Raw genomic sequence first — 47,247 nt, forward strand, 5'->3', positions numbered from 1 at the left:
CGGGTGGCGGGCGCCGTCCCGGCGGGTGGCCCACGGCGGCCCCGACGGGCGGTGGACAGGCCCGGACACCGGCCCCCTCCGGGCCCTCCTCGGGACCCGGTACCGGCCACACCTCGACTCCGGCCTCGGCTCCCGCGGCGCCCGCGCCCGCGCCCGGCTCCCCAGCGCCGGGTGCCTCCGGGGTCGACCCGCGCTCCCTGTGGCCCAACATCCTGGAAGCGGTCAAGAACCGCCGTCGGTTCACCTGGATCCTGCTCAGCCAGAACGCCCAGGTGACCGGCTTCGACGGCACCTCCCTGCAACTCGGCTTCGTCAACGCCGGAGCCCGCGACAACTTCGTGAGCAGCGGCAGCGAGGACGTGCTGCGGCAGGCCCTGGCCGAGCAGTTCAACGTGCAGTGGAAGATCGACGCCGTCGTCGACCCGTCCGGCGGTGGCTCCGCGCCCCCGCCCGCTGCGGGTCCGTCCGGTCCCTCCGGCGGCTTCGGCGGATCCGGGGGCGGTGGCTTCGGCGGCGGTGGTGGGGGCGGCTTCGGTGGCGGCACGCCCGCCCAGCGGCCGTCGACTCCCGCCTCCGCGTCGCCCCAGGCCCCCGCCGCGGCCCCGGCGCCCGCTCCGGCCCCCGCGCCCCGGCCCTCGGCGCCCGAGCCGCCCCCGGTGTCCCCCGAGGACGACATCCCCGAGGACGACGATCCGGACCTCGACGAGTCGGCTCTCTCCGGCAAGGAGCTGCTGGTCCGCGAGCTGGGCGCCACGGTGGTCGAGGAGATCGCGAACGAGTAGCCCCCGCCGGGCCTCAAGGAAACCGGCCCGGCGGAACCGGTCCGGCGGAACCGGCCCGGAGGAACCGGCCCGGAGGAACCGGCCCGGAGGACCGGGCCTGGAGGAAGGCACAAGTCTCCCTGTGCGGTCCGTTCGGAAGCCCGCACAAACCGCACCGGCCCGTTCCCATTAGGCTTCACCCCGTGAAGGTCCTTGTCATCGGCGGCGGCGCCCGCGAACACGCCCTGTGCCGTTCCCTGTCCCTCGACCCCGACGTCACCGCGCTGCACTGCGCACCCGGCAACGCCGGTATCGCCGAGGTCGCCGAACTGCACCAGGTCGACGCCCTCGACGGCGCGGCCGTCACGGCGCTGGCCACCCGGCTCGGCGCCGAGCTGGTCGTCGTAGGACCCGAGGCGCCGCTGGTCGCCGGGGTCGCCGACGCCGTCCGCGAGGCGGGCATCCCGGTGTTCGGCCCGTCGGCGGAGGCCGCCCGGCTGGAGGGGTCCAAGGCCTTCGCCAAGGACGTGATGGCCGGCGCGGGCGTGCCCACGGCCCGCTCCTACGTCTGCGCGAACCCCACCGAGGTCGACGCGGCCCTCGCCGCCTTCGGTGCCCCCTACGTCGTCAAGGACGACGGGCTGGCCGCGGGCAAGGGCGTCGTCGTCACCGACGACGTCGAGGCGGCCCGCGCGCACGCGAACGCCTGCGACCGCGTCGTCATCGAGGAGTTCCTGGACGGCCCCGAGGTCTCCCTCTTCGCCGTCACCGACGGCGAGAACGTCCGCCCGCTCCAGCCCGCCCAGGACTTCAAGCGCGCCCTCGACGGCGACGAGGGTCCGAACACCGGCGGCATGGGCGCGTACTCGCCGCTGCCCTGGGCCGATCCGAAGCTGGTCGACGAGGTGGTGCAGAGCGTGCTCCAGCCGACCGTCGACGAGATGCGCAGGCGCGGCACCCCGTTCTCCGGGCTCCTCTACGCCGGGCTCGCGATCACCTCGCGCGGTGTGCGCGTGATCGAGTTCAACGCCCGCTTCGGCGACCCCGAGACCCAGGTCGTGCTGGCCCGCCTGAAGACCCCGCTCGCGGGTCTGCTGATGGCCGCCGCCACCGGCAACCTGGCCGACCTCGAGCCCCTGCGCTGGAGTGACGAGGCGGCCGTCACCGTGGTCGTCGCCTCGCACAACTACCCCGGGACCCCGCGCACCGGCGACCCGATCACCGGCCTCGACGCGGTGGCCGCCGAGGACGCCCCGCACGCCTACGTGCTGCACGCCGGCACCCGCGCCGAGGGCGACGCCGTCGTCAGCGCCGGCGGCCGCGTCCTGTCCGTCACGGCCACCGGCGCCGACCTCACCGAGGCCCGTGACCGTGCCTACCGGGCCGTCGCCCGCATCCGCCTCGACGGCGCGCAGCACCGCACCGACATCGCGGCGAAGGCGGCCGGCGCGTAACCCCTCGCCCCTCCCGGTCACGCACCCGGCAGGCCCCGGCTCCGTCTCAGGAGCCGGGGCCTGACCTTTGCTGTCCGTCTCCACCTTTCCCCAAAGCCATTCCATCGGGTGACCGAAGGGCCATACGGCTGACGGGGGCGAGGGCCCCAACTATGGTGCCGCGCAAGCGTTCCGGCACTTGGCCCACCGGCATTGCGATGTCAGTGCCGGGTGCCACAGTGGGTGGAGTGAGCACGACCCGAAGCACAGCAGAGCAGCAGGACGGTCCAGGACAGACAGGACAGCGATGAGGGGATGAGGTCCGGCCGTGACCGGTATCGGTGGAGTGGAGATGGGCGCGCAGGCCGCGCGTTCCCGGGCACTGGCGGTGCTGCGGGTGCGCAGCCGCGCGCTGGGCGTGGCCCTGCTGCCCGCCGCCGCCGCGGTGATCCTCCTCGTCGGCGGCTCCACGGGGCGCCTGGCGGGCGGCGGCTGGGACGTCCTGCGCTGGGTCGTCTCCGTCCTCGCGGTGTTCGTGCTGCTGGCCGCCGCCGGGGTCGCCCTGGTCGTGGCCCGCTCCCGGCCCGCCGTGACCCCCACGGTCACGGTCGCCGAGGAGTCGGCGCCCGACCTCTACCGCATGGTGCGTGACCTGGCCGACCGGCTCGACGTCCCGGCCCCCTCCGCGATAGCGCTCACCCCGGACTGCGACAGCTGGCTGGAGGACCGCACCCATCCGGCCCACGGCCCGCCGCCCGCGGAGCAGCACGACGACGACCTGTCCGGCCCGGGCGGATCCGCCCACCGCCGGAGCGCCGCCGCGCCCGTCCTGGTCATCGGCTCACCGTTCCTGTGGTGGATGCGGGTGGGCGAGCTGCGTGCCGTCCTCGCCCCCGTCGTCGCCGGTACGGGACCCTCGGCGCACCCCGACATAGCCGCGGCCCGGCGTTTCATACGGGGCCTGGACGCCGCCGTGGCGGTGGCCTCGGCGGGCGGACGCGACCCGCTGTCCCGCGTGGCGTGCGCGGGCCTCGGCTGGGCGTCCCGGCTGCTGCTGCGCAGCTGTCGGGGTCACGCGGCCGAGATGGAGCGCGGGGTCGCGGCCGCGGCCGCCGAGCGTGCACAGGCTGTGGACTACGGACTGCGGATCGTCGCGCAGGAGCAGGTCGGGCTCGCCTACGCGGGCTGGGACCGGCTGCTGACCCGGGTGGCGCTGCCCGCCTGGCGGATGGGCCGCTGGCCCTCGCGGCTGGACGTCGGGGTCGTCGCCGCCCTCACGGAGCTGTCCCGCCGGGACCGCCTGGCCGAGGGCTTCGCCTCCCGCCTGGGGGAGCGTCCCGCCTGTGACCTGCTGGAGGAGCCGGGGCTGATGGACGAGGCGGTCTCGCTCCTCGCCGCGCGCCTCTTCCACGGCGGGCCCGCCGAGACCGGTCCCGACTGGTCGCCGGTGGGATGGGAGGAGTATCCCGAGGAGGTCGTCGACCGGACCTGGCGCACTGACGCGGCCCGCCTGCACCGGGTGCTGGACACCCTGGGGGTCCGCCGCGCGGCCGAGGGCACCGCGCCGGGCACGGACGGCCCGACCCTGGCCCGCGTCCTGGACCACCTCACGACCCCGGACGCCGCGGTCACCGCCACCCCTGCCGCCGGGACCGGCACCCGCGCGGACGCCGCCGAGCCGGAGACCGGGAGCGTCCCGGACGCCCCCACCGACGCCCCCGACGACGACGAGGACGACCTCGCCGGTACCACCGCCCGTGGTGCCGCCCTGGCCGCCGGGCTCAGTGCCCAGCTGGCCCGCGAGGAGGCCGAGGTGCGGCCCGCCGGGGCCCGGGCGCCCGCCTCCGTCCCGGGACCGGCCGCCGGTCCCGACGCCGCCCTCTGGGACGACCGCGCGCTGCCCCTGTTGCCGCTGCAGCCGCCGCGCACCGGGCGGGAGATCCTCACCGCGCACATCACGGCGATGGTGTGCTGCGCCGCGATGGACACCGCCGGCGCGGCTCCCGCCCTCGACTGGCTCGACGGGCCGTCGCTCCTCTTCGACGGTGCCCGCACCGCGGACCTGGCGTCCAGCGTGCTCAGCCTCGTGGAGACCGGTGACCCGGGCCCGCTGCGCGCCTGGATGACCGACCTCGGCATACGGCCGGAGAAGCCGGTGCGCCTGGTCTGACTCCTGGAACGCCCCGTCCGCTCCGTGCGCCCAGCGCCCACTGCGCGCCTTGGGTTCCGGCGAATCGGACCCCCCGATTCCACTTTCGGCCACTTCGCAACGAACAGTGACAGCCCACGTGCGAAATGTGATGTGCTGGGACCGATCGCGCACATGGCAAAGGCATGCGTCATACGCACGACCACGGGGGCACGAGGGAGGGGACTGTCCCATGGGGCCCGAGCAGATCCGCCGTTGGGAGTCGGGAGCACTCGCGCACGCCGTGACGGACCCCTTCGGACAGGGCCCGGTCCCCTGGCTGCGCGGCGGCGAGACGTACTTCGGCGACACCGGCCAGGCCGTCGCCTGGTACGCGGACCAGGACCAGGCCGGCGGCTCTCATGCCCACTCCGGTGGCGGTCCCCGCGCCGCGGACGACGTCCGGTGCCAGATCAAGGGCTTCACCGCGACGGGGGCGGCCGCCCCCGGCGAGGCCATCGACTTCCACGTCACCGTCGACCCGCCGCAGGAGTTCAGCGTCGACGTCTACCGGATCGGGCACTACGGCGGTGACGGCGCCGCCAAGATCACCACCAGTCCCCGCCTGTCCGGCATCGTCCAGCACCCGCCGCTCACCGCCGACCGCACGGTCTCCTGCCACCACTGGTGGCTGTCCTGGCGACTGCAGATCCCGTCGTACTGGAACGTCGGCGCCTACGTCGCCGTCCTCACCACCGCCGACGGCTACCGCTCCCACGTGCCCTTCACGGTCCGCGACGACCACCCCGCCGACCTGCTCCTCCTCCTGCCGGACGTCACCTGGCAGGCGTACAACCTCTATCCGGAGGACGGCCGCACCGGTGCCAGCCTCTACCACGCCTGGGACGAGGAGGGCCGGCTCCTCGGCGAGGCGGATGCCGCGACGACCGTCTCCTTCGACCGCCCCTACGCGGGCGCCGGGCTGCCGCTCCACGTCGGTCACGCCTACGACTTCATCCGCTTCGCCGAGCGCTACGGCTACGACCTCGCCTACGCCGACGCCCGCGACCTGCACTCCGGCCGCGTCGACCCGGCCCGCTACCGGGGCCTGGTCTTCCCCGGCCACGACGAGTACTGGTCCGCCCCCATGCGCCGCACCGCGGAACGCGCCCGCGACCGGGGGACCTCCCTGGTCTTCCTCTCCGCCAACACCATGTACTGGCAGGTGGAGCTGGCCCCCTCCCCGTCCGGCACCCCCGACCGGCTGCTGACCTGCCGCAAACGCAAGGGACCCGGCCGCCCCGCGCTGTGGCGGGAGATCGACCGCCCCGAGCAGCAGCTGCTCGGCATCCAGTACGCCGGCCGCGTCCCCGAACCGCACCCGATGATCGTCCGCAACGCCGGTCACTGGCTCTGGGAGGCCACCGGAGCGCACGAGGGCGACGCGATCGAGGACCTGGTGGCGGGCGAGGCCGACCGCTACTTCCCGCGCACCGCGCTCCCCGAGCACGACGAGCGGGTCCTGCTCGCCCACTCCCCGTACGCCGACGCGGACGGCGTCCGGCGGCACCAGGAGACGTCGCTGTACCGGGCCCCGTCGGGCGCCTGGGTGTTCGCGTCCGGCACGTTCGCCTGGTCCCCGGCCCTGGACCGCCCCGGCCACGTCGACCCGCGCGTCCAACGCGCCACGGCCAACCTCCTGGACCGCATCTGCAAACGGGACTGACCCGGCGTCCGCCCTCCCCACGACGTACGGGACAATCGAGGCATAGGACAGAACCACGGGGAGGAACCGTGTCCGGATTCGTTGAAAAGCCCGAGCCGCTCCAGGTTCCGGGTCTGGTGCATCTGCACACCGGCAAGGTGCGCGAGCTGTACCGGAACGAGGCGGGCGACCTCGTGATGGTCGCCAGCGACCGCATCTCCGCCTACGACTGGGTGCTGCCGACCGAGATCCCCGACAAGGGCCGGGTCCTCACCCAGCTCTCCCTGTGGTGGTTCGAGCAGCTCGCCGACCTGGCACCCCACCATGTGCTGAGCACCGAGCTGCCCCCCGGCGCCCCCGCCGACTGGGCGGGCCGCGCCCTGGTCTGCAAGTCGCTGCGGATGGTCCCCGTGGAGTGCGTGGCCCGCGGCTACCTCACCGGCTCGGGCCTGGCGGAGTACGACGAGACCCGCACCGTGTGCGGCCTCGCCCTCCCCGAGGGCCTGGTCGACGGCTCGGAGCTGCCCGCCCCGATCTTCACCCCGGCCACCAAGGCCGAGGTCGGCGAGCACGACGAGAACGTCTCCTACGAGGAGGTCGCCCGCCAGGTCGGCGCGGACACCGCCGCCGCCCTGCGCCAGGCCACCCTCGCCGTCTACTCCCGCGCCCGGGACATCGCCCGCGAGCGCGGCATCGTCCTCGCGGACACCAAGTTCGAGTTCGGCTTCGACGGGGACGACCTGGTCCTCGCCGACGAGGTCCTCACCCCGGACTCCTCCCGCTTCTGGCCGGCCGACCAGTGGCAGCCGGGCCGCGCGCAGCCCTCGTACGACAAGCAGTTCGTGCGGGACTGGCTGACCTCGGCGGAGTCCGGCTGGGACCGCGGGAGCGAGCAGCCCCCGCCGCCGCTGCCGCAGCAGGTGGTGGACGCCACCCGCGCCAAGTACGTGGAGGCCTACGAGCTCCTGACCGGCCAGAGCTGGTCGTAACGGCGGAGGCCGCAAAAGGCCGCACACGAAGAAGCCCCCGGCCGGAGCCGGGGGCTTCTCACACGGAGCGAACGACGAGGTTCGAACTCGCGACCTCAACCTTGGCAAGGTTGCGCTCTACCAACTGAGCTACGTTCGCACTGCGCGGGCTTCGTCGTGGACGTCGCCGTGGCGCGAGAGCCACTATACCCAACCCCGCTCCCGTGCGAGACGCACCGCCGCGTGCCGGTTCTCCGCACCGAGCTTGCTCGCGGCGGACGACAGGTAGTTCCGTACGGTGCCCTCGGCGAGCGCGGCGCGCTCGGCGATCTCCGCGACCGGTGCCCCGTCGGCGGCGTGCTCCAGCACCTCGGCCTCGCGCGCGGTCAGCGGCGAGTCCCCGGCGGAGATCGCGTCGGCGGCCAACTCGGGGTCGACGTACCGGTTTCCGGCATGCACCGTGCGGATCAGTTCGGCGAGCCGCTGGGCGCTGACGGTCTTGGGGACGAACCCGCGCACCCCCGCCGCGAGGGCCCGCTTCAGATGCCCGGGGCGCCCGTGGCTGGTCACGATCAGCACCTTGCAGGCGGGCAGCTCGGCCCGCAGCGATGTGGCGACCTTCACACCGTCGGCGCCGGGCATCTGGAGGTCCAGGACCGCGACGTCCGGCGCGTGCGCCCGCGCCATCGCCAGTGCCTCGGGGCCGGTGGCCGCCTCGGCGACGACGACCAGGTCGTCCTCCAGGGACAGCAGGGCCGCCAGCGCCCCGCGGATGAGGTGCTCGTCGTCGGCGAGCAGGACGCGCACGGTCGTCGTCACGACGCGACCTCCAGCGGGGCACCGGCCGCGGCGGCCGGCAGCGGCACCTCGGCCGTCAGCCGGAAGATCCCCTTGCCCGCGGGCCCCGCCTCCAGGGTCCCGTCCACCGCGGACAGCCGCTCGCGCAGCCCCGCGAGCCCGGAGCCGCCCGAGACCGCCGGGGGGCCGTCTCCCGTCGTCTCCGCCACGCCGTCGTTCTCCACCGTCAGCACTACCCGCCCTTCCGACATCCGCACCGTCACGGCGACCTTCTTCGCGTCCCCGTGCCGCAGCACGTTCGTGGTCGCCTCCCGCACCACCCAGCCGAGCGCCGCCTGCACCTCGGAGGGCAGCCCGGCCGTCCCGCCGGTGACCTCCGAGACGATGCCCGCCGCCGAGAGCACACCCCGGGCACCGGCCAGTTCGACCTCCAGCGCGGCCTCCCGGTAGCCGCGCACGACGTCCCGGACCTCGCGCTGCGACTCCTGGGCGATGCGCTGCACCTCGATCATCTGCTCCACCGCCTCGGGCCTGCCGCGCCGGGACAGCTGGACCGCCAGCTCGCTCTTGAGCGCGATCACCGACAGGTTGCGCCCCATCACGTCGTGCAGGTCCCGGCCGAACCGCAGCCGCTCCTCGGCGACGGCGAGCCTGGCCCGGGTCTCCTTGGCGTCGTCGAGCGCGTAGACCGCCTTGAGCAGCCAGAGGGAGAAGATCGAGGTGGCGGCGAGGAACCCACCGGTCACCAGCACCAGGCCGGCCACCACGACCGACGCGAGGGCGGGCATCTCCAGCGGGAACGTGACGAGCCCCGCGCCCAGCGCGAAGGCCCCGACGACGGCGACCCGGCGCCGCCGGCCCCGCACCCCGACGGTGATGACACCGGCGGCGTAGCACATGACCCCGCCGTAGACCGAGCCCGCCGCGGTCTCCACCTCGCCGGCCGGTCCGCGGTCCGCGATCCCGACCGCGGTGACCGCCACCACCGCGGTGACGGCGACAAGCGTCCACAGCATCCGTACGGGCTGCGGGCGCCTGTCGAGCGTCCAGTCCAGCGCCATGGACGAGACGAGCATGCAGACGGCGGCGTGCACGACGACCAGCAGGCACAGCACGGTGGCGAGCCCGACGCCGGCCCGGCCGTAGGCGGTCACGCCGAGGGCGAGCACCTCGATGACACCGAAGAAGTGGAACGACCACCGCGTGTACGTCTCCACTTTCTCCGGCGTGCTCTTGATCCGCCACCATCCGCCCGGCCTGCGCATCCGTCCGCCGCTCCCACTCGCCCCGTACCTCAGTGCCGCGGCTCCCAGCGGAACCACCGTCGTACAGCAAACACCGCGAGCACGGTCCAGGCCACCGCCGTCACGACCGCGCCCAGCGCGTCGGCCGCCGACAGGTCGCCGGTCCAGCCGCCGCGCACCAGGGTGACGACGGGAGTCAGCGGCAGGAACTCGCACACCGAGGCCAGCCGGTCGGGCATCATCTCCAGCGGGAAGAACAGGCCGGAGCCGAGCATCGAGACGAACATGAACGGCAGCGAGGTGACCTGCGCGCTCTCCCCGGTCCTGGTGAAACTCGCGGTGACCGCCGCGAGCGCGGCACAGATCACCAGCCCCAGCAGCAGCCCGACGACGGCCAGGTGGACCGCGGACGGCGCGGACAGGTCGAGCAGCACCGCGCAGCCCACCGCGAGCAGCAGGGACTGCACCAGCCCGCTGAGCACGGCCGGCAGCGCGGACCCGCCGAGGATCTCCACGTCCCGCAGCTCACCGGTGCGCAGCCGCTTGAGCACGAGTTCCTCGCGCCGGACGACGAAGACGCCGACGAGGGCCGAGTAGACGGCGAACAGCAGGGAGAAGCCGATCGCGGCGGGCAGCACGAGCGTGCCGGTGGTCAGTCCGGCCCCGGCGAGGTCCATCTCCTTGGCTCCCGCCCGCACGCTGAACGGCAGCACGAGCGGCACGAACAGCGCGGCGAAGACGGTGCCCTTGGTCCGCCCGAGCAGGGTCAGTTCGGCGCGGGCGAGGCCGGTCATCCGGCCCATCGGCGTGGTGGCCGGGGTCCCGGCGCGCTGCGCGCGGGCCGGCGCGTCGGTGGCGCTCATGCGGCGTACTCCTTCTCCGTGGTGGTGCGGGACGTCCTCGCGGACACCTCCTTGGCGATGCTGAGGAAGGCCTCCTCCAGGGACGCCGAGCGCACGTCCAGGCGGCGCAGCTCCGCTCCGGCCTGTGCGGCCCACACCAGCAGCCCGGTGGCGGCGCGCTGGAGTTCCCGGGTGCGCAGCTTCACCATGCGGCCGTCGACCTCGTGGTCGCCGACGCCCAGTTCGCCGAGCGGCGGCAGGTCGCCCACGAAGTACCCGGCGGGCAGTTCGAAGGAGATGTGGGACGGCTGCGCGGCGGTCACCTCGGCCGGGGTGCCGGTGGCGGCGATCCGGCCCTCGTGCATGATCGCGAGCCGGTCGGCGAGGTTCTCGGCCTCCTCCAGGTAGTGCGTGGTCAGCAGCACCGTCGTACCGGCATCGCGCAGCCCGCTCACCAACTCCCAGGTGTCCCGGCGGCCTTCGGCGTCCAGGCCGGTGCTGGGCTCGTCGAGGAAGAGCACCTCGGGGTCGCCGAGCAGCGCGAGCGCCAGGTCCAGGCGGCGCCGCTGGCCCCCGGACAGCTGCTTCACGCGGGTGTCGGTCTTCGACTCCAGACCCACCAGCGCCAGCACCTCGGCCGGCGGCCGGGCACCGCTCACGCACGCCGCCCACATCCGCGCCGTCTCGGCGACCGTCAGCTCGGAGGGGAAGCCGCCCTCCTGGAGCATGACCCCGGTGCGGGGACGTACGGCGGCCCGCTCGGTGTACGGGTCGTGCCCGAGGACGCGCACCTGCCCGCCGGCCGGAGCGGCGAGCCCTTCCAGGACCTCGACCGTCGACGTCTTGCCGGCGCCGTTGGTGCCGAGCAGTGCGAAGACCTCACCCCGGCGCACGAAGAAGTCGATCCCGCGCACGGCCTCGAACCCGCCCCCGTACACACGCCGCAGGCCGGTGACCTCAATCACGTGTTCGTGTTCGTTGGTTTGCATGCTTCAAGCATTCCGGCGGGTGGGGCGGCACGACAGTGCGGCCCGTCATCGCCCGGCATGACAAATGTCAGGGCGGGGACGGGCCGGTGGAGGCGCGGAGCCGGACGCACGAAAAGACCCCGGTCCTGGAGGACCGGGGTCTGATTCCCGAGCGGACGACGAGGCTCGAACTCGCGACCTCAACCTTGGCAAGGTTGCGCTCTACCAACTGAGCTACGTCCGCATTGCCCCCGACCGGCCTTCACCGATCGGTGCGAGCACCAGCCTACCTGATCCAATCGAGTGGCCGGTACGGCGATGCAGAGCGGGTGACAGGAATTGCACACTGCGCCTTCCCCCTGGAAGGGGGATGTTCTACTACTGAACTACACCCGCATGTTCCGGGAGCTGGGCCTTTCGGCCTCGCCCCTCGGCGTGCTCCAGACTTTAGCTGATCACCCGGGGTGCCGCGCAAGTCGGTTGCCGCGAGGGGCGACTGAGCGGCCGTCGGCCGCCCGTGCCGGGCGCACGGCTCACTGCGCCTCGGTGAACGCCTCGTACACCTTCTTCGGGATCCGGCCCCGCGCGGGCACGTCCATCTTGTTCGCCTGGGCCCAGGCGCGGACCGCCGCCGGGTCGGGGGCGACCTCCGTCTGCCGGTAGGCCTTGCCGGACCGGGAGCGCTTGCGGCCGGCCGAGACGTACGGCTCGAGCGCCTTGCGCAGTTTCCGGGCATTGGCTTCGTTCAGGTCGATCTCGTACGTCCGGCCGTCGACTCCGAAGGCGATCGTCTCCGCCGCTTCCGAGCCGTCGATGTCGTCAAAGAGAGTGACCACGACACGCTGCGCCACGAATATCGGTCCCTTCGTGCGGCATCTCCGCGATGACGTGCTCGAACGTGCCAAGACGCCGCGATGATGCCGACTGTTCGCCTGTAATTGGGCAAAGTATCGGCTAATGACATTTCATTTGTACAGTGCCTGGCATTGCAATGGGAAGCCCGACTAAATCTCTTGGCGTGTCCGCAGGGCAATAGGTGTCCGTGCTCCATCCGGGATCTTTCCCGAAGCTTTTCGCGACCGCCCCCTCCCGATACCGAATCGTGACTGGGGTCACGTAGTTTCCTCCAAGGCTACGCGCGTAGAAATTTTGTACGGGTAGTCTGAAGGAACCTGCTCAGCACCACACACCGGGAGTGCCAGTGGCACGCGTCGTAGTCGACGTCATGCTCAAGCCGGAGATCCTCGACCCCCAGGGCCAGGCGGTGCAGCGCGCACTGCCGCGGCTGGGTTTCGAAGGGATCTCGGACGTCCGTCAGGGAAAGCGATTCGAACTGGAAGTGGACGGGCCCGTCGACGACGCCGCCCTCGCCCGCATCCATGATCTTGCGGAATCCTTCCTCGCCAACACCGTGATCGAGGACTTCACCGTCAAGGTCGAGTCCGAAGACGTAGTCGCGGGGGCGTCGAAGTGACCGCTCGTATTGGCGTCGTCACTTTCCCCGGCAGCCTCGACGACCGGGACACGCAGCGCGCGATCCGCGTCGCCGGTGCCGAACCCGTCGCCCTCTGGCACAAGGACAAGGACCTCAAGCAGGTCGACGCCGTGGTGCTGTGCGGCGGTTTCTCGTACGGCGATTATCTGCGCGCCGGCGCCATCGCGCGCTTCTCGCCGGTGATGGACAGCGTCATCGACCAGGCGAAGGCCGGTCTGCCGGTGCTGGGCATCTGCAACGGCTTCCAGATCCTCACCGAGGCCCACCTGCTGCCCGGCGGCATGCTGGGCAACGACCACCTGCACTTCATCTGCCGCGACCAGAAGCTGCGGGTGGAGAACGCGGACACCTCCTGGACCAGCGACTACACCGCCGGCCAGGAGATCCACATCCCGCTGAAGAACATGGACGGCCGCTACGTCGCCGACCGGCGCACGCTGGACGAGCTGGAGGCGGAGGGGCGGGTGGCCTTCCGCTACCTGGACATGAACCCCAACGGCTCGCTCAACGACATCGCCGGCATCACCAACGCCGCCGGGAACGTCGTCGGCCTCATGCCGCACCCCGAGCACGCCGTCGAGTCGCTGATCGGTACGGGCCGTACCGACGGGCTGCCGTTCTTCACCTCGATCCTCAAGAAGCTGGTCAACGCATGAGCCGGACGCCTCTGGACACGGTCGAGCACGCGACCGCGACCCCCGACGTCGAGCTGCCCTGGGCCGAGCTGGGCCTGAAGAAGGACGAGTACGAGAGGGTCGTCGAGATCCTCGGCCGCCGCCCCACCGGCGCGGAGCTGGCCATGTACTCCGTCATGTGGTCCGAGCACTGCTCGTACAAGAGCAGCAAGGTCCACCTGCGCCAGTTCGGCGAGAAGGCCCCCGAGTCCGAGGCGATGCTCGTCGGCATCGGCGAGAACGCCGGTGTCGTCGACGTCGGCCAGGGCTACGCGGTCACCTTCAAGGTCGAGTCGCACAACCACCCCTCCTACGTCGAGCCCTACCAGGGCGCGGCCACCGGCGTCGGCGGCATCGTCCGCGACATCATCGCGATGGGCGCCCGCCCGGTCGCCGTGGTCGACCCCCTGCGCTTCGGCGCCGCCGACCACCCCGACACCAAGCGCGTGCTGCCCGGCGTCGTCGCCGGCATCGGCGGCTACGGCAACTGCCTGGGCCTGCCCAACATCGGCGGCGAGGTCGTCTTCGACGCCTGCTACCAGGGCAACCCGCTGGTCAACGCCGGTGCCATCGGCGTCATGCGGCACGAGGACATCCACCTCGCGAAGGCGTCCGGCGCGGGCAACAAGGTCATCCTGTACGGCGCCCGGACCGGCGGCGACGGCATCGGCGGCGCCTCGATCCTGGCCTCGGAGACCTTCGACGACGCCAAGCCGTCGAAGCGCCCCGCCGTCCAGGTCGGCGACCCCTTCCAGGAGAAGCTCCTCATCGAGTGCACCCTGGAGGCGTTCGCCGAGAAGCTGGTCGTCGGCATCCAGGACCTGGGAGCGGCGGGCCTGTCCTGCGCGACCAGCGAACTGGCGTCGAACGGCTCCGGCGGCATGCGCGTCACCCTGGACGACGTCCCGCTGCGCGACTCGACCCTCTCGCCCGAGGAAATCCTCATGAGCGAGTCGCAGGAGCGCATGTGCGCGGTGGTCGAGCCGGAGAAGGTCGACCGCTTCCTGGAGATCTGCGAGAAGTGGGACGTCATCGCCACCGTCATCGGTGAGGTCACCGACGGCGACCGGCTGGAGATCTTCTGGCACGGCGGCAAGATCGTCGACGTCGACCCGCGCACGGTCGCCCACGACGGCCCGGTCTACGAGCGCCCCTACGCCCGCCCCGACTGGCAGGACGCCCTCCAGGCCGACGACGCGAACAAGCTGCCCCGGCCGCAGTCGGGCGAGGAGCTGAAGGACCAGGTCCTGAAGCTGGTGTCCTCCCCGAACCAGGCGTCCAAGCAGTGGATCACCCAGCAGTACGACCACTTCGTGCAGGGCAACACGGTCCTCGCCCAGCCCGAGGACTCGGGCATGATCCGCGTGGACGAGGAGTCCGGCCTCGGTGTCGCCATCGCGACCGACGGCAACGGCCGCTACGCCAAGCTCGACCCGTACACGGGCGCGCAGCTGGCCCTGGCGGAGGCCTACCGCAACGTGGCCACGACCGGCGCGAAGCCCCTGGCGGTCTCCGACTGCCTGAACTTCGGCTCGCCGGAGGACCCGGCGGTCATGTGGCAGTTCGCGGAGGCCGTGCGCGGCCTGGCCGACGGCTGCCTCCAGCTCGGCACCCCGGTGACCGGTGGCAACGTCTCGCTCTACAACCAGACGGGCGAGGCCGCCATCCACCCGACCCCGGTGGTCGCGGTGCTCGGCGTCATCGACGACGTGGCCCGCCGCACGCCGGTCGCCTTCCAGGAGGACGGCCAGCTGCTGTACCTGCTGGGCGACACCCGCGAGGAGTTCGGCGGCTCGGCCTGGTCCCAGGTGATCCACGACCACCTCGGCGGCCTGCCCCCGAAGGTCGACCTGGAGCGCGAGCGCCTGCTCGGCGAGATCCTGATCTCCGCCTCCCGCGACGGCATGATCGACTCCGCGCACGACCTGTCCGACGGCGGTCTGGTCCAGGCGGTCGTCGAGTCGGCGCTGCTGGGCGGCAAGGGCGCCCGGCTGGTCGTACCGGACGGTCTCGACGCCTTCACCTTCCTGTTCTCGGAGTCGGCGGGCCGTGCGGTCGTCGCCGTCCCGCGCTCGGAGGAGGTCCGCTTCAACGACATGTGCGGCGCCCGCGGCCTGCCCGTCACCCGCATCGGCGTGGTCGACGGCGACGCGGTCGAGGTCCAGGGCGAGTTCACCCTCCCCCTGACCGAGCTGCGCGAGTCCCACGAGGGCACGATCCCGGGGCTGCTCGCGTAGCAGACCCGCACAGCCGAGGCCCCGTCCGGTTCCGGGCGGGGCCTCGGCGTTTCCCGTCGCTATCGCACGTAGTTCTTGAGGATCTCCGTGTCGAGTTCGATGCCGACGGGGTCCGAGGCGCCGACCAGTGGTTCCGGGGTCCGGCGGCCCCGGGGTGGTCTTCCCTGGCCAAACGCACGTACGAGTGAGGGCCGCCCGCATAGGCTCACCCCATGCCCCCGGCCAGAAAACCCCCCCGCGCCTACGACCCCGTCCGCACCCGTGCCGCCGTCCTCGCCCAGTTCGGCAACGTACGGGCGGCCGTCCGCACCCTCACCCCCGAGCAGCTCGCCCTGCCGACGCGGCTCGGGGACTGGACCGTGCGGGAGCTGGTGGCGCACGTCGGGATGGCGCTGACCGCCGTGGACCGGTTGCTGGACGAGCCCGAGCCGGTGCGGCAGGACGGCCGGCTGCTCGACTGGCCGTTCGCCATCGCGGCCGACGCGGACGCCATCGCCGGGACGGCCCGACGGCTCGCCGCCGAGCACCCCGACCTCGACGCCCACCTCGCCGAGGTGGAGCGGCGCTTCACCGGGCGGCTCGACACCCACCCCGGGAGCAGGCTGCTCCCCACCAGCGCGGGCGCCCTGCCGCTGGCCGACTACCTCGTCACCCGGACCGTCGAGCTGGTCGTGCACACCGACGACCTCACCGCCGCGGTGCCCGGCCTGGACATCCCGTACGACCGGCAGGCACTGGCCGCCGCGACCCGGCTGCTGGCCGACGCGCTCGCCGTGAAGGCGCCCGGCGGCTCGACGGAGGTGCGGATCCCGCCGTACGCGGTCGTGCAGTGCGTGGAGGGACCCCGGCACACCCGGGGCACCCCGCCCAACGTCGTCGAGACCGACCCGCTGACCTGGCTGCGGCTGGCCACCGGGCGGCTGACCTGGCAGGACGCCCTGGACGGGGCGAAGGTGAGCGCGAGCGGGGAGCGGGCCGACCTCGGAGCCCTGCTGCCCCTGCTGGGCTGAGGGCGGGACCCGGGGGCGAACGGGAGGGGAACCGGACCTTCCCCGTCTGCGTCGAATCGGCATGTACAGGCAGAAGCAGCAGCGCAGCATGACCCTGACCGTGGCGGCCGTCGCCGCGCTCGTCCCGCTCGCCGCGGCCTGCGGCAGCGAGACGGCCGACGACGGCGGCAGCGAAAGCGTGGGCGCGGGCGGACAGCGCATCACCGGCGTCCGGTGGAGCATCGACAGCGTCACCGTCGACGGCGCCACCCACCGCGCGCCGGACGCGGCACACGTACGGATCGACGGCGGCGAGGCCGCGGGCAGCACCGGTTGCAACAGCTTCAGCGCCCGCGCCGACGTCGACGGCGAACGCGTCCGGCTCAGCGACGCCATGTTCACCGAGAAGGCCTGCGCCAAGACCCCCGCCGGCTTCGAGAAGTCCCTCGGCCGCGCCCTCACCACCGGCTCGCTCACCACCCAGAACGAGGGCGAGCGGGCCACCCTGACCACCGCCGACGGCGACACCGTCCGGCTCAGCAGGTCCGAGGACGCCTCCCTCTACGGCACCCGGTGGGCCGTGGACGCCCCGGGCCGGAAGGGCGGCGCGGGCCGCGCCCACCTCACCTTCGACCAGGACGCCAAGACCGTCTCCGGACGGCTCCCCTGCAACCACGTCAACGCCAAGGCCACCGTCAGCGACGGCCGTATCACCCTCGGCACCCCGTCCACCACCCGAATGATGTGCGAAGGCTCACTCATGGACGCCGAGAAGCGGCTGCTGGGCCTGTTCGACGGCAAGGTCGAATACCGGATCGATCAGCAGACCCTCACCCTGACCAGCGAAGACGGCCTCACGGTCCGGGCCGTGGCCGACCAGTGATCCACGGGTGAGCCCGCATCCCCAATTCGGACCAGTGGTCGACCTCGCCTACACTCGGAGGCGTGCCACGTGGTGACGGTCGACTCAATCACGATCTGCTTCCCGGCGAGAAGGGCCCCCAGGACGCTTGCGGCGTCTTCGGTGTCTGGGCTCCGGGCGAAGAGGTCGCAAAGCTCACTTACTTCGGGCTCTACGCCCTCCAGCATCGGGGCCAGGAATCCGCGGGAATCGCGGTCAGCAACGGCTCCCAGATCCTCGTCTTCAAGGACATGGGCCTCGTGTCCCAGGTCTTCGACGAGACCTCGCTCGGTTCGCTCCAGGGTCACATCGCGGTCGGTCACGCCCGCTACTCGACCACCGGCGCCTCCGTGTGGGAGAACGCCCAGCCGACGTTCCGTGCCACCGCGCAGGGTTCCATCGCGCTCGGGCACAACGGCAACCTCGTCAACACCGCCCAGCTCGCCGGGATGGTCGCCGACCTGCCCAAGCAGGAGGGCCGCTCCACCCGGGTCGCGGCGACCAACGACACCGACCTGCTGACCGCGCTCCTCGCGGCCCAGGTCGACGAGGACGGCAAGCCGCTGACCGTCGAAGAGGCCGCGCTCAGCGTCCTCCCCCAGGTCATGGGCGCCTTCTCCCTCGTCTTCATGGACGAGCACACCCTCTACGCCGCCCGTGACCCGCAGGGCATCCGCCCGCTGGTCCTCGGCCGCCTGGAGCGCGGCTGGGTGGTCGCCTCCGAGTCCGCCGCCCTCGACATCTGCGGCGCCTCCTACGTCCGCGAGATCGAGCCGGGCGAGTTCGTCGCCATCGACGAGAACGGGCTGCGCTCGTCGCGATTCGCAGAAGCGAAGCCCAAGGGCTGTGTCTTCGAGTACGTGTACCTGGCCCGCCCGGACACCGACATCGCCGGCCGCAACGTCTACCTCTCGCGTGTCGAGATGGGCCGCAGGCTGGCGAAGGAGGCCCCCGCGGAGGCCGACCTCGTCATAGCGACCCCGGAATCCGGCACCCCCGCCGCGATCGGCTACGCCGAGGCCTCCGGCATCCCCTTCGGCAACGGCCTGGTGAAGAACGCCTATGTCGGCCGGACCTTCATCCAGCCCTCACAGACCATTCGCCAGCTCGGCATCCGCCTGAAGCTGAACCCCCTGAAGGAAGTCATCAAGGGCAAGCGGCTGGTCGTCGTCGACGACTCCATCGTCCGCGGCAACACCCAGCGGGCCCTGGTCCGCATGCTCCGCGAGGCCGGCGCCGCCGAGATCCACATCCGGATCTCGTCCCCGCCGGTGAAGTGGCCCTGCTTCTTCGGCATCGACTTCGCCACCCGCGCCGAGCTGATCGCCAACGGCATGAGCGTCGAGGAGATCGGCACCTCGATGGGCGCCGACTCCCTGGCGTACATCTCCATCGACGGCATGATCGAGGCGACCACCATCGCCAAGCCGAACCTGTGCCGCGCCTGCTTCGACGGCGAGTACCCGATGGAGCTCCCCGACCCCGAGCTGCTCGGCAAGCAGCTCCTGGAGACCGAGCTGGCCGCCGGGCCCGCCGGTACGGCCGCAGCCGACGCCATCCGTCGCCCGTAGCCGTCCGTATCCCTGGTTCCCCGGTTTCCCGGCGTCCCTGCCGTACGACACGAAGGTTCTCATCGTCATGCCTGACACAACCGGTGCCAGCTACGCATCAGCGTCTTACAAAACAGCAGGTGTCGACATCGAGGCGGGCGACCGCGCCGTCGAGCTCATGAAGGAATGGGTCAAGAAGACGCGGCGCCCCGAGGTCCTCGGCGGCCTCGGCGGCTTCGCCGGTCTCTTCGACGCCTCCGCCCTCAAGAACTACGAGCACCCCCTGCTCGCCTCCGCCACCGACGGCGTCGGCACCAAGGTCGACATCGCCCGGCAGCTGGGCGTCTACGACACCATCGGCCACGACCTGGTCGCCATGGTCATGGACGACATCGTGGTGTGCGGCGCCGAGCCGCTGTTCATGACCGACTACATCTGCGTCGGCAAGGTCCACCCCGAGCGGGTCGCCGCGATCGTCAAGGGCATCGCCGAGGGCTGTGTGCTGGCCGGGTGCGCCCTGGTGGGCGGCGAGACGGCCGAGCACCCCGGTCTGCTGGGCCCGGACGACTTCGACGTCGCCGGGGCCGGTACGGGCGTCGTGGAGGCCGACCGGCTGCTCGGCCCCGATCGCATCCGAACGGGTGACGCGGTGATCGCCATGGCGTCCTCCGGGCTTCACTCGAACGGGTACTCGCTGGTCCGCCACGTCCTGCTGAACGAGGGCGGTCTGGCGCTCGACGCCCACCTGGACGGTCTCGGCCGCACCCTCGGCGAGGAGCTGCTGGAGCCCACCAAGATCTACTCCCTGGACTGCCTGGCCCTCCTGCGCACCGCCGAGGTCCACGCCTTCAGCCACGTCACCGGCGGCGGACTCGCGGCCAACCTGGCCCGGGTGATCCCCGACGGCCTGCACGCCGTGGTCGACCGCTCCACCTGGGCCCCGGGCGCGGTCTTCGACCTCGTCGGCCGGACCGGCCGGGTCGAGCGCCTGGAGCTGGAGAAGACCCTGAACATGGGCGTGGGCATGATCGCGATCGTGCCCGAGGAGTCGACGGACGTGGCCCTGACGACCCTCGCCGACCGCGGCGTGGACGCCTGGGTGGCCGGTGAGATCACCGACCGCGGCGAGCACCCGACGGGCGCGGCCCTGGTGGGCGACTACGCCGTCTGAGCTGCCGCGGATGCCACAGGTGCCGCGGGTAGCACAGAACCCGGTCGGTGACAGAGGTCACCGACCGGGAAGGTGTTCAGTGCAAGGTCAAGCGCCGCGTCGCTGTTGGGACGGGGACTGGCCGTCCTCGTCCTCGTCGTCGTCCTCATAGAGGTCGGCGTACTTTGCGTACACGTCATCGTCCTGCTCATCGTCCTCGAATGGCCCGCCGTTAGGCGGTTGTGCATTCGACGGCGATGCGCCCAGCTCCTCGGCCAGGCGGGAGAGATCAGTCCCACCGCTGTTGTACTTCAGCTGGCGGGCGACCTTCGTCTGCTTGGCCTTGGCCCGGCCGCGCCCCATGGCTCGACCCCCTCAACGACGGGGCTCGACGGCCCCAGAGTCTTGACACGCGTTCATGGTCCGGAACGGGCTCTCGTGTGAGAGACCGGTCCGTAGGGCTTCCACGGTACCTGAGCCCACGCCCATACGGTACGTCGCCCGCAGCACGTGGCCTTGCCCAGGACCCTCGAGGCGCCCCGTCCTCGCTGGTCAAAGGCGATTTTAACCACCTTTCGACGGTCGACCCGCCGGGATAAGTGAGAGTTCTCTCCAACCGCGCCCCGACGGGTACCGGTCACACCCGCGACGACCCTGCCGGCCCACCGCCGTACGACCGTCGGATCACCGCCGGGAACGGGCCTCCGCCATGCGCTGCTCGGCGATCCGGTCGGCCGCGGCGGCCGGCGGAATACCGTCTTCCTTCGCACGTGCGAATATGGCCAGCGTGGTGTCGTAGATCTTCGCGGCCTTCGCCTTGCACCGGTCGAAGTCGAAGCCGTGCAGCTCGTCGGCGACCTGGATGACACCGCCGGCGTTCACCACGTAGTCCGGCGCGTAGAGGATCCCGCGGTCGGCGAGGTCCTTCTCCACACCGGGGTGGGCGAGCTGGTTGTTGGCCGCGCCGCACACCACCTTGGCGGTCAGCACCGGCACGGTGTCGTCGTTCAGCGCGCCGCCGAGCGCGCAGGGCGCGTAGATGTCCAGGTTCTCGACCCGGATCAGCGCCTCGGTGTCGGCGACGGCGACCACCGACGGGTGCCGCTCGGTGATGCCCCGCACCACGTCCTTGCGCACGTCGGTGACGACGACGTGGGCGCCCTCGGCGAGCAGGTGCTCGACCAGGTGGTGGCCGACCTTGCCGACGCCCGCGATGCCCACCGTGCGGTCCCGCAGCGTCGGGTCGCCCCACAGGTGCTGGGCGGCGGCCCGCATGCCCTGGTAGACGCCGAAGGAGGTGAGCACGGAGGAGTCGCCCGCGCCGCCGTGCTCCGGGGAGCGCCCGGTGGTCCAGCGGCACTCGCGGGCCACGACGTCCATGTCGGCGACGTAGGTGCCGACGTCGCACGCGGTGACGTAGCGGCCGCCGAGCGAGGCGACGAACCGGCCGTAGGCGAGGAGCAGTTCCTCGCTCTTGATCTGCTCCGGATCACCGATGATCACGGCCTTGCCGCCGCCGTGGTCGAGACCGGCCATGGCGTTCTTGTACGACATCCCGCGCGCGAGGTTCAGCGCGTCGGCGACGGCCTCCGCCTCGTTCGCGTACGGGTAGAAGCGCGTACCGCCGAGCGCGGGGCCCAGGGCGGTGGAGTGGAGGGCGATGACGGCCTTGAGACCGCTGGCACGGTCCTGGCAGAGCACGACTTGCTCATGTCCCCCCTGGTCCGAGTGGAACAGGGTGTGCAGTACATCAGCAGGTGCGCCGTTTACGTCGGTCACGGTGGTGACTCCTGTGTAGGTGCGGCGATGGGTGGCAGGCCCCGTGAAGGTGGCGGGGACTGTGGCACGAGATTAGAGCCTGTGGGTGCCGGCCCGCCGCACAGTGCTCAGGATCACCTCCGCACGGAGTACGGGCGTGCGACGATTTGCAGAGATTCTCGCGCGTTTGTGATCCGTTTCCGCAGGTTTCCGCAGGTTCTCGCAGGTTTTCGCGTCGGCGCGCGGGGGAGGGAGCAGGCGTGCCCAAGGTGTCCTCGGTGATCGTCCCGTACGCGGCGTACCTGCGCGTGTACGAGCCGCTGGCGGCCTTCCCGGACGACGAACGCGCCCACTGGACCCGTTACGCCCGCCGCCCCGACCGGCCCTCCTACCAGGACGAGCTGCGTCGCTCCCTGGCCGACCTGCTGCCCACCCCGCCGGTCGCGGTGCCGGTGCACGAGAGCGCGGACGCCTTCGTGACCGAGGTGGACGGCGTGGTCTGCGTCTGCCCCTGGCGGACCCGGCTGCGCGGCTGGCAGGCCCTGGGCGAGCTGGCCGAGGACTTCCCGGAGCCGGTCCTGGACGCCCTGATCCCGCCGGTCGTGCGCCGCCAGAGCGCGCAGGACTACGAGCGCTGGCTGGAGCGCAACCCGGACGCCCGTCCCTGGATCCGCACGGCCACCTGGCAGGTCCCGATCAACTGGTTCGTGCTGGTCTCCGACGCGGAGCGGGAGTACGACGAGGGCGGCGACGACGAGGCGGCGGCCGCGCCGGTGCTGCGCTACCGGACGCCGATGGTGCAGGCCCGCCGCCGGGTGGCCCGGGGGCTGCGGGCCCTGCGGGAGGCCGTGGACGAGGGGCCGCTCATCGACGGCCTGGTGGAGGTGGGGCGCTGGCTGGAGGAGTTCCATCCGCGGTCCCTGGTGGAGTTGGACTACGGCGGACTGGTGCATGCCCTGCCGGCCGGTGAGTTGGAGGCGGACCACTCCGCGGCGGACGTGGCCGAGGGGATCGAGGCGCTGCGCCACGGTGACGGGGTCACCGCGGGGGAGGCGTACGGGCGGCTGGTGGAGCGCTGGCGGGCGGTCCGGGACCGGCGCTCCGCGAACTGACGTTTGACGTACCGCCCGATGTGGGGTTTCGTCTTCCGCTCCGACATCCGTTCGGGATGAGCTGATCCCTTGGCGACAAGGGACGTAGGTCCCGATCCGGGCGTATGCGTCAAGCGTGACGGACCGCACGTACATCACTCTTGCGCCGCTTCCCCCTCCTCATGCCAAAATAGGACAAGGAGCCCGGGGAGGGCTCCTTCCGTCCTGCCGTGATGCACTGTGGGTGGAATCGCAGCATTGCACGCTTTGGGGGGTCTGGTGACTCCTGATCGCCCCTGTGACTGATCGTCACAGAGGCGTGACTGTCCGCTATGGCATGGTCCATCGGCTTCCGTCGCTGATGAACACCTGGGAGGGCAATTCCATCGGTTTGGCCGACGCGGCTGGACAGATGGTGTAGTTGTAGTGCCGAGGACAAGCCGTTCGTCCTATAACCGACTCGACTCGCGTCCGCCATTTCGGGCAACGCGGGTCAAGGTGCAGAATTTAGAGGAATGAACCGAGAAGGTTCGGTTCTCCCGAGGAGGCCGCTCATGACCGCTCGCACCCCTGATGCCGAGCCGCTGCTGACCCCGGCTGAGGTCGCCACCATGTTCCGCGTCGACCCGAAGACGGTCACGCGCTGGGCGAAGGCCGGCAAGCTCACGTCGATCCGCACGCTCGGCGGGCATCGCCGCTACCGCGAAGCCGAGGTCCGCGCCCTGCTCGCGGGCATTCCGCAGCAGCGCAGCGAGGCCTGAACAACTGAATAACCGGGCAGAACGGCAGGTCCCCCAACCTGTCGGAGCGCCTGGACCACAGCTCCAAGCGACGCCGTCCCTGCCCCAACAGAGGTGCGTCGTTGATCGCGCTGGACTCCGCCGGGTCCAGCGCGATTTTTTTGTGCCCGGTCCCGCGGCCGGTGCCCGCGCCTCCGCCACGGTCCGTGTCCGGTCCTGTGTCGGGTGGGCGGCTCGGCGGACGGTTCTGTGAGCGGGCTTGTCGGAGTCTGGGGAGCGGTGTCGGATCGGCTGTGCGAGCGCCGTCGAGGCGGTGCAATTGCACATATTAAATTGATTAGTTGTAGGAGAGGCGTAAGCGCCACCGTTTCAAAAACTCGTGCGGTGACTCCCGTCACATCGCGCGGTGGTTGTTGGGCCGGGCACCGGTGCGCTAATGGAAGCCTGGCCTCCAGGAGCTCTGCGGAGCAAGGGCGTTGGGGACCGCGGGGTTCACGCCGTGGACGCGCTCCCGTTCTCGACGCCCTCTTGACGGCCTGTCGGAGACTGTGGGGCCGGCGAGTCCAGCGCCAGCCGCAGGAGCCGGTGGCAGACCGGACAGTGGCGCGTCACGTGACCGAACGAGGACGCGGCCGACAGATGCGCGCGGAGCAGGGCCCGCGTCTCGTGCCTGACCGACGTCGTCATACGCCACCTCCAGGGGCCAGACGGGGGATGTGCCCTGTCTTTGGAGTACCGACCGAATGTGACGCCGTCAAGGCCGCGGGAGGGCCACTGGGGGCCGCTGAGGGCTTCTGGGGGCCCGAGGGTGAGCCGCGCACGGGGAGTTGCCCGCGCCGGGCGGTGCGGGCCAACGAAGAAGCCCCGCGCCGATTGCTCGGTGCGGGGCTTTCGTTGCGGTCCTGACGGGATTTGAACCCGCGGCCTCCACCTTGACAGGGTGGCGAGCACTCCAAACTGCTCCACAGGACCAGGTTTCGCGGCGCTTTTGCTGCGTTGCGCTGCGAGAAGAGACTGTACAGGAGGGGTGGGCCGCCGGTCGAACTCACCCTCCGTACAGGCCCGGTCACGGCTCCGTCAGGGCGCGAGGGCGTCGATGGCCTTCACGATCCGCTTGTCGGAGACGGGGTACGCGGTGCCCAGCGCGTGGGCGAAATAGCTGACCCGCAGCTCCTCGATCATCCAGCGGATGTCCAGGACCTGCTGCGGCACCGGCCGGCCCTGCGGCATCTGCTCCAGGAGCCACGCGTACTCGTCCCGCATCTCGTGGACCTTCTGCATGCGGGAGGTGTCCCGCTGCACGCCCGTCGGCATCTGTTGCAGCCGGCGGTCCGCGGCGACCAGGTAGCGCATCAGGTCCGGCAGCCGCTTGATGCCCGCCTCGGTGACGAAGCCCGGCTTCACCAGCGCGTCCAGCTGCCCCCGCACGTCCTGGAGGTTCGCCAGCAGCGCGGGGCTGCGCACGGCCTTGAGACGGCGCTCGCAGGCCTGCCAGGCGGCCAGCACCTGCTGCACCTGGCCCACCGTGCGGACGGTCGTGTCGACGATCTCCGCGCGGACCTTGTCGTAGAGCTTGCGGTACGACTCCTCGTCCCAGGCCGGGCCGCCGAAGTCCGCGATCAGCTTGTCCGCCGCCGCCATGGCGCAGTCGTCGAACAGCGCCTGGATCGAACCGTGCGGGTTCGCGGACAGGCCCAGCTTCTGCTGGTTGGTCAGCTTCTCGGACGCGAACTTCGCCGGGTTGACCGGGATGTTGCGCAGGATCAGCCGCCGTGTGCCCTTCCACATCGCCTGCGCCTGCTCGGCCTCGGTGTCGAAGAGGCGGACCGAGACGGTGTCGGCCTTCGGTCCGTCGTCGACCAGCGCCGGGTACGCCTTCACCGGCTGACCGGCCCGGCGGGTCTCGAAGACCCGGGTCAGGGTGCCGATCGTCCAGTCCGTCAGTCCGGAGCGTTCCAGGGACTCGCCGCCGCTGCGCTCCGCGGTGGCCGCCGCGGCCTGCGAGAGCGCCTTGCGCGCCTTCGGGCGCAGCTGGAGCTTCAGCGCCTCCAGGTCCTTGTCCTCGGCCAGCTTGCGACGGCGCTCGTCGACGATCCGGAACGTGATCTTCAGGTGGTCGGGGACCTTCGACCAGTCGAAGTCCTCGGCGTCGAACGGCACCCCCACCATGCGCTTCAACTCCCGCGCCATGGTCACCGTCAGCGGCTCCTGAAGGGGTACGGCACGGTCCAGGAACGCCTGGGCGTAGTTCGGCGCGGGCACGTAGTTGCGGCGGACCGGCTTGGGCAGGGAGCGGATCAGCTCTGTGACGACCTGCTCGCGCAGCCCCGGGATCTGCCAGTCGAAGCCCTCGTCCGTGACCTGGTTGAGCACCTGGAGCGGCACGTGCACGGTGACGCCGTCGGCGTCCGCGCCCGGCTCGAACTGGTACGTCACCCGGAACTTCAGCGGGCCCTGCCGCCAGGAGTCCGGGTAGTCGTCCTTGGTGACCGCCCCCGCCTTCTCGTTGATGAGCATCTCGCGCTCGAAGTCGAGGAAGTCGGGCTGCTCGTGCCGCTTGTGCTTCCACCACGAGTCGAAGTGCGCACCCGAGACGACGTGTTCGGGCACCCGCTGGTCGTAGAAGTCGTACAGCGTCTCGTCGTCGACCAGGATGTCCCGGCGCCGGGCGCGGTGCTCCAGCTCCTCGACCTCGGTCAGCAGCCGGCGGTTGTCCGCGAAGAACTTGTGGTGCGTGCGCCAGTCGCCCTCCACCAGGGCGTTGCGGATGAACAGCTCGCGGCTGACCTCGGGGTCGATCCGCCCGTAGTTCACCTTGCGCTGGGCCACGATCGGCACGCCGTACAGCGTGACCTTCTCGTACGCCATCACCGCCGCCTGGTCCTTCTCCCAGTGCGGCTCGCTGTAGGTGCGCTTGAGGAGGTGCCCCGCGAGCGGCTCCACCCACTCCGGTTCGATCTTCGCGTTGACGCGGGCCCAGAGGCGGGAGGTCTCCACCAGCTCGGCGGACATCACGAACCGCGGGGGCTTCTTGAAGAGCGCCGAGCCCGGGAAGATCGCGAACTTGGCGTTCCGCGCGCCCAGGTACTCGTTCTTCGAGCCCTCCTTCACGTCCTTCATGCCGACGTGGGAGAGGAGACCGGCCAGCAGCGACACGTGTACGCGGTCGTCGGGTGCGGGGTGCTCCTCGTCGTTGAGGTGGATGCCCATCTGCTTGGCGACCGTGCGCAGCTGCGTGTAGATGTCCTGCCACTCGCGGATGCGCAGGAAGTTGAGGTACTCCTGCTTGCACATCCGGCGGAAGGACGACGAGCCGCGTTCCTTCTGCTGCTCGCGCACGTACCGCCAGAGGTTGAGGAACGCGAGGAAGTCGCTGCTCTCGTCCTTGAACCGGGCGTGCTGCTGGTCGGCCTGGGCCTGCTTCTCCGCCGGGCGTTCCCGCGGGTCCTGGATGGACAGCGCCGCCGCTATGACCATGACCTCGCGGACACAGCCGTTCTTGTCCGCCTCCAGCACCATCCGGGCCAGCCGCGGGTCCACGGGCAGCTGGGCGAGCTTGCGGCCGGTGTCGGTGAGCCGCTTGCGTACGTCCTTCTGCGCCGGGTCGAGCGCGCCCAGTTCCTGGAGCAGCTGCACACCGTCGCGGATGTTGCGGTGGTCCGGGGGGTCGATGAAGGGGAACTTCTCGATGTCGCCGAGGCCGGCCGCGGTCATCTGGAGGATGACGGAGGCGAGGTTCGTCCGGAGGATCTCCGCGTCCGTGAACTCCGGGCGCGCGTCGAAGTCGTCCTCGGAGTACAGCCGGATGCAGATGCCGTCGGACGTACGGCCGCAGCGGCCCTTGCGCTGGTTGGCGCTGGCCTGCGAGATCGGTTCGATGGGCAGCCGCTGGACCTTGGTGCGGTGGCTGTAGCGGGAGATACGGGCGAAGCCGGGGTCGATGACGTACTTGATGCCCGGAACGGTCAGGGAGGTCTCGGCGACGTTGGTGGCGAGGACGATCCGGCGTCCGGTGTGCTGCTGGAAGACGCGGTGCTGCTCGGCGTGCGAGAGCCGTGCGTACAGCGGCAGGACTTCCGTGAATCTGTACTTCTTCTTCTCCAGCGCGTCCGCCGTGTCGCGGATCTCCCGCTCGCCGGAGAGGAAGACGAGGATGTCGCCCTTGCCCTCGCCCATCAGCTCCTCGACGGCGTCGGTGATCGCCGTGATCTGGTCCCGGTCGGCGTCGTCGCCGTCCTCCTCCAGGAGCGGCCGGTACCGCACCTCCACGGGATAGGTCCGGCCGCTGACCTCGATGATCGGGGCGTCGCCGAAGTGCCGGGAGAAGCGCTCGGGGTCGATGGTCGCCGAGGTGATGACGACCTTGAGGTCGGGGCGCTTGGGCAGCAGCTGGGAGAGGTAGCCCAGCAGGAAGTCGATGTTGAGGGACCGCTCGTGGGCCTCGTCGATGATGATCGTGTCGTAGGCGCGCAGCTCGCGGTCGGTCTGGATCTCGGCGAGCAGGATGCCGTCCGTCATCAGCTTGATGAAGGTGGACTGCGGGTTCACCTGGTCGGTGAACCGCACCTTCCAGCCGACGGTCTCCCCGAGCGGGGTGTCCAGCTCGTCCGCGACCCGCTCGGCGACGGTGCGCGCGGCGATCCGGCGGGGCTGGGTGTGCCCGATCATGCCGCGGACGCCACGGCCCAGCTCGACACAGATCTTCGGGATCTGGGTGGTCTTGCCGGATCCGGTCTCACCGGCGACGATCACGACCTGGTGATCACGGATGGCCGCCGCGATCGCGTCCTTCTTCTGGCTGACCGGGAGCTGTTCGGGGTAGCTGACGGCCGGCACACGCGCCCGGCGTTCACCGATGCGCTGCTCGGCCTTGGCCACCTCCGTCTCGATCTCGGCGAGGACGGCGGCGCGGGCCTCCGGCTTACGGATCTTCCGCGCACCCTCCAGCCTGCGGCCGAGCCGGTGCGCGTCGCGCAGGGACAGCTCGGTCAGCCGGGGGGCGAGGGTGCCGAGGGCGGGGGCAGGGTGCGTAGACATACGGGTTCCAGGATCTCATCCCGGGGAAAATCCTGGCGAACGCTTTTGCCGCGGCCGGATACAACAAGACCCCGATCCGAAGATCGGGGTCTTTGCTGTGGCTGGGGCCGGGGTCGAACCGGCGACCTATCGCTTTTCAGGCGATCGCTCGTACCAACTGAGCTACCCAGCCGCGAGGTTTCACGTGAAACCTCAGCGGTCCTGACGGGATTTGAACCCGCGGCCTCCACCTTGACAGGGTGGCGAGCACTCCAAACTGCTCCACAGGACCAGGCGCTGTGTGTGACAGTGTCGCACACGCTTGCTTTTGCCCCCAACACGATTCTTCCCGGTGGCCGGGGCCCTCGTCAGCTGGGGTGACGTCGCTGAAGCAGAGTATCAGAGGATGCGTGCTGCCCTGGAAACGCGCAGGTGGGCTGTGCGCGGACGAGTGGGCGCCGATCGGGCGCCTTCCGCGTCCGCGGTCCGGGTGGTCCGGGGCGGGGTGAGGCCGCGGACGCCGTGGGGTGCGGGGCATGTGACGCCCCTTTCTCATGGAGCCGGCACGGGGGTGGGTGCCTGGGCCCTGAGATGGTTCCGGAGGGTGAAACCCTCGGCCGCGGCCTCCTCGGGGGTGAGGGGGACGCCGGTCGTGAGGAGGCGGCGGGCCGCCATGTGGTCGGCGGGACGGTTGACGGACTCCACGGCGACCAGGGCGGAGCCGCGGAAGAGCAGTACGGAGAAGGCGTCCGGGGACGTGTGCAGCACGAGTTCCGTGTCGTGGCCGTGGCTCAGGCCGGCGATCTGCAGGGTCGCGGAGAACTGGTTGCTCCAGAACCGGGGCAGCTCGTCGTAGACGCGGGCGGTGCCGGTGAGGCGGTCGGCGACCAGCCCGGCGTGGTCGACGGCGTTCTGCACCGATTCGATGCGCAGGGGCGTCGCCGACCCGGGGTGGGGGAAGAGGGCGCAGTCGCCCACCGCCGAGACGCGCGGGTCCGCGGTCAGCAGCCGGGCGTCGGTGACGATCCCGCCGTCGACGGCCAGTCCCGCCGCCTCGGCCAGCTCCGTGCGGGGGGTGACCCCGACGCCGGCCAGGACGAGGTCCGCGGGCAGCAGGCGGCCGTCGGCGAGTTCCACCCCGGTCACGTGCCCGGCGGCGTCGCCGGTCAGGGCGGCGATGCCCTGACCGAACAGCATCCGGTTGCCGCGCTCCTCGTGCAGCCGGGTGAGGTGCTCGGCCGTCGGTGCCGAGGTGATCCGGGCCAGCGGCCGCGGGAGCGCCTCGACGACGGTCACCGGGTGTCCCAGGTCGCGGGCGGCGGCGGCGAACTCCAGGCCGATGAACCCGGCTCCGACGGCGACCACCTGCCGGGCCCGGGTCAGGTCCTCCCTGATCCGGTCGGCGTCACGCAGGGTGCGCAGGGTGTGCACGCCGGCCAGGTCACCGCCCGGGACGGGCAGGGTCCGGGCGCGGGCGCCGGTGGCCAGGACGAGGTGGTCGTAGCCGAGGACGGTCCCGTCGGCCAGGCGGACGGTGCGGGCCGGCCGGTCCAGGGCGACGGCGGCGCCCTGGACCCGGGTGATCCCGTGGCGCTCGTAGAAGGTGGGCGGGCGCAGCCACAGCTGGTCGGTGTCCGTCTCCCGCTTGAGGTAGGCCTTGGACAGGGCCGGCCGCTCGTAGGGCGGGACCCCCTCGTCGCCGACGAGGGTGACCGGGCCCCGGTGGCCTCGTTCGCGCAGGGCGGCGGCGGTCTGGTGCCCGGCCTGTCCGGCTCCGACGACGAGGACGTGGCCGACCGGTTCGGGGGCGGTCATCAGGCCTGGCTCTCGGGGAGCCGGACGACCAGGCCGTCCAGGGCGTCGGTGACCTTGACCTGGCAGCCCAGCCGGCTGTTGTCGGCGCGGGCGCAGACGGTGAAGTCGAGCATGCCGTCCTCTTCCTCCTCCATGGGCGCCAGCCGGTCGAGGTCCTCGGGGTCGACGTAGACGTGGCAGGTCGCGCACTGGGCGAAGCCGCCGCACTGCCCGACGATGCCGTCCACGTCGTTGGTGAGGGCGCCGCGCATGAGGCTGGTGCCCACGGGGAGGTCGAGAACCGTCTCGGTGGCGTCGACGGCGATGTACGTGATCTTGGGCATGACAGGCTCCTGCGGGACGTGAGTGGCGTCGGTCGGTGCGTCAACTCCCGCATGGGAAAAGGGAGTTCATGAATCCGGAGGATGTAGGGGCCGGGTGTGCGGGGGCCCGGGCCGGGGCGGCCCGGGTGGCCGGGTGGCGCCGTATCAGGTGGTGCCGGGGGAACAGTTCCGTGCCGCGGTGCACGGTGGGGTGCACGTCGGAGACGCCGAGGACGGCCACCGCGCCGTGGTAGTCGTCGTCGAGCCGTACGTCGGCGAGGGCGGGGACCGGGCGGGCCGGCCGGGCCGGGTGCCAGCCGAGCAGGGCGGGCGGGTCGTCGGGGCCGGACAGCGTGAAGTCGGTCATGGGGGTGTTGAGGCCCTCGCCGGTGGCCTTCAGTACCGCCTCCTTGCGGGTCCAGTACGTCAGGCAGCCGCGGGCCCGCCGCTGAACGGGCAGCGCCTCGACCGCGGCGCGCTCGGCCGGCGTCAGGACCAGCTCGTACTCCGGTGGCAGGGCCGGGCCGGTCCAGGGCTCGACCCGTTCCACGTCCAGGCCGAGCGGGCCGCCCAGCGTCACCGCCACCGCCACCAGGTCGCCCGAGTGGGAGATCGACAGTTCCCAGCCCGCGCCGTCCCCCACCACGTGCGGTTTCCCGTGCGGACCGCCGCAGTCGGGGCAGCGCGTGCGGAAGCCGATGGCTTCCGGGCCGGTGCCCACCAGTGAGGCGAGGGCCGTCTTCGCGAGCAGCCGGCCCGTGACGAAGCGGGCCAGGTCCAGTTCGTGGGCGAAGGACGAGCAGCGGGTGAGTTCCGTGGTGTCCAGGAGGCCGAACCAGGAGGTGGGCCGGGGCACCGGGGGCAGCGACCAGATGTGGCACTCGGCGGCGGACTGCTGTGCGTCGGCGCCGGGTGCCTGGACGGGCGTCATGGCGATTTCACCTCCGTACGGCGGCAGTCGGTCCGCCGCACTACCGAGTTTCCGGCGGGACGGGGCGCCCGGATAGCAGGAAATCCTCCGCGTTCCGGGGGTGGAAAACCCTCCCCCCGGGCGGCCGTTATCGCTGACGGGCACCGCGTTAAATGCCGCCCCGGCAGGCGAAAACGACGTGATAACAGCCCGAAAGGGCGCCTTCCTAACTTCGTGGTCACAAGGAAGTCAGCGCCTCCCGGATTACCCCGGGGGCCGACCGAGAGGGCCACCGAAATGAACCGCTCCTGGATCGTCGCCGCCAAGTCCGCCGTCGTCGCCGTGGTCGCCGGAACCGCGCTCTGGACCGTCGGGGGCGCGGCCGTGCAGACGCTGGGCGCCGGTGACGCGTCGCATTCCACTTCGACGGTGGCCGACCCCATCAACTGGAGTGTCGTGGTGCCCGGGACGACCGCCCCCGCGCCCACCCCGACCGCCACCCCGGCCGGCTGAACCGGCCCCGGCCGGATCACCGCCGGCCGAATCGGCGCCGATTCGATCGGCGTCCACTGAATCAAGCTTCAATCATTGTTCATAAAGGACCTGTATTACGGTCCGCACTTCGTTCGCCCCGTCACCGGTCGTCCGGGAACTCGTCCCCTTTCGGTGCCGGACCCCTCTCTTCCCGCTGAATCACCCCCGCCGGTGACCTACATTGGTTGTCGTCCGACGGGCAGTTCGAATAGGGGGGCGGAGTGGGCGAACAGCTCAGGTTCAACGTCTTGGGTCCGCTCACGGTGACCGTGGGCGAGGCGGGCGTCCCGCTCGGCGGCGCACGCCAACGGACCATCCTCGCCCTGCTGCTGGTCATGCCCGGCCGGGTCGTCCCGGTGGACACCATGGTGGACACCGTCTGGAACAGGAATCCGCCGCCCACCGCCCGTACCCAGGTGGCCATCTGTGTGGCGGCCCTGCGGAAGATCTTCAAGAGCGCGGGCGTCGGCGGGGACGTCATCGTCACCGCGCACCCCGGCTACCGGCTCGACACCGCCGGCCACGACGTCGACTCGCTGCGGTTCGCCGAACTCGTGCGCGGCGCCGAGCAGTACGCCCGGGGCGGGCTGCTCGCCGAGGCCGCCCAGGCCTACGCCCAGGCGCTCGGCCTCTGGCGTGGCCCCGCCTTCGCCGGGGTGAGCGGGCCGGCGATCGAGGACGAGGCGGAGCGGCTGGAGGAGCACCGCCTCAACGCCTACGACGACTCCATCCTCGCCCACCTGGAACTCGGTCAGCACCAGGAACTCATCCCGGGCCTTGCCGCGATGGTGCGCGAGTACCCGCTGCGGGAACGCACCCGGCACCACCTGATGCTGGCCCAGTACCGTTCGGGCCGCCGGGCGGACGCGATGGAGACCTACCGGGACGCGCACAGCCAGTTCATCGAGGAACTGGGCATCGAGCCGGGCCCGGACCTGAAGGAACTGCACGACGCCATCCTGCGCGACGACCCCTCGCTGGCCCCCGTGCCGGTGGTCGTGGAGCGGCCGGACGCCCCGGGCCCCGGGGCCGGTTCCGCCGCGGCCGCACCCGCGCCCGCCGTGTCCGCCGCCCCTCCGGCGGCCGTGCCCGCCGAACTGCCGCCGGACATCCCGGCCTTCACCGGCCGGGCGGAGGAACTGACCGCGCTGCACGGCCTCCTGGCCGGCGCCGGAGAGGAGCGCGCCTCCACCACCGGCCTGATCACCGGCGCCGCGGGGATAGGCAAGAGCGGCCTCGCGATGCGCTGGGCGTTCCGCTCCGCCGAGCACTTCCCCGACGGTCAGCTCTTCGCGGACCTGCGCGGGTACGACGAGAACCACGAACCGGTCTCCGCGCACGACGTGCTGAGCCGCTTCCTGCGTTCCCTGGGGGTGCCGGGCGAGCAGATCCCCGGCGACCTGGAGGAGCGGGTGTCGCTGTACCGGAGCGTGCTCGCGGACCGCCGGGTGCTGATCGTGCTGGACAACGCCCGCGCCTACGCGCAGGTGCGGCCGCTGCTGCCCGGGGGCGGCCGGTGCTGTGTGCTGGTCACCAGCCGGGACCAGATGGAGGAGCTGGTGACCTGGCCGGCGCAGGCCCGGGTGCACCTGGGCCTGCTGTCCGAGCCGGAGGCCGTCGAGCTGATCACGGCCATCGTGGGGGAGCGCAGGATCGCCACCGCCCGCGAGGACGCCGCGCAACTGGCCGAGCTGTGCGACCGGCTGCCGCTGGCGCTGCGGATCGCCGCGGCCCGGCTCGCCTCCAAGCCGCACTGGACCGTGCGCTACCTGGTGAACCGGCTCACCGACGAGCGGCGGCGGCTGGACGAGCTGAGCCAGGGCGAGTCGCAGATCCGGGCCAGCCTCGCGCTCAGCTACAAGTACCTGTCCGAGGACGCCGCCCGGCTGCTGCGGCGCCTGGGCCTGCTCGACGCGCCGGACTTCACCGCGTGGGTGGGCGCCGCGCTGCTCAACCGCGAGGTGATCGACGCGGAACGGCTGATCGAGGACCTGGTCGACGCCCAGTTCCTGGAGGTCGTGAGCATCGACGCGACCGGTCAGCTGCGGTACCGCCTGCACAGCCTGGTGCGGCTGTACGCGCGGGAGTGCGCGATGAAGGAGGAGTCGGAGCCGGACCGTACGGCCGCCCTCACCCGGGTGCTGCGGACCTTCCTCACCATCGCAGAGGAGGCCGACCGGCGGGAGAACGCCGGCCACGGCACCGGTGTGCACAGTGACGCCCGGCGCCGCCGGATCGACTCCGAGTTGCTGGACGAGCTGCTGACGGCGCCGCTGGAGTGGTTCGAGGCGGAGCGGCTGGCGCTGGTCGCGTCGGTGCGGCAGGCGGCGCGGGCGGGACTGTCCGAGCTGGCCTGGGACCTGACCGGATCGGCCGCCGTCTTCTTCGGCACCCGCAGCTACACCGACGACTACCGCCGGTGCTGCGAGGAGGCGCTGGCGGCCGCCCACACCCACGGCGACCTGCGCGGCCAGGCGGCGATGCTGTTCGGGCTCGGGTCCATCGAGCTGGTCCACAGCGAGATGGAGCGCAGCTCCGGCTACCTGGAGCAGTCGGTACGGCTGTACGAGGAGGCGGGGGAGAGCCGGGGGCGGGCGGTGGCGCTGCGGCTGCTCGGGCAGACCGCGCGGGCCCGGGGCGAGACGGAGCAGGCCATGGGGATCTTCGCGGAGGCGCTGGCGATCTTCCGGGACACCGGCGACGCGTACAGCGAGATCCACACCCTGCACAACATGGCGGAGACCGAACTGGTCGCCGAGCGCCCCGAGTCGGCGATGACCTACGCCCTCGACGCGGTGCGCCTGGGGGAGAGCCTGGGGTCGGACACCCGGAACCTGGCCCAGGCGCTGCACCGGCTGGGGCAGGCCCACCTCGCCCTGGGCAGCCTCGGCGAGGCCGAGCAGGCGTTCCTGCGCGCGGTGCGGATCGTCAAGGAGAAGTCCGACACGGTGGGCCTCGCCTACACGCTGCTCGGCCTCGGCGAGACCCGGTTCCGCAAGGGGGACACGCAGCAGGCCGGGACCACCCTGGCGGACGCGCTGGAGACCGCGGAGGAGTGCGGGAGTCCGATGGCGGCCGGCCGGGTCAGGCTGGTCCTCGCCGAGCTGAGCCGGAGCCTGGGCCGCACCGAGGAGGCCCGCGACCACCTCCGCACCGCGCAGGAGGTGTTCCGGGACATCGGCGCGCTGGCGTGGCAGCGGCGGGCGGAGGAGGCCCTGGCGGCGCTGGTGGGCTGACCGGCCCGCGGCCCCCGGCACGGGAAAGGTGCCCGTGCCCCGGAGAGATCCCGGGGCACGGGCACCTTTCGTGCGGGGCGGTGGCCGCGGCGAGGGCCTCAGCCGAACAGCTCGCCCAGTGCCTCCATGTCGATCGGCACCGGCGGCAGCCGGTAGTCCGCGGGCGGCTCCGCGTCCAGCAGGTGCCGGACCAGGAAGTCCCACTTGCGCTGGTTCACGTAGTGCTCGTAACCGAAGTAGATGTGATCGGCGTCGGGCACCACGAGCAGGTCGAAGTCCTTGCCGTGGGCGATCAGCCGCTCGGCGAGCCGCAGCGTGGACTGCGGCGGCACCCGGTCGTCCAGGCCGCCGTGGACGAGCAGCAGCTTGCCTTCGAGGCGGTCGGCGAGGGACTCGTTGGCGAGGGCGGCGTACTCCTCCTCGTCGAAGGGGCCGTGATAGGCCTCGCCCAGACCCGGCTCCAGCAGGCGGAAGTCGTGCATGCCGGACTCCGCGACGCCCACCCGGAAGACGTCGGGGTGGCGCAGCAGCGCCCGTACGGCGGCGTAGCCACCGGAGGACATGCCGGTGACGCCCACCCGGTCCAGGTCCATCCAGGGCCGTTCGGCGGCCAGTTGGCGCAGCGCGGCGACGTGGTCGTCCAGTCCGCAGGCGTCGCCCAGGTTGCCGTACGAGGCGTCCAGGAACTCCTTGGAGCGGCCGGGGGAGCCCTTGCCGTCGACCGCGACGACCACGAAGCCGAGCGCGGCCAGCGCCTCCGCCTCGTAGCCGTAGTGGCCGGGGTCGAAGGAGGGGCTCACCCGGTTGTCGGTGGGCAGGCCGTAGGGGGTGTCGATCACCGGGTAGCGCCGGGACGGGTCGAAGCCGTGCGGCAGGTACAGCAGGCCGTGCACGTCGCAGGTGCCGTCGGCGGAAGTGGTGCGGAAACGTATCGGCGCGCGCCGGCCGGTCTCCCTGAGACGGGTGTCGTCGGCGCGTTCGAGCTCCACCAGCACCCGCCCGGACCAGTCCCGCACCGTGATCACGGGGGCCACGGCGGTGGTGGAGGCGGAGTCGACGAAGCAGGTGCCGCCCGGAGCGACGGTGACCGCGTGGTCGAGGTCGTCGCCGGTGATCCGCTCGAAGCCGGAGCCGTCGAGGCCCACGCGGCACACCGTGCGGCGGTACGGGTCCTCCTCGACCAGCCCCGAGGCGGTGAAGTACACCGTCCGCTCCGCCTCGTCGACGTGCAGCAGTTCCTGGACCGCGAAGGCGCCCGAGGTCACCGCGTTGACCAGCGCACCGGAGGGCGCGGAGTACAGGTAGAGGTGGCCCCGGCCGTCCCGTTCCGAGTACCACAGCACCTCGTCGCCGCCGGCCAGGACGCGCACCAGCGGCGGCTGGAGCTGGCGCGGCGCGGGGTCCACCCTGGTCCGGCCCCGCTCGGTCAGGACGGTGCGCACCTCGCCGGTGTCCGGGTCGAGGCGGTACAGGCCGAGGGTGCGGGCGTCCCGGCTGCGGGACAGGTAGTGGACGGCCGAGCCGTCCGGCTCCCACCACGCCCACCGCTGGAACAGCGGCGACATCAGCGACATCGCCACCGGTTCGCCGCGGGCCTCGGTGACGGCGCCGGTGGTGACGTCCAGGACGACGAACTCGGCGAGCGGTATGCGCTCGTCCCCGGCGACCGCGTAGCGCGGCGACAGCAGCGCGGGCTCGCCACCACCGGCGGGGGCGGCGCGCAGCAGGTGGGTGCGGCGCACACCGTCCTGGACGGTGCGGTGGGTCAGCACCCGGGAGGAGTCCGGCGACCAGGCCACGGCGGGCGGCAGATGGGGCAGGCCCAGCTTGGTCAGCAGCGTGGAGTACATGAGGTAGTCGGGGTTGGCGCCGTAGTCCCGGTCCTCGGTGCCGTCGGACGTCAGCGCCCAGTCGCGGTCCCCGTCCAGCGTGCGGGCGCGCAGGTCGTGGCCGGCGCGGTGGACGGCGTGCTTCCGGTCGGGTGCGGCCACCTCCAGCGGGCCGACCGGAGGCTCGCCCGCCGTCCTGCGCAGGGTGTGGTCGTCGAGCCGCAGCAGCCAGTGCTCGCCGAAGGCGTCGAACTCCACCGTCCCGTCGGCCGGCCCGATGGCCGGGAGGGGGAGGGCGGCCGCGTCGACGGGCTGCCCGGTCGCGGCCGCGAGGGCCGACGCCAGCCGCTCGTGGTCGAAGGCGAGGCGGCGGGTGCCCGCCACCGGGTCGACGAGCACGTACCGCTTACCCTCCACGGTGGCCACGGTGTACCAGAACCGCGTGCCGTCCTCGAGCCAGCGCGGGGTGAGGCGGCCGCCCGGGAGCAACTCCCCGCGGTGGTGCCGCAACAGCCGTTCCGCCGTCCGGTAGGCCCGCACATCGAGTCGTTTCCGTTGCATCGTCGATGCCCTTTCCTGGATGTGGTTTTCGGATGCCGCCGGGTGAAACGGTGAATTCCCCCCGGGCTTTTCCGGGAGTGCGCGGCGGGAGTGGTACCGGATTCGGGGCCGTCATCATCGCCACCGCACCCGGACATTGGCCAGCCTTCGGCGCGGGAGGCGTTCTCGTCCTGTCCCGTCGACAGGACGGGGCGGCAGAGGACGATGTGAAGACAAGTGAACACAAGAACTGGGGGACCCGGTGTGAGCACGCACAATCCGGGAAAGGTCGTGATCGTCGGAGCGGGTGTCGCGGGTGCGATGACCGCCGCATATCTGAAAGCGGCTTTCGGTGACCGGACCGAGGTGGTACTGGTCGGCTTTCCACCGGCCGGTGAACCCGCCGGGCACGAGTCGACCCTGGGCGACATCCGGGACTTCTTCGACTTCCTCGGCCTGGCCGAGGAGGACTGGATGCCGGCCTGCGACGCCACCTGCAAGCTGGCGGTCCGGGTGCAGGACTGGAGCGGTCCGGGGCAGTACTTCTACCTGCCGTTCGAACCGGCCCGCCGGGCCGGGGGCTTCCCGCTCACCGAGTGGTGGCTGAGGCAGCGGCCCAGCGGGCGGTTCGACCGGGACTGCTTCGTCTCCGCGTGGCTGTGCGACGCGGGCCGCGTACCGCGCCCCGCGGCCGACACCGGCCCCGGCGCGGACGCCGCCGCCGTCCCGTACGGCTACCACCTGGACTCCGCGGCGCTCACCCGGCTGCTGACCCGGTACGCGGCGGAGCGGGGGGCGGTGTCGCTGACCGGCGCCCCCACCGACGTACGGCTGGACGCGCGCGGCTGGATCGAGTGCCTGGTCACCGAGGAGCACGGGGAGGTCCACGGCGACCTGTTCGTCGACTGCACCGGCGAACGCGGGCTGCTGCTGCACCGGGCGCTGAAGGTGCCCCGCGTGTCCTACCGGGACACGCTGCCCAACGACTCCCTGGTGACGCTGGAGGCGCCCGCGGACATGCGGACCCGCGGCATCCCGCCGTACACCACGGTGACGGCCCGCGGCACGGGGTGGATGTGGACGGTGCCGCTGTTCGACCGGATCGGCGCGGGACACGCGTACGCCGGCGAGTACTGCACGCCCGAGGAGGCCGAGCGGGCGCTGCGCGAGCACGTGGGGCCGGAGGCGGCCGGGGCGGCGGCCGTGCACACCCCGCTGCTGCCGGGCCGCGGCGCACAGGCGTGGAAGCACAACTGCGTCGCCGTCGGGGCGTCGGCAGGGCGGGCCGAGCCGCTCGGCACGGTCGGGGACGCCTCGGCCGCCCACCACGCCCTGGAGCGGGAGTTCGCCACCCTGCACTACCAGGGGGCGGCGCGGGACGACACCCAGTACTGGCGGGACGCCAAGACCCTCGCGCTGCCGGGCGGCCTCGCCGAGCGGCTGGCCGGCTGGCGGGTGCTGCCGCCGGGCCCGGAGCACCCCGGAGACGGGCACCGGGGCCGGCCGGCGCACGCGTACACCTCCGTCCTCATCGGCACCGGCGGCGCCCCGCCGCGGGCTCCCGCCGCCCTGCCCCTGGTCGGCGACGCGGTGGCGCTGCGGGAGTTCGCGGCGGTGCGGCACACGGCCGCCGCCCTCACCGGCACCTCGCCCACCGGGTACGAGTACCTGGCCCAACTGGGCGCGACGAGCCCGCCCGCCGAACGGCGTTCCGTCCTGTCGACAGGACAGCGCCCGCGGCCGCCGCAGGTGGGGGAACAGGAATTCCCGCACCAGGGTCCGACGGGTGGAGGAACGCTTGACTGCGGCCGCGCACAGGGATGAAGGTAAGCACGGCATGGGGGCTGGATTCCGGCCGGGGGCCGGTTAATTCCACGACGGGGGAGTTCAATGGGTGTGCGGGCACCGGCATGGTTGCCGAGTCTTTTTCCGTCCCGGAACGACGACGCGGACAGCGTCCTCGCCCGGTAACTCCCGATAACGAGTTCTCGACACCCCGCGGCAATTGACGATCATTCGCCGGCCGTTTTTCCGGGGCCTTTTCCCACAGCGGACCGCCGTCATGTTCTCCTGGCGCCGGGCTGCGCGAAAACGAGCGAGGAGCAGCCGCAGATGACCCTGCCCGAGAACCAGGAACTCGCCCCCCGGACCCCGTACGTCTGGCGGGCCGCGCGGCCCCGGGCCACCCGGCGGCTGATCTGTTTCCCGCACGCCGGAGCCGGGGCTTCCGCCTACGCGGACTGGGCCGGACTGCTGCCCCCGGAGATCGAGCTGGTCGCCGTCCAGCTGCCCGGGCGGCAGAACCGTATCGCCGAGGAGCCGTTCACCGAGGCGGCCCCGCTCGTCGAGACGCTGACCCACGCGCTGCGGCCCGTGCTCGACCTGCCCTACGCCTTCTTCGGGCACTCCGCCGGCGCGACCCTCGCCTACGAGCTGACCCGGGCGCTGGCGGCGCGCGGCGGGCGGATGCCCGGGCACCTGTTCCTGTCCGCGCAGCCCGCCCCGGGCCACTCCACGGTCCGCCGGCTGCACACGCTGCCCGACGAGGAGTTCGCCGCCGAGATCCTCTCCCTGGGCGGCATCGACCCCGAGGTCGCCGACGACGAGGACGTGCTGGAGGCGATGCTCTACACGCTCCGGGCGGACTTCACGCTCTGGGAGCGGCACCGCGTCGAGCCGGGCGACCCGCTGGACGTCCCCGTCACCGTGCTGTGCGGCGAGTCGGACCCGCGGGCGCCGCTGGACGAGGTGAAGCGGTGGGAGGAGCACACCACCGGCGAGTTCCGCGCCGAGTTCTACCCCGGCGGCCACTTCTACTTCCTGGACTCTCCCGCCGACGTCGTCGACCTGATCGGCCGTACGCCGCCGGCCCCCGTGACGAACCGGAGGAGCGCATGACCTCTGTCGACCCCACCGGACCCGGCCTGCTGGCGGGCCTCGCCGACACGGTCCGGCGCCTGCCCGGCGTCCTCGACGCGGCCGCCGTCGCCCGCAGGGGCCTGCGCGCCGCCGAGCCGCCCCGGCCCGACCGGGGCGCGCCGCGCGCCGCGGAGCCGGCCCCCGCGGCCCGGGGCACGGACCCGGACCTGCCGCCCGTCGAGCTGTACGGCGGTGACCTGCGCCTGCCCGACGACGCTCCGCGGACCCTGCAGGAAGGGCTGCGCCGCGCGGCCGAACTCGCCCCGGACAAGGGCACGGTGTACATCAGGACCGGCCGCGAGGACGTGCTGCAGACCTACCGCGAGCTGCTGGAGGAGGCCCAGCACGTGCTCGGCGGTCTGCGTGCCGCGGGCCTGCGGCCGGGGGACGCCGCGCTGTTCGTGTTCGACGACAACCGCGGCTACCTCACCGCGTTCTGGGCGTGCGTCCTCGGCGGTTTCGTGCCGACGCCGGTCGCCGTGGCCACCACGTACGCCACCGAGAACGAGACCAACCGCAAACTGCTGGGCGCCTGGCGGCTGCTGGACCGGCCGGTCCTGGTCACCGACGCCGGCACCGCCGAGGCCCTGGCCGGGGTGCGCCGGCTGTGGGACGAGCCGGACGTGCGGGTGCTGACCGTCGAGGAACTCGCCGCGCACCCGGCCGACAAGGACTGGTTCCCGGCCGACTGGGACTCCCCGGTGCTCAACCTGCTCACCTCCGGCAGCACCGGTGTGCCCAAGTGCGTGCAGCACACCAACTCCTCCGTGGTCTCCCGGTCCTTCGCCGTCGCCCGGCACTGCGGGCTGACCGAGGACGACATCAGCCTGATCTGGATGCCGTTCGACCACGTCACGGTCGCCTTCTACAACATCCGTGACGTCTTCCTGCGCTGTCTGCACGTCAACGCCAAGATCGAGCACTTCCTCGCCGACCCGCTGCTGTGGTTCGACTGGGCCGACCGCTACCGCGCCACCAACACCTGGGCCCCCAACTTCGCCATGGCGATGGTCAACGAGCGGGCCGCGGACATCGCCGGACGCTCCTGGGACCTGTCCTGCCTGCGGGAGATCACCAACGGCGGCGAGCCGGTGATCGCCGCCACGAGCCACCGGTTCCTCGCGCTCCTCGCCCCGCACGGGTTGCCCGCCGACGCCATGGTGCCGGCGTGGGGCATGTCGGAGACCTGCTCGGGCATCACCTACACCCGCCAGAGCCTGGACGACCCGGCTGCGGGCACCGTCGCCGTCGACCCGGCCTCCTTCGGGGAGAGCGTGCGCCACCTCCCGCCGGACCACCCCGACGCCGTGGTCCTCTCCCGCGTCGGGCGGCCCGTCCCCGGGGTGCGGCTGCGCATCGTGGACGAGGACGGCACGGTGCTGCCCGAGGGCCGGATGGGCGAACTGCGGGTCACCGGGGCCACGATCATGGCCCGCTACTTCGGCAACGAGGAGGCCAACCGGGAGGCCTTCGACGACCAGGGCTGGTTCCGCACCGGCGACCTGGCCTTCGTCACCGACGGCGAGGTGGTCATCGCGGGGCGCCGCAAGGACCAGATCATCGTGCGCGGCATCAACTACATGGCGCACGAGCTGGAGAGCGTGGTCGAGCGGGTGGACGGGGTGCGCGTCACCTTCTCCGCCGCCGCGGGGGTGCGCGAACCCGGCGCCGCCACCGACCAGCTCGTGGTCTTCTTCGTGCCGGTGAGCTGGGACGCCGACGCGCTGGCCGCCACGAAGGAACAGGCGCGGGCGATCCTCGTGCGCGAGTCCGGGATCGCTCCCGACCTGCTGGTGCCGGTCACCGAGGGCGAGTTCCACAAGACCGCGAGCGGCAAGATCCAGCGTGCCGCGCTGGTCGCCGACCTCCGCTCCGGACGGTTCGCCGACCGGGTGGCCGACCCGGCCGCCGAGGAGGACCCGGCGCCGGACACCTGGTTCACCACCCGGCAGTGGGTGCCGCTCGACGACACCGCACCCCCGGCCGACGGCGCCGGGCCGGGCGTGACCGTGGTCCTCGGCGAGGACGCCGACCTCGAACGGCTCGGCCTGGACGGCCCGTTCGTCGCCGTCCGCCGGGGCGGGGCCTTCGCCCAGGAACTGCCGTACCGCTACCGCGTCCCGGTTGCCGACCGGGCGGAGCTGAAGCGGCTGCTGGCCTCGGTCACCGAGCGCTACGGCGCGATCGGCACCGTCGTGCACGCGCTGTCGCTCGCCCGGTCGGGGGAGCCCGCCGAGCGCCTGGCGACGGCCACCGCCGAACTCACCGCGCTGCTCGCCGCCCTCGCCGACGGCGACTCGGGCCGGCCCCGGCTGCTGGTGCTCACCTCCGGCGCCTTCCACGTCCGGGGCGGCGACCGCGTCGACCTCGGCACCTGCGCGCTGCCCGGCTTCGTGCGCACCGCGATCGGCGAGGCCGCGCCCCTGCCGGTGAAGCAGCTCGACCTGCCCGCCGCGGACCCGGGGAGCTGGGCCGCCGCGCTGCGCGCCGAACTCCGCGCGCCGCAGCGCACCGGACTCGTCGCCGCCCGCGAGGGCGTGCGCCTCCAGCCCCGGCTGGCGCCCCTCGACACCGGCGGACCCGACGGACCGGCCCCCGCCGACCCCGTCACCCCGGGCGGCCTCTACCTGGTCACCGGGGGGCTCGGCGGCATCGCCCACGACATCGCCGGCTACCTGCTGGCCTCCTACGGAGTGCGGCTGCTCCTGGTGGGCCGCTCCCCCGCCGAGGGCGACAGGGGCGAGCGCCTCGCCGCCCTCGCCCGGCTCGGAGAGGTGGCGTACGAGCGGCTGGACGTCGCCGACGCCGACGCGGTCGGTGCCGCGATCGGCGCCGCCGAGCAGCGCTGGGGACGCCCCCTGGACGGCGTACTGCACCTGGCGGCCGCCGATCCGACCGGGCAGTGGGCGGACCTCGACCGGCACCTCATCGTGAACGAGAGTCCCGAGGTGTACGCCGAGCAGTACCGGGCCAAGGTCGAGGGCACCCTGGCCCTCGCCCGCGCCCTGGAGGACCGGCCGGACGCCTCGCTGGTGCTGTTCGGCTCCGTCAACGGCGAGTTCGGCGGCCACTCCTTCGGCGCCTACGCCACGGCCAGCAGCTTCCTGGCCGGGTTCGCCGAGCACTGGCACCACGACCGCGGACGCCGGGTGCACTGCCTGGCCTGGAGCCAGTGGACCGGGGTCGGCATGAACCGGGACCGCTCGCAGGCCGCCGCCGAGCACCGCGGCTTCCGCAGCATCGACCCGGACACCGGGCTGCGGCTCTTCCTGGAGAGCACGGCCCTGCCCGGCCCGTACACGATCGTCGGCCTCGACCCGCGCAACCCCGCCGTGGTCGCGGAACTCGTACCGCAGCGGCTGCGGGTCGGCGAGATCGTCCTGGCCTACGTCGCCGACGGCGCCGACCCCGGCGCCCTGCGCGACGCGCTCGCCACCGGCCCCGCGAGCCCCGTACCGGTGCGCCTGGTCCCGGTGCCCCGCATCCCCCGCGACGCCTACGGGGAGGTGGACGCCGCCCGGCTGCTGGCCGACACGGCGCCCGAGCGGGCCCGGCGCAGGGCGACACCCCCGCGGGAGGGGCTGGAGAGCGAGCTGGCCCGCCTGTGGTCGGACGCGCTGGTCCGGGCCGACGTCGGCCGGGACGAGTCGTTCTTCGAACTCGGCGGCAACTCGCTGCGCGCCACCCGGCTGCTGGCCCTGACCGAGCAGAAGCTCGGCGTCCGGGTCACCACGCAGGAGCTCTACGAGAACCCGACCGTGGCGGGCATGGCCACGGTCGTCGCACAGCACGCGGCCGGCTGACCGGCAGTCCGGCAGTCCGTCACCGGAGGTTTCCTGCCGGCCGCAACCACAGGCGCAGGACGACTGATCGAGGAGTAGACGCCACATGATCCCCTTGTCCTTCGCCCAGCGGCGCCTCTGGTTCATCGACCGCTTCGAGGGACCCTCGGCCACGTACAACATCCCGTTCCTGCTGCATCTGCGGGGACGGCTCGACGTGGCGGCCCTCGCGGCGGCACTGCGCGACGTGGTGGTCCGCCACGAGAGCCTGCGCACCGTGTTCGTCGTCGACGAGCACGGGGTGCCCGGTCAGCACGTCGTCCCGGCGGACGCCCTGCGCCTCGACCTCCCCCTCGTCGAGACCACCCCCGAGGGGGTGGACGCCGTGGTCGCCGAGACCGGCGGACACCACTTCGATCTCGCGGCCGAGATCCCGGTGCGGGCCGTGCTGGTCCGCACCGGTCCCGAGGACCACCTGCTGGTGCTGAACATCCACCACATCGCGGCCGACGGCGAGTCGATGGAGCCCCTCACCCGGGACCTGACCACCGCCTACACCGCACGCGCCGTCTCCGACGTCCCGGACTGGGAGGAACTCCCCGTCCAGTACCGGGACTACACGCTGTGGCAGCGCGAACTGCTCGGCGACGAGGACGACCCGGAGAGCGTGCTCGCCCGGCAGCTCGACTACTGGCGCGAGGCGCTGGCCGGTCTCCCCGAGCAGCTCCAGCTGCCCACCGACCGGCCCCGTCCCGCGGTGATCAGCCACCGCGGCGACATGGTGGACTTCGCCGTCGACCCGGAGCTGGTCGAGGCGGCCGAACACCTGGCCGCCGAGCACGGGGCCACCACCCCCATGGTCATGCAGACCGCGCTCGCGGTGCTGCTGCACCGGCTCGGGGCCGGGGACGACGTCCCCCTCGGCGCCACCATCGCCGGCCGCACCGACGAGGCGCTGCTCGACCTCGTCGGCTTCTTCGTCAACACCTGGGTGCTGCGCGCCGACCTGTCCGGCAACCCGTCCTTCGCCGAGGCGCTCACCCGCGTCGCGGACCGGGCCCTGGCCGCCTACGACAACCAGGACGTGCCGTTCGAGCGGCTCGTCGAGGTGCTCAACCCGGAGCGGTCCACCGCGTACCACCCGCTGTTCCAGGTGATGTTCACCTGGCAGAGCAACGACGTCATCGAGCTGAACCTGCCGGGCGTCCGGGGCCGGCTGGAGGCGGTGCCCACCCGCACCGCCAAGTTCGACCTGGAGTTCAACTTCGCCGTCGACCCCGCCGACGGCGGCATGCGCTGTGTCCTGGAGTACGCCACCGACCTGTTCGACCGGGAGACGGTGGAGCGGTTCGGGCCCCGCTTCCTGCGGGTGCTGCGGGACTTCGTGACCGACCCGGCCCGGCCGGTCGGCACCGCCGACGTGCTGCTCGACGGCGAGCGCGAGCAGCTCGCCCGGTTCGCCGGGCAGGCCGCGCCGACCCCCGAGCTGTCCGTACCGGAACTGTTCGAGCAGCAGCTCGCGGTGGACCCGGACGCCCCGGCCGTCCTGTGCGGCGGGACGCGCCTGACCTACCGGGAGCTGGACGAGCGCGCCAACCGGCTGGCGCACGCCCTGCGCGGGCGCGGGGTGGGTGCCGAGTCCCTGGTGGGTCTGGCCCTGCCCCGCTCCGCCGACCTGGTCGTGGCGATGCTCGGCATCCTCAAGTCGGGCGCCGCCTACCTGCCCATCGACCCGCGCTTCCCCAGCGCCCGCCTCGGCCTGGTCCTGGGCCAGGCCGCCCCCGCCCTGCTGCTCACCGACGCCGGGACCGGCGGCGAGCTGCCGGCGCACGACGTGCCGGTGCTGCTGCTGGACGAGCTGGACCTGGACCACGCGCAAGCGGGCCCCGTCGAGGCCGACCTGCGCCCCGACAACCTCGCGTACGTGATGTACACCTCGGGCTCGACCGGTGTCCCCAAGGGCGTGGCCATCACCCATCACGGCGTGGTCAACGGCGTGCTGCGGCTGGCGGCGGTCGTCGGCATGGGCCCGGGCCGCAAGATGCTGGCCGGCACGTCCGTCAACTTCGACGTGTCGGTGTTCGAGATCATGACGGCGCTCACCACGGGCGGCGTCGTCGAGGTGGTCCGCGACGTCCTGGAGCTGGGCGAACGCGACCACTGGCACGGCAGCGTGATCAGCTCCGTCCCGTCGGTGTTCTCCGAGGTCCTCGACCGGATCGCGGGCACCACCAGCGTGCAGACCCTCGTGTTCGCGGGCGAGGCCCTGCCCGCGACGCTGGTGGAGCGGGCCCGCGAGGCGTTCCCGGGCGTACGGGTCGTCAACAGCTACGGCCAGACCGAGAGCTTCTACGCCGGTACGTTCACGGTGGACGCGGCCGAGGACTGGGACGCCTCGCGCGGTGTGCCGATCGGCGAACCCCTGGGCAACATGCGCGCCTATGTGCTGGGTCCGGGGCTGACGCCGGTACCGCCGGGCGTGGTCGGCGAGCTGTACGTCGCCGGTGCGGTGGCCCGCGGCTACCAGGGGCGCCCCGGACTGACGGCGGAACGCTTCCTTCCGGACCCGTTCGGTCCGGCGGGCTCGCGGATGTACCGCACCGGCGACCTGGCCCGCTGGAACCGCGACGGCCGCCTGGAGTACGTCGGCCGCGGCGACGGACAGGTCAAGATCCGCGGGCTGCGCATCGAGCCGGGCGAGGTGGAGGCGGCCCTCGCCGCCCACCCCGGCGTCGCCCAGGCGGTGGTCGCCGTGCACGAGCACGCCGGGACCCGGCAACTCGTCGGGTACGTCGTCCCCGTGGGCGTCCTCGGCAACGACCCCGGCGCCGCCGAGAGCATCGGCGACCTGCACGTCGACCTGACGGCCGGGGTGTCGGTGCCGGAGCTGCGCAGGTTCGTCGCGGCCCGGCTGCCGGAGTACATGGTGCCG

32 protein-coding genes, 6 tRNA genes and 1 pseudogene are annotated in these 47,247 nt (G+C 72.3%); 20 read left to right on the forward strand and 19 right to left on the reverse strand.

Annotated elements, in window-relative coordinates; translation table 11 throughout:
- The 5 genes and pseudogenes from BZZ08_RS28135 to BZZ08_RS28155 form a co-directional block, all read left to right on the forward strand.
- Positions 1-782 (forward strand): annotated as a pseudogene (locus tag BZZ08_RS28135) (DNA polymerase III subunit gamma and tau); the annotation flags it as partial.
- Positions 783-964: 182 nt separating this feature from the next.
- Complete coding sequence (gene purD, locus BZZ08_RS28140) at positions 965-2,215, forward strand: phosphoribosylamine--glycine ligase (RefSeq protein ID WP_104635030.1); 1,251 nt, start codon at positions 965-967, stop codon at positions 2,213-2,215.
- Between the two features lie 307 nt (positions 2,216-2,522).
- The gene (locus tag BZZ08_RS28145; RefSeq protein WP_104635031.1) at positions 2,523-4,364 is read left to right on the forward strand and encodes a hypothetical protein; all 1,842 of its coding nucleotides are present in this window, start codon (positions 2,523-2,525) and stop codon (positions 4,362-4,364) included.
- 211 nt (positions 4,365-4,575) lie between these two features.
- The gene (locus BZZ08_RS28150; protein ID WP_104635032.1) at positions 4,576-6,048 is read left to right on the forward strand and encodes a N,N-dimethylformamidase beta subunit family domain-containing protein; all 1,473 of its coding nucleotides are present in this window, start codon (positions 4,576-4,578) and stop codon (positions 6,046-6,048) included.
- A 68-nt stretch (positions 6,049-6,116) separates the two neighbouring features.
- A complete protein-coding gene (locus tag BZZ08_RS28155) occupies positions 6,117-7,016 on the forward strand; it encodes a phosphoribosylaminoimidazolesuccinocarboxamide synthase (protein WP_104635033.1) in 900 nt (299 codons plus the stop codon).
- A 66-nt stretch (positions 7,017-7,082) separates the two neighbouring features.
- Here the strand turns inward: BZZ08_RS28155 and BZZ08_RS28160 are convergent.
- From BZZ08_RS28160 to BZZ08_RS28195, 8 genes are all read right to left on the reverse strand, one after another.
- Positions 7,083-7,155: transfer RNA gene (locus BZZ08_RS28160), tRNA-Gly, on the reverse strand.
- Between the two features lie 44 nt (positions 7,156-7,199).
- The gene (locus BZZ08_RS28165; protein WP_059302871.1) at positions 7,200-7,814 is read right to left on the reverse strand and encodes a response regulator transcription factor; all 615 of its coding nucleotides are present in this window, start codon (positions 7,812-7,814) and stop codon (positions 7,200-7,202) included.
- Complete coding sequence (locus BZZ08_RS28170) at positions 7,811-9,058, reverse strand: sensor histidine kinase (protein WP_104635034.1); 1,248 nt, start codon at positions 9,056-9,058, stop codon at positions 7,811-7,813. The genes BZZ08_RS28165 and BZZ08_RS28170 overlap by 4 nt, the downstream gene beginning before the upstream one ends.
- A 29-nt stretch (positions 9,059-9,087) precedes the next feature.
- The gene (locus tag BZZ08_RS28175; protein WP_104635035.1) at positions 9,088-9,900 is read right to left on the reverse strand and encodes an ABC transporter permease; all 813 of its coding nucleotides are present in this window, start codon (positions 9,898-9,900) and stop codon (positions 9,088-9,090) included.
- Positions 9,897-10,868, reverse strand: coding sequence for an ABC transporter ATP-binding protein (locus BZZ08_RS28180; RefSeq protein ID WP_104635036.1), 972 nt, complete (start codon positions 10,866-10,868; stop codon positions 9,897-9,899). The genes BZZ08_RS28175 and BZZ08_RS28180 overlap by 4 nt, the downstream gene beginning before the upstream one ends.
- A gap of 150 nt (positions 10,869-11,018) precedes the next feature.
- A tRNA-Gly gene (locus tag BZZ08_RS28185) sits at positions 11,019-11,091 on the reverse strand.
- Positions 11,092-11,171: 80 nt separating this feature from the next.
- Positions 11,172-11,243: transfer RNA gene (locus tag BZZ08_RS28190), tRNA-Gly, on the reverse strand.
- 137 nt (positions 11,244-11,380) lie between these two features.
- Complete coding sequence (locus BZZ08_RS28195; RefSeq protein WP_104635037.1) at positions 11,381-11,698, reverse strand: histone-like nucleoid-structuring protein Lsr2; 318 nt, start codon at positions 11,696-11,698, stop codon at positions 11,381-11,383.
- A gap of 350 nt (positions 11,699-12,048) precedes the next feature.
- Here BZZ08_RS28195 and purS point away from each other — a divergent pair, with 350 nt between their 5' ends.
- The 7 genes from purS (at position 12,049) to purM (ending at position 19,864) form a co-directional block, all read left to right on the forward strand.
- Positions 12,049-12,321, forward strand: a complete 273-nt coding sequence (purS, locus tag BZZ08_RS28200; protein ID WP_104635038.1) for a phosphoribosylformylglycinamidine synthase subunit PurS — start codon at positions 12,049-12,051, stop codon at positions 12,319-12,321.
- On the forward strand, positions 12,318-12,998 hold the full coding sequence (gene purQ / locus BZZ08_RS28205) for a phosphoribosylformylglycinamidine synthase subunit PurQ (RefSeq protein ID WP_104635039.1): 681 nt from the start codon (positions 12,318-12,320) through the stop codon (positions 12,996-12,998). The genes purS and purQ overlap by 4 nt, the downstream gene beginning before the upstream one ends.
- Positions 12,995-15,253, forward strand: coding sequence for a phosphoribosylformylglycinamidine synthase subunit PurL (gene purL / locus BZZ08_RS28210; RefSeq protein WP_104635040.1), 2,259 nt, complete (start codon positions 12,995-12,997; stop codon positions 15,251-15,253). Before purQ ends, purL begins: the two co-directional genes overlap by 4 nt.
- 212 nt (positions 15,254-15,465) lie before the next feature.
- A complete protein-coding gene (locus BZZ08_RS28215) occupies positions 15,466-16,263 on the forward strand; it encodes a maleylpyruvate isomerase family mycothiol-dependent enzyme (protein WP_104635041.1) in 798 nt (265 codons plus the stop codon).
- Between the two features lie 61 nt (positions 16,264-16,324).
- On the forward strand, positions 16,325-17,125 hold the full coding sequence (locus tag BZZ08_RS28220) for an META domain-containing protein (protein ID WP_104635042.1): 801 nt from the start codon (positions 16,325-16,327) through the stop codon (positions 17,123-17,125).
- Between the two features lie 62 nt (positions 17,126-17,187).
- Positions 17,188-18,714, forward strand: a complete 1,527-nt coding sequence (purF, locus tag BZZ08_RS28225; protein ID WP_104635043.1) for an amidophosphoribosyltransferase — start codon at positions 17,188-17,190, stop codon at positions 18,712-18,714.
- 67 nt (positions 18,715-18,781) lie between these two features.
- Positions 18,782-19,864, forward strand: coding sequence for a phosphoribosylformylglycinamidine cyclo-ligase (gene purM, locus BZZ08_RS28230; RefSeq protein ID WP_104635044.1), 1,083 nt, complete (start codon positions 18,782-18,784; stop codon positions 19,862-19,864).
- An 87-nt stretch (positions 19,865-19,951) separates the two neighbouring features.
- Here the strand turns inward: purM and BZZ08_RS28235 are convergent, their stop codons facing one another.
- Positions 19,952-20,206, reverse strand: a complete 255-nt coding sequence (locus tag BZZ08_RS28235; protein WP_052843058.1) for a DUF3073 domain-containing protein — start codon at positions 20,204-20,206, stop codon at positions 19,952-19,954.
- A gap of 321 nt (positions 20,207-20,527) precedes the next feature.
- Entirely contained in the window at positions 20,528-21,622 is a 1,095-nt protein-coding gene (locus tag BZZ08_RS28240) for a Leu/Phe/Val dehydrogenase (protein ID WP_104635045.1), read from the reverse strand.
- A gap of 239 nt (positions 21,623-21,861) precedes the next feature.
- Between BZZ08_RS28240 and BZZ08_RS28245 the strand changes: the two genes are divergently transcribed.
- The gene (locus tag BZZ08_RS28245; protein WP_104635046.1) at positions 21,862-22,713 is read left to right on the forward strand and encodes a hypothetical protein; all 852 of its coding nucleotides are present in this window, start codon (positions 21,862-21,864) and stop codon (positions 22,711-22,713) included.
- A gap of 533 nt (positions 22,714-23,246) precedes the next feature.
- Complete coding sequence (bldC, locus tag BZZ08_RS28250; RefSeq protein WP_003949541.1) at positions 23,247-23,453, forward strand: developmental transcriptional regulator BldC; 207 nt, start codon at positions 23,247-23,249, stop codon at positions 23,451-23,453.
- A 471-nt stretch (positions 23,454-23,924) separates the two neighbouring features.
- Here bldC and BZZ08_RS39670 read toward each other — a convergent pair whose 3' ends face one another.
- The 8 genes from BZZ08_RS39670 to BZZ08_RS28290 all read right to left on the reverse strand — a co-directional run bounded on the left by BZZ08_RS39670 (position 23,925) and on the right by BZZ08_RS28290 (position 31,496).
- Positions 23,925-24,119, reverse strand: a complete 195-nt coding sequence (locus tag BZZ08_RS39670) for a DUF6274 family protein (protein WP_104635047.1) — start codon at positions 24,117-24,119, stop codon at positions 23,925-23,927.
- A 210-nt stretch (positions 24,120-24,329) separates the two neighbouring features.
- Positions 24,330-24,404: transfer RNA gene (locus BZZ08_RS28260), tRNA-Asp, on the reverse strand.
- A gap of 105 nt (positions 24,405-24,509) precedes the next feature.
- Complete coding sequence (gene hrpA / locus BZZ08_RS28265; RefSeq protein WP_104635048.1) at positions 24,510-28,469, reverse strand: ATP-dependent RNA helicase HrpA; 3,960 nt, start codon at positions 28,467-28,469, stop codon at positions 24,510-24,512.
- Between the two features lie 98 nt (positions 28,470-28,567).
- A tRNA-Phe gene (locus tag BZZ08_RS28270) sits at positions 28,568-28,641 on the reverse strand.
- A gap of 24 nt (positions 28,642-28,665) precedes the next feature.
- Positions 28,666-28,740, reverse strand: a tRNA-Asp gene (locus BZZ08_RS28275).
- Between the two features lie 260 nt (positions 28,741-29,000).
- Entirely contained in the window at positions 29,001-30,263 is a 1,263-nt protein-coding gene (locus BZZ08_RS28280; protein WP_104635049.1) for an NAD(P)/FAD-dependent oxidoreductase, read from the reverse strand.
- Positions 30,263-30,586: a 2Fe-2S iron-sulfur cluster-binding protein gene (locus BZZ08_RS28285; protein WP_104635050.1), complete on the reverse strand. Its 324-nt coding sequence runs from the start codon at positions 30,584-30,586 to the stop codon at positions 30,263-30,265. Before BZZ08_RS28285 ends, BZZ08_RS28280 begins: the two co-directional genes overlap by 1 nt.
- A gap of 40 nt (positions 30,587-30,626) precedes the next feature.
- Positions 30,627-31,496, reverse strand: coding sequence for a 4'-phosphopantetheinyl transferase family protein (locus BZZ08_RS28290; protein WP_104635051.1), 870 nt, complete (start codon positions 31,494-31,496; stop codon positions 30,627-30,629).
- A gap of 276 nt (positions 31,497-31,772) precedes the next feature.
- Between BZZ08_RS28290 and BZZ08_RS28295 the strand changes: the two genes are divergently transcribed.
- Positions 31,773-31,988, forward strand: a complete 216-nt coding sequence (locus tag BZZ08_RS28295) for a hypothetical protein (protein WP_104635052.1) — start codon at positions 31,773-31,775, stop codon at positions 31,986-31,988.
- A gap of 242 nt (positions 31,989-32,230) precedes the next feature.
- On the forward strand, positions 32,231-35,245 hold the full coding sequence (locus BZZ08_RS28300) for an AfsR/SARP family transcriptional regulator (protein WP_104635053.1): 3,015 nt from the start codon (positions 32,231-32,233) through the stop codon (positions 35,243-35,245).
- Between the two features lie 98 nt (positions 35,246-35,343).
- Here the strand turns inward: BZZ08_RS28300 and BZZ08_RS28305 are convergent, their stop codons facing one another.
- Entirely contained in the window at positions 35,344-37,635 is a 2,292-nt protein-coding gene (locus BZZ08_RS28305) for a S9 family peptidase (protein WP_104635054.1), read from the reverse strand.
- A gap of 243 nt (positions 37,636-37,878) precedes the next feature.
- Between BZZ08_RS28305 and BZZ08_RS28310 the strand changes: the two genes are divergently transcribed.
- The 4 genes from BZZ08_RS28310 to BZZ08_RS28325 all read left to right on the forward strand — a co-directional run.
- Positions 37,879-39,438: a tryptophan 7-halogenase gene (locus BZZ08_RS28310; protein WP_241965586.1), complete on the forward strand. Its 1,560-nt coding sequence runs from the start codon at positions 37,879-37,881 to the stop codon at positions 39,436-39,438.
- A 288-nt stretch (positions 39,439-39,726) separates the two neighbouring features.
- Entirely contained in the window at positions 39,727-40,512 is a 786-nt protein-coding gene (locus BZZ08_RS28315) for a thioesterase II family protein (protein WP_104635055.1), read from the forward strand.
- The gene (locus BZZ08_RS28320; RefSeq protein WP_104635056.1) at positions 40,509-44,336 is read left to right on the forward strand and encodes an SDR family NAD(P)-dependent oxidoreductase; all 3,828 of its coding nucleotides are present in this window, start codon (positions 40,509-40,511) and stop codon (positions 44,334-44,336) included. Before BZZ08_RS28315 ends, BZZ08_RS28320 begins: the two co-directional genes overlap by 4 nt.
- A gap of 85 nt (positions 44,337-44,421) precedes the next feature.
- The coding region (locus BZZ08_RS28325) for a non-ribosomal peptide synthetase (RefSeq protein WP_133169230.1) at positions 44,422-47,247 on the forward strand (2,826 nt) is incomplete at its 3' end.

Origin of the sequence: Streptomyces sp. MH60, from assembly GCF_002939385.1 — a bacterium.
GTDB lineage: Bacteria > Actinomycetota > Actinomycetes > Streptomycetales > Streptomycetaceae > Streptomyces.

What these genes read in the sequence shown, in the direction of transcription:
- BZZ08_RS28295 (WP_104635052.1), top strand. Translation starts at nt 31,773, where the DNA reads ATGAACCGCTCCTGGATCGTCGCCGCCAAGTCCGCCGTCGTCGCCGTG.
- BZZ08_RS28315 (WP_104635055.1), top strand. Translation starts at nt 39,727, where the DNA reads ATGACCCTGCCCGAGAACCAGGAACTCGCCCCCCGGACCCCGTACGTC.
- hrpA (WP_104635048.1), bottom strand. Translation starts at nt 28,469, where the DNA reads ATGTCTACGCACCCTGCCCCCGCCCTCGGCACCCTCGCCCCCCGGCTG.
- BZZ08_RS28280 (WP_104635049.1), bottom strand. Translation starts at nt 30,263, where the DNA reads ATGACCGCCCCCGAACCGGTCGGCCACGTCCTCGTCGTCGGAGCCGGA.
- BZZ08_RS28320 (WP_104635056.1), top strand. Translation starts at nt 40,509, where the DNA reads ATGACCTCTGTCGACCCCACCGGACCCGGCCTGCTGGCGGGCCTCGCC.
- purL (WP_104635040.1), top strand. Translation starts at nt 12,995, where the DNA reads ATGAGCCGGACGCCTCTGGACACGGTCGAGCACGCGACCGCGACCCCC.
- BZZ08_RS39670 (WP_104635047.1), bottom strand. Translation starts at nt 24,119, where the DNA reads ATGACGACGTCGGTCAGGCACGAGACGCGGGCCCTGCTCCGCGCGCAT.
- BZZ08_RS28305 (WP_104635054.1), bottom strand. Translation starts at nt 37,635, where the DNA reads ATGCAACGGAAACGACTCGATGTGCGGGCCTACCGGACGGCGGAACGG.
- BZZ08_RS28290 (WP_104635051.1), bottom strand. Translation starts at nt 31,496, where the DNA reads ATGACGCCCGTCCAGGCACCCGGCGCCGACGCACAGCAGTCCGCCGCC.
- BZZ08_RS28215 (WP_104635041.1), top strand. Translation starts at nt 15,466, where the DNA reads ATGCCCCCGGCCAGAAAACCCCCCCGCGCCTACGACCCCGTCCGCACC.
- BZZ08_RS28150 (WP_104635032.1), top strand. Translation starts at nt 4,576, where the DNA reads ATGGGGCCCGAGCAGATCCGCCGTTGGGAGTCGGGAGCACTCGCGCAC.
- BZZ08_RS28220 (WP_104635042.1), top strand. Translation starts at nt 16,325, where the DNA reads ATGTACAGGCAGAAGCAGCAGCGCAGCATGACCCTGACCGTGGCGGCC.
- BZZ08_RS28235 (WP_052843058.1), bottom strand. Translation starts at nt 20,206, where the DNA reads ATGGGGCGCGGCCGGGCCAAGGCCAAGCAGACGAAGGTCGCCCGCCAG.
- BZZ08_RS28170 (WP_104635034.1), bottom strand. Translation starts at nt 9,058, where the DNA reads ATGCGCAGGCCGGGCGGATGGTGGCGGATCAAGAGCACGCCGGAGAAA.
- purM (WP_104635044.1), top strand. Translation starts at nt 18,782, where the DNA reads ATGCCTGACACAACCGGTGCCAGCTACGCATCAGCGTCTTACAAAACA.
- BZZ08_RS28180 (WP_104635036.1), bottom strand. Translation starts at nt 10,868, where the DNA reads ATGCAAACCAACGAACACGAACACGTGATTGAGGTCACCGGCCTGCGG.
- BZZ08_RS28175 (WP_104635035.1), bottom strand. Translation starts at nt 9,900, where the DNA reads ATGAGCGCCACCGACGCGCCGGCCCGCGCGCAGCGCGCCGGGACCCCG.
- BZZ08_RS28285 (WP_104635050.1), bottom strand. Translation starts at nt 30,586, where the DNA reads ATGCCCAAGATCACGTACATCGCCGTCGACGCCACCGAGACGGTTCTC.
- bldC (WP_003949541.1), top strand. Translation starts at nt 23,247, where the DNA reads ATGACCGCTCGCACCCCTGATGCCGAGCCGCTGCTGACCCCGGCTGAG.